Annotated in this window: 61 protein-coding genes and 1 riboswitch (1 of these 62 cut by a window edge); of the genes, 26 read left to right on the top strand and 35 right to left on the bottom strand. The window is 63.3% G+C overall.

What is annotated here, in order from left to right:
* Positions 1-63 precede the first annotated feature (63 nt).
* Positions 64-525 carry a hypothetical protein gene (locus tag BJI47_RS03645; RefSeq protein WP_176224659.1) on the top strand — a complete coding sequence of 154 codons (462 nt, stop codon included), beginning with the start codon at positions 64-66 and terminating at the stop codon, positions 523-525.
* The gene (locus tag BJI47_RS03650; protein ID WP_217808503.1) at positions 498-1,535 is read left to right on the top strand and encodes a DDE-type integrase/transposase/recombinase; all 1,038 of its coding nucleotides are present in this window, start codon (positions 498-500) and stop codon (positions 1,533-1,535) included. Before BJI47_RS03645 ends, BJI47_RS03650 begins: the two co-directional genes overlap by 28 nt.
* Positions 1,536-1,658: 123 nt before the next feature.
* On the opposite strand, the gene BJI47_RS03655 is transcribed toward BJI47_RS03650, so the two are convergent.
* Positions 1,659-3,623, bottom strand: coding sequence for an MDR family MFS transporter (locus BJI47_RS03655; protein WP_088942456.1), 1,965 nt, complete (start codon positions 3,621-3,623; stop codon positions 1,659-1,661).
* A 4-nt stretch (positions 3,624-3,627) separates the two neighbouring features.
* Positions 3,628-4,110 carry a MarR family winged helix-turn-helix transcriptional regulator gene (locus tag BJI47_RS03660; protein ID WP_088942457.1) on the bottom strand — a complete coding sequence of 161 codons (483 nt, stop codon included), beginning with the start codon at positions 4,108-4,110 and terminating at the stop codon, positions 3,628-3,630.
* 403 nt (positions 4,111-4,513) lie between these two features.
* Between BJI47_RS03660 and BJI47_RS03665 the strand changes: the two genes are divergently transcribed.
* Positions 4,514-5,485, top strand: a complete 972-nt coding sequence (locus BJI47_RS03665; protein ID WP_254900353.1) for a GGDEF domain-containing protein — start codon at positions 4,514-4,516, stop codon at positions 5,483-5,485.
* A gap of 28 nt (positions 5,486-5,513) precedes the next feature.
* Entirely contained in the window at positions 5,514-6,110 is a 597-nt protein-coding gene (locus BJI47_RS03670) for a hypothetical protein (RefSeq protein ID WP_088942459.1), read from the top strand.
* Here BJI47_RS03670 and BJI47_RS03675 read toward each other — a convergent pair whose 3' ends face one another.
* The 9 genes from BJI47_RS03675 to BJI47_RS03715 form a co-directional block, all read right to left on the bottom strand.
* Entirely contained in the window at positions 6,111-6,983 is an 873-nt protein-coding gene (locus BJI47_RS03675) for a universal stress protein (protein WP_088942460.1), read from the bottom strand. It abuts the gene before it with no gap.
* A 279-nt stretch (positions 6,984-7,262) separates the two neighbouring features.
* Positions 7,263-8,312, bottom strand: coding sequence for an ABC transporter ATP-binding protein (locus BJI47_RS03680; protein ID WP_088942461.1), 1,050 nt, complete (start codon positions 8,310-8,312; stop codon positions 7,263-7,265).
* A gap of 16 nt (positions 8,313-8,328) precedes the next feature.
* On the bottom strand, positions 8,329-9,954 hold the full coding sequence (locus tag BJI47_RS03685) for an iron ABC transporter permease (RefSeq protein WP_254900354.1): 1,626 nt from the start codon (positions 9,952-9,954) through the stop codon (positions 8,329-8,331).
* Positions 9,944-10,966 carry an ABC transporter substrate-binding protein gene (locus tag BJI47_RS03690; protein WP_254900355.1) on the bottom strand — a complete coding sequence of 341 codons (1,023 nt, stop codon included), beginning with the start codon at positions 10,964-10,966 and terminating at the stop codon, positions 9,944-9,946. The genes BJI47_RS03685 and BJI47_RS03690 overlap by 11 nt, the downstream gene beginning before the upstream one ends.
* Before the next feature lie 118 nt (positions 10,967-11,084).
* Positions 11,085-11,978: a CopD family protein gene (locus BJI47_RS03695; RefSeq protein WP_254900356.1), complete on the bottom strand. Its 894-nt coding sequence runs from the start codon at positions 11,976-11,978 to the stop codon at positions 11,085-11,087.
* Positions 11,979-12,016: 38 nt separating this feature from the next.
* A complete protein-coding gene (locus tag BJI47_RS03700) occupies positions 12,017-12,559 on the bottom strand; it encodes a copper resistance CopC family protein (protein ID WP_088942464.1) in 543 nt (180 codons plus the stop codon).
* Positions 12,556-13,230, bottom strand: coding sequence for a YcnI family protein (locus tag BJI47_RS03705; protein WP_088942465.1), 675 nt, complete (start codon positions 13,228-13,230; stop codon positions 12,556-12,558). The genes BJI47_RS03700 and BJI47_RS03705 overlap by 4 nt, the downstream gene beginning before the upstream one ends.
* Positions 13,231-13,277: 47 nt before the next feature.
* Positions 13,278-13,796 (bottom strand): hypothetical protein, encoded by a 519-nt coding sequence (locus BJI47_RS03710; protein WP_088942466.1) that lies wholly within the window; start codon positions 13,794-13,796, stop codon positions 13,278-13,280.
* A 21-nt stretch (positions 13,797-13,817) separates the two neighbouring features.
* Positions 13,818-14,468, bottom strand: coding sequence for a DUF6474 family protein (locus tag BJI47_RS03715; RefSeq protein ID WP_088942467.1), 651 nt, complete (start codon positions 14,466-14,468; stop codon positions 13,818-13,820).
* A gap of 208 nt (positions 14,469-14,676) precedes the next feature.
* Between BJI47_RS03715 and BJI47_RS03720 the strand changes: the two genes are divergently transcribed.
* Entirely contained in the window at positions 14,677-16,245 is a 1,569-nt protein-coding gene (locus BJI47_RS03720; protein ID WP_088942506.1) for a TM0106 family RecB-like putative nuclease, read from the top strand.
* A 149-nt stretch (positions 16,246-16,394) separates the two neighbouring features.
* Here the strand turns inward: BJI47_RS03720 and BJI47_RS03725 are convergent, their stop codons facing one another.
* The 6 genes from BJI47_RS03725 to BJI47_RS03750 form a co-directional block, all read right to left on the bottom strand.
* Complete coding sequence (locus tag BJI47_RS03725; protein ID WP_084348186.1) at positions 16,395-17,162, bottom strand: SDR family NAD(P)-dependent oxidoreductase; 768 nt, start codon at positions 17,160-17,162, stop codon at positions 16,395-16,397.
* Between the two features lie 98 nt (positions 17,163-17,260).
* Positions 17,261-18,322 (bottom strand): hypothetical protein, encoded by a 1,062-nt coding sequence (locus tag BJI47_RS03730; RefSeq protein ID WP_088942468.1) that lies wholly within the window; start codon positions 18,320-18,322, stop codon positions 17,261-17,263.
* Positions 18,319-19,605: an ATP-binding protein gene (locus BJI47_RS03735; RefSeq protein WP_254900357.1), complete on the bottom strand. Its 1,287-nt coding sequence runs from the start codon at positions 19,603-19,605 to the stop codon at positions 18,319-18,321. Before BJI47_RS03735 ends, BJI47_RS03730 begins: the two co-directional genes overlap by 4 nt.
* Before the next feature lie 31 nt (positions 19,606-19,636).
* A complete protein-coding gene (locus BJI47_RS03740) occupies positions 19,637-20,347 on the bottom strand; it encodes a TMEM165/GDT1 family protein (protein WP_088942469.1) in 711 nt (236 codons plus the stop codon).
* A gap of 224 nt (positions 20,348-20,571) precedes the next feature.
* Positions 20,572-21,099, bottom strand: coding sequence for a peptidase (locus BJI47_RS03745; protein WP_088942470.1), 528 nt, complete (start codon positions 21,097-21,099; stop codon positions 20,572-20,574).
* A gap of 214 nt (positions 21,100-21,313) precedes the next feature.
* Positions 21,314-21,937 carry a superoxide dismutase gene (locus tag BJI47_RS03750; protein WP_088942471.1) on the bottom strand — a complete coding sequence of 208 codons (624 nt, stop codon included), beginning with the start codon at positions 21,935-21,937 and terminating at the stop codon, positions 21,314-21,316.
* A gap of 329 nt (positions 21,938-22,266) precedes the next feature.
* Between BJI47_RS03750 and BJI47_RS03755 the strand changes: the two genes are divergently transcribed.
* Positions 22,267-23,316: an acyltransferase gene (locus BJI47_RS03755; RefSeq protein WP_254900363.1), complete on the top strand. Its 1,050-nt coding sequence runs from the start codon at positions 22,267-22,269 to the stop codon at positions 23,314-23,316.
* On the opposite strand, the gene BJI47_RS03760 is transcribed toward BJI47_RS03755, so the two are convergent.
* On the bottom strand, positions 23,300-24,241 hold the full coding sequence (locus tag BJI47_RS03760) for an LLM class F420-dependent oxidoreductase (RefSeq protein WP_088942473.1): 942 nt from the start codon (positions 24,239-24,241) through the stop codon (positions 23,300-23,302). The genes BJI47_RS03755 and BJI47_RS03760 overlap by 17 nt on opposite strands.
* 191 nt (positions 24,242-24,432) lie before the next feature.
* On the opposite strand from BJI47_RS03760, the gene BJI47_RS03765 reads away from it, so the two are divergent.
* The 4 genes from BJI47_RS03765 (at position 24,433) to BJI47_RS03780 (ending at position 27,600) form a co-directional block, all read left to right on the top strand.
* Positions 24,433-24,777, top strand: coding sequence for a rhodanese-like domain-containing protein (locus BJI47_RS03765; RefSeq protein WP_254900358.1), 345 nt, complete (start codon positions 24,433-24,435; stop codon positions 24,775-24,777).
* Between the two features lie 179 nt (positions 24,778-24,956).
* On the top strand, positions 24,957-25,775 hold the full coding sequence (locus BJI47_RS03770) for a DUF4328 domain-containing protein (protein WP_088942474.1): 819 nt from the start codon (positions 24,957-24,959) through the stop codon (positions 25,773-25,775).
* On the top strand, positions 25,772-26,539 hold the full coding sequence (locus BJI47_RS03775) for a glycerophosphodiester phosphodiesterase family protein (protein ID WP_088942475.1): 768 nt from the start codon (positions 25,772-25,774) through the stop codon (positions 26,537-26,539). The genes BJI47_RS03770 and BJI47_RS03775 overlap by 4 nt, the downstream gene beginning before the upstream one ends.
* A 149-nt stretch (positions 26,540-26,688) precedes the next feature.
* The gene (locus BJI47_RS03780) at positions 26,689-27,600 is read left to right on the top strand and encodes a DUF5926 family protein (RefSeq protein ID WP_176224661.1); all 912 of its coding nucleotides are present in this window, start codon (positions 26,689-26,691) and stop codon (positions 27,598-27,600) included.
* A 76-nt stretch (positions 27,601-27,676) separates the two neighbouring features.
* Here the strand turns inward: BJI47_RS03780 and BJI47_RS03785 are convergent, their stop codons facing one another.
* The 4 genes from BJI47_RS03785 to BJI47_RS03800 all read right to left on the bottom strand — a co-directional run bounded on the left by BJI47_RS03785 (position 27,677) and on the right by BJI47_RS03800 (position 31,327).
* Positions 27,677-28,231, bottom strand: coding sequence for a ferritin (locus tag BJI47_RS03785; protein WP_088942476.1), 555 nt, complete (start codon positions 28,229-28,231; stop codon positions 27,677-27,679).
* A gap of 152 nt (positions 28,232-28,383) precedes the next feature.
* The gene (locus BJI47_RS03790; protein WP_254900364.1) at positions 28,384-29,574 is read right to left on the bottom strand and encodes an LCP family protein; all 1,191 of its coding nucleotides are present in this window, start codon (positions 29,572-29,574) and stop codon (positions 28,384-28,386) included.
* Positions 29,575-29,722: 148 nt separating this feature from the next.
* Entirely contained in the window at positions 29,723-30,529 is an 807-nt protein-coding gene (locus BJI47_RS03795) for a CPBP family intramembrane glutamic endopeptidase (protein WP_088942478.1), read from the bottom strand.
* Between the two features lie 30 nt (positions 30,530-30,559).
* Complete coding sequence (locus BJI47_RS03800) at positions 30,560-31,327, bottom strand: DUF2470 domain-containing protein (protein WP_088942479.1); 768 nt, start codon at positions 31,325-31,327, stop codon at positions 30,560-30,562.
* A gap of 106 nt (positions 31,328-31,433) precedes the next feature.
* Between BJI47_RS03800 and BJI47_RS03805 the strand changes: the two genes are divergently transcribed.
* From BJI47_RS03805 to BJI47_RS03815, 3 genes are read left to right on the top strand one after another with little or no spacing between them, the layout of a single operon-like run.
* Positions 31,434-32,141 carry a hypothetical protein gene (locus tag BJI47_RS03805; RefSeq protein ID WP_088942480.1) on the top strand — a complete coding sequence of 236 codons (708 nt, stop codon included), beginning with the start codon at positions 31,434-31,436 and terminating at the stop codon, positions 32,139-32,141.
* Positions 32,142-32,181: 40 nt separating this feature from the next.
* Positions 32,182-33,111 (top strand): prephenate dehydratase, encoded by a 930-nt coding sequence (gene pheA / locus BJI47_RS03810; protein WP_088942481.1) that lies wholly within the window; start codon positions 32,182-32,184, stop codon positions 33,109-33,111.
* Positions 33,108-33,773 carry a histidine phosphatase family protein gene (locus BJI47_RS03815; RefSeq protein WP_088942482.1) on the top strand — a complete coding sequence of 222 codons (666 nt, stop codon included), beginning with the start codon at positions 33,108-33,110 and terminating at the stop codon, positions 33,771-33,773. The genes pheA and BJI47_RS03815 overlap by 4 nt, the downstream gene beginning before the upstream one ends.
* Positions 33,774-33,782: 9 nt before the next feature.
* On the opposite strand, the gene BJI47_RS03820 is transcribed toward BJI47_RS03815, so the two are convergent.
* From BJI47_RS03820 to BJI47_RS03835, 5 genes are all read right to left on the bottom strand, one after another.
* On the bottom strand, positions 33,783-34,610 hold the full coding sequence (locus BJI47_RS03820; protein ID WP_254900359.1) for an ESX secretion-associated protein EspG: 828 nt from the start codon (positions 34,608-34,610) through the stop codon (positions 33,783-33,785).
* Positions 34,595-34,807 carry a hypothetical protein gene (locus tag BJI47_RS24420; protein WP_254900360.1) on the bottom strand — a complete coding sequence of 71 codons (213 nt, stop codon included), beginning with the start codon at positions 34,805-34,807 and terminating at the stop codon, positions 34,595-34,597. Before BJI47_RS24420 ends, BJI47_RS03820 begins: the two co-directional genes overlap by 16 nt.
* A 19-nt stretch (positions 34,808-34,826) precedes the next feature.
* Complete coding sequence (locus tag BJI47_RS03825; RefSeq protein ID WP_254900361.1) at positions 34,827-35,861, bottom strand: PPE domain-containing protein; 1,035 nt, start codon at positions 35,859-35,861, stop codon at positions 34,827-34,829.
* 103 nt (positions 35,862-35,964) lie between these two features.
* A complete protein-coding gene (locus BJI47_RS03830; protein ID WP_088942483.1) occupies positions 35,965-36,267 on the bottom strand; it encodes a PE domain-containing protein in 303 nt (100 codons plus the stop codon).
* Positions 36,268-36,373: 106 nt separating this feature from the next.
* The gene (locus BJI47_RS03835) at positions 36,374-36,940 is read right to left on the bottom strand and encodes a histidine phosphatase family protein (protein ID WP_088942511.1); all 567 of its coding nucleotides are present in this window, start codon (positions 36,938-36,940) and stop codon (positions 36,374-36,376) included.
* 55 nt (positions 36,941-36,995) lie between these two features.
* A riboswitch (cobalamin riboswitch) is annotated at positions 36,996-37,134 on the top strand.
* Between the two features lie 31 nt (positions 37,135-37,165).
* Here BJI47_RS03835 and BJI47_RS03840 point away from each other — a divergent pair.
* Both BJI47_RS03840 and BJI47_RS03845 read left to right on the top strand, forming a co-directional pair.
* On the top strand, positions 37,166-37,360 hold the full coding sequence (locus BJI47_RS03840; protein WP_084348167.1) for a CbtB-domain containing protein: 195 nt from the start codon (positions 37,166-37,168) through the stop codon (positions 37,358-37,360).
* A 26-nt stretch (positions 37,361-37,386) separates the two neighbouring features.
* Positions 37,387-38,145, top strand: coding sequence for a CbtA family protein (locus BJI47_RS03845; RefSeq protein ID WP_088942512.1), 759 nt, complete (start codon positions 37,387-37,389; stop codon positions 38,143-38,145).
* Positions 38,146-38,233: 88 nt separating this feature from the next.
* On the opposite strand, the gene BJI47_RS03850 is transcribed toward BJI47_RS03845, so the two are convergent.
* The gene (locus BJI47_RS03850) at positions 38,234-38,566 is read right to left on the bottom strand and encodes a metallopeptidase family protein (RefSeq protein WP_088942484.1); all 333 of its coding nucleotides are present in this window, start codon (positions 38,564-38,566) and stop codon (positions 38,234-38,236) included.
* A 13-nt stretch (positions 38,567-38,579) separates the two neighbouring features.
* A complete protein-coding gene (locus tag BJI47_RS03855; RefSeq protein ID WP_088942513.1) occupies positions 38,580-39,671 on the bottom strand; it encodes a septum formation family protein in 1,092 nt (363 codons plus the stop codon).
* A 33-nt stretch (positions 39,672-39,704) separates the two neighbouring features.
* Between BJI47_RS03855 and BJI47_RS03860 the strand changes: the two genes are divergently transcribed.
* Both BJI47_RS03860 and serS read left to right on the top strand, forming a co-directional pair.
* Positions 39,705-40,100 carry an ankyrin repeat domain-containing protein gene (locus tag BJI47_RS03860; protein WP_088942485.1) on the top strand — a complete coding sequence of 132 codons (396 nt, stop codon included), beginning with the start codon at positions 39,705-39,707 and terminating at the stop codon, positions 40,098-40,100.
* A gap of 10 nt (positions 40,101-40,110) precedes the next feature.
* A complete protein-coding gene (gene serS / locus BJI47_RS03865) occupies positions 40,111-41,364 on the top strand; it encodes a serine--tRNA ligase (RefSeq protein WP_088942486.1) in 1,254 nt (417 codons plus the stop codon).
* 7 nt (positions 41,365-41,371) lie between these two features.
* Here serS and BJI47_RS03870 read toward each other — a convergent pair whose 3' ends face one another.
* The 3 genes from BJI47_RS03870 to BJI47_RS03880 form a co-directional block, all read right to left on the bottom strand.
* A complete protein-coding gene (locus tag BJI47_RS03870) occupies positions 41,372-42,622 on the bottom strand; it encodes an NAD(P)/FAD-dependent oxidoreductase (protein ID WP_088942487.1) in 1,251 nt (416 codons plus the stop codon).
* 78 nt (positions 42,623-42,700) lie between these two features.
* The gene (locus BJI47_RS03875) at positions 42,701-43,129 is read right to left on the bottom strand and encodes a hypothetical protein (RefSeq protein WP_088942488.1); all 429 of its coding nucleotides are present in this window, start codon (positions 43,127-43,129) and stop codon (positions 42,701-42,703) included.
* 170 nt (positions 43,130-43,299) lie between these two features.
* Positions 43,300-44,145 (bottom strand): hypothetical protein, encoded by an 846-nt coding sequence (locus tag BJI47_RS03880; RefSeq protein ID WP_088942489.1) that lies wholly within the window; start codon positions 44,143-44,145, stop codon positions 43,300-43,302.
* 63 nt (positions 44,146-44,208) lie between these two features.
* On the opposite strand from BJI47_RS03880, the gene BJI47_RS03885 reads away from it, so the two are divergent.
* Entirely contained in the window at positions 44,209-44,961 is a 753-nt protein-coding gene (locus BJI47_RS03885) for a 1-acyl-sn-glycerol-3-phosphate acyltransferase (protein WP_088942490.1), read from the top strand.
* Positions 44,962-45,031: 70 nt separating this feature from the next.
* Here the strand turns inward: BJI47_RS03885 and BJI47_RS03890 are convergent, their stop codons facing one another.
* Positions 45,032-45,538 (bottom strand): nuclear transport factor 2 family protein, encoded by a 507-nt coding sequence (locus tag BJI47_RS03890; protein ID WP_088942514.1) that lies wholly within the window; start codon positions 45,536-45,538, stop codon positions 45,032-45,034.
* Positions 45,539-45,630: 92 nt separating this feature from the next.
* A complete protein-coding gene (locus tag BJI47_RS03895; RefSeq protein ID WP_088942491.1) occupies positions 45,631-46,374 on the bottom strand; it encodes a CPBP family intramembrane glutamic endopeptidase in 744 nt (247 codons plus the stop codon).
* A gap of 143 nt (positions 46,375-46,517) precedes the next feature.
* Between BJI47_RS03895 and BJI47_RS03900 the strand changes: the two genes are divergently transcribed.
* On the top strand, positions 46,518-47,354 hold the full coding sequence (locus BJI47_RS03900; protein ID WP_088942492.1) for a Cof-type HAD-IIB family hydrolase: 837 nt from the start codon (positions 46,518-46,520) through the stop codon (positions 47,352-47,354).
* Between the two features lie 40 nt (positions 47,355-47,394).
* Here BJI47_RS03900 and BJI47_RS03905 read toward each other — a convergent pair whose 3' ends face one another.
* Complete coding sequence (locus BJI47_RS03905) at positions 47,395-49,452, bottom strand: N-acetylmuramoyl-L-alanine amidase (RefSeq protein ID WP_088942493.1); 2,058 nt, start codon at positions 49,450-49,452, stop codon at positions 47,395-47,397.
* 189 nt (positions 49,453-49,641) lie between these two features.
* On the opposite strand from BJI47_RS03905, the gene cobM reads away from it, so the two are divergent.
* The 7 genes from cobM to zomB all read left to right on the top strand — a co-directional run.
* Positions 49,642-50,385, top strand: a complete 744-nt coding sequence (cobM, locus tag BJI47_RS03910; RefSeq protein ID WP_088942494.1) for a precorrin-4 C(11)-methyltransferase — start codon at positions 49,642-49,644, stop codon at positions 50,383-50,385.
* Positions 50,382-51,146, top strand: a complete 765-nt coding sequence (gene cobF, locus BJI47_RS03915; protein WP_088942495.1) for a precorrin-6A synthase (deacetylating) — start codon at positions 50,382-50,384, stop codon at positions 51,144-51,146. The genes cobM and cobF overlap by 4 nt, the downstream gene beginning before the upstream one ends.
* Positions 51,147-51,403: 257 nt before the next feature.
* Positions 51,404-52,633 carry a UDP-galactopyranose mutase gene (gene glf / locus BJI47_RS03920; RefSeq protein WP_254900362.1) on the top strand — a complete coding sequence of 410 codons (1,230 nt, stop codon included), beginning with the start codon at positions 51,404-51,406 and terminating at the stop codon, positions 52,631-52,633.
* On the top strand, positions 52,630-54,537 hold the full coding sequence (locus BJI47_RS03925) for a glycosyltransferase (RefSeq protein ID WP_088942496.1): 1,908 nt from the start codon (positions 52,630-52,632) through the stop codon (positions 54,535-54,537). The genes glf and BJI47_RS03925 overlap by 4 nt, the downstream gene beginning before the upstream one ends.
* Before the next feature lie 40 nt (positions 54,538-54,577).
* Positions 54,578-55,051, top strand: coding sequence for a phosphatase PAP2 family protein (locus tag BJI47_RS03930; RefSeq protein WP_254900365.1), 474 nt, complete (start codon positions 54,578-54,580; stop codon positions 55,049-55,051).
* Positions 55,048-55,953 carry a decaprenyl-phosphate phosphoribosyltransferase gene (locus tag BJI47_RS03935; RefSeq protein ID WP_088942498.1) on the top strand — a complete coding sequence of 302 codons (906 nt, stop codon included), beginning with the start codon at positions 55,048-55,050 and terminating at the stop codon, positions 55,951-55,953. Before BJI47_RS03930 ends, BJI47_RS03935 begins: the two co-directional genes overlap by 4 nt.
* Positions 55,931-57,043, top strand: the 5' portion of a protein-coding gene (gene zomB / locus BJI47_RS03940; RefSeq protein WP_303393524.1) for a flagellar motor control protein ZomB. Its footprint extends 744 nt past the window's final position; only the first 1,113 of its 1,857 coding nucleotides appear in the window; its start codon is at positions 55,931-55,933; the stop codon falls past the right edge of the window. Before BJI47_RS03935 ends, zomB begins: the two co-directional genes overlap by 23 nt.

The following is a 57,043-nucleotide window of genomic DNA, read 5'->3' on the forward strand; positions in this document are numbered from 1 at the left end:
CGTTCTTTGCCAGGATGATCGTGAGACACATCCTGGCAAAGTAGGCGGGGAATCGAGTTGCTTGTGATCGACATCGAGATCGGACGCACCCGCACGGGCGGGCGCACGTTTCCGGTTGCGTTTCGGATCGCGTTCGTCGAAGAGTGGGATCTGTGTACCGACCACGGATCGAAGGTTCGACTGATGCGTGAGCACAACCTCACCAGAGCGACCGTGCGGAACTGGCTTCGGAGCCGAGACGAGGGAGAATACGAAGCACAGATGGCTCCGGCCGCAGAAAAGAGGTCACTACGCCGCATGGAGAACTTCGACCGCGCCGAATTCAACAGACTCCGTAAAGAGAACCGCGAACTCAAACACAAACTCGCCCAGAGCGAGGCGGTGCAAGAGATCCTGGGAAAAGCGTACGAGCTCTTGGAAGGAATCACCACGAGCTCACCGAACGAGGACCCGACCGAGATTCCGGTAACACTGCTGAGCGCGAACGAATACGCACGGTGGCTCGAGCGCAACAAACTGTCCTGATCGCCCTCGTCGGCGCGCTCGTGGGAGCTGACGTCGGTGTCCGTGACGGATGCGAATTGGTCGGTATCGCACGCGCCACCTATTACCGAATAACACGCAACTACTCCCACTACCGCCCTGTCGTCGATCCGACACCGCACAAGGATCGACACCAACCAGCAGCACTGACCGCATCCGAACGGACTGCGATCGTGTCAGTCCTCGAAGCTGACGACTACGCCGATCTGTCTGTCGTTCAAACATATTGGCGTGCATTCGATGCCGAGAAAATTGACTGCAGCGAGCGTACGTTCTACCGGATAGCCGCCCAACAGGGGTTGGTCGGTGATCGTCGACGCAGCAAGCTCGGCGGTCTCGTCCAACATCGCAGCAAGCCGATCGTGCACGCCGGCGACGTCGGTGAACTGTGGTCCTGGGATGTCACCGAACTGCGGGGGCCACGGACCCAGGATCGATACAGGTTGTATCTGGTCATAGATGTGTTCTCCCGCTATCCGGTGGGTTGGCGTGTCGAATACTCGGAAGACTCTGCCCTGGCGGTAGCGATGTTCGCCCGCGCTATCGAACGATTCGGGGCACCTAACGGAGTGCACGCAGACAATGGTGCAGTCATGCGTTCGGATGCTCTGGTGAGATCTCTCGTCGCCGAGAACGTCGTCCCGACGTATTCACGACCGAGGGTCAGCGATGACAATCCGTTTTCGGAGTCATTGTTCAAGACCATCAAATACGACCTCAACTGCCCACCGCACTTCGATGACATCGAGCACGCCCGCACATGGACAACAGAGTTTCTTCATCGCTACGCCACTGAACACCGCCACAGTGGACTCGGACGGCACACACCACATCAGGTGCACACCGGCATCGCTGCTGACACTCAGCAACGACGCCAGCGTGCACTCGACCGGGCTTACGCCAACCACCCCGAACGCTATCGCGCAGCACCCTGTGCCCCTGACCTTCCCGGACCCACCGGGATCAACACCAACCTGTCTCGGACAGGTTGACAACTTCCGGCTCGGACACGACCGTGGCGCGCAGGTCGGTAAAAAGGGTGCGAGGTTCAGGCGGGACTGAACAAAGGAAGGGCCCCACACCGAATAGTGTGGGGCCCTTCCTTTGTTCGTGCACTAGTTGGCGCGGTAACCGTTCGAATCCGAACTCACGTAATCCAGGTGAGGGTCGGGAATGTGACCCTCTCCGCGAACTCGTGAAATCTGATCCTCGGTGAGACCGAGGTGACGGAGTCGCTCGCACACCGCATCGAAATCGAGCATTTTAGTGTCGAGTTCCTGTTGCAGAGCGACGACCTGAGCGCGGATAGTTGCTGCCTGGTCGAGCGCTTCGAGAGCGCCCTTGGGCTCGGGTAGCAGCAGGGTGAGCAGACGATCGCGGTCGTCGACGCTCAGACCGGCGACCGGTACCGATCCTGTCGGCGCCTCGTGGCGGCCGCTGACATCGCGTTCGTCGATCTCCGGTGCCAAGTATTCGCGAGCAGTACCGAAGGACGGGATCTCGGCGGGCTGCTCACCGGGCTCAGGAGCCTGTGCGATGTCGATCGTCTGACGTAGCGGACGGTTCGGGATCAGCAGGACTGCAATCAACGTGACGATGGCAACGAATCCGGCGATGAGGAAGATGCGCCCTGTCGCGTCACCGTAGGCGGTACGAATGACCAATGCGACCGGTGGTGGCAGCGCGTCGAGATCCAACGATGATCCGCCGCCCGAGGTGTCGACCCCCAGTTCGGCCAGACCTGTCGCGGACTTCTCTGCGACGCGGGTCGCCAGTAGCGATCCGAGAACGGAGACGCCGATTGCGCCACCGAAAGTACGGAAGAACGCGACGGTCGAGGACGCCGCGCCGACATCTTGCACGCTGACCGTGTTCTGAACGGCGAGAACGAGGTTTTGCATCAGCATGCCGGTACCGAGGCCGACGATGACGGTGAACCCACCGACTGTCCACAGGCTGGTTTGATGGTCGATCGTACCGAGGAGAACGAATCCGATGACCAGCAATACCGCACCGGTGGTGATGAACGGCTTCCACTTCCCGAACTTGGTGATCAACTGTCCGGATCCGACGGAGGCGACGAGTGTACCGAACACCATTGGAATGGAGAGCAATCCGGCGTCTGTAGGGGAGTAGCCGCGAGCGGTCTGGAAGTACTGTCCGAGGAACGTGGTCGCTCCGAAGAGGCCTACGCCGACTGCAATGGACGCGATGATTGCCAGCCCGGTGGTGCGCTCGGTAACAATCTTGAGCGGAATGATCGGTGACGAGTGTCGTGATTCGACGACAACTGTCAACACGAGGAGTAGCAGGCCACCGCCGACGAGCATTGCGGTCTCACGCGAGAACCAGGCGTAGTAGTCGGTCTTGCCTGCGAACGAAACCCAAATCAGGAGAACGGATACACCCGCTGTGAGGAGGAGTGCGCCGAGCCAGTCGATGGCGACGTTCTGCTTGCGGACGGTCTGAACGTGCAGTGTCCGCTGTACCAAGACCAGGGCTATGACGGCCAAAGGCACGCAGACGAAGAAGCACCAGCGCCAACCGAGGGGGCTGTCGACGATGACGCCGCCCAGGATCGGACCACCGGACATGGACACAGCCATGACCGCACCGGTGTAACCGGAGTAGCGGCCACGGTCACGCGGAGAGACGATGGTTCCGATGATGGCGATGACGAGTGCTGTCAACCCGCCCATGCCGATGCCCTGAACTACGCGGGCAGCCAGCAATACCGGAACATTGTGCGCGAAACCGGCCATGATCGAGCCGAGGACGAAGACGATGATCGCCGATTGGACGAGCACCTTCTTGTTGAAGAGGTCGGCGAGCTTACCCCAGATGGGGGTCGAGGCGGCATTGGCAAGGAGCGTGGACGTTATAACCCACGCGTACGCAGTCTGCGAACCCTCGAGGTCACTGATGATAGTGGGCAGTGCAGTCGCGACGATGGTCGTACTCAGCAGTGCGGTGAACAACGCGGCAAGAAGGCCGATGAGGGCCTCGAGGATCTGCCGGTGGGTCATCGCGTCCGGATCTGCCACTGCCTTTGCTGGCGGAGCGTCGGTACCTGTGGTCATATGGTCATCTCGCAATCGATTTCAAGTGCGCCACGTCGTGCTGAGCGAGCGCGTCTTCGGTAAAAGTGTTGTTGAGTCGGCGGACCGATTGCAGTGCATCGAGTGCTTGGTCCTCACTCCATTCGCACAGCAACTCCCGTAATCGCTGGGCGCGGCGGTCCCAGATCGCCGTCAACTTCTGCTGACCTTCTGCCGACACACAGACGCGCGAGGCGCGTTTGTCGTCGGGGTCGGGTTTCCTGTCGACAAGGCCGAGTTCGACGAGGTCTGCGATCTGCCGGCTGAGGGCCGACTGGCTGACGCACACTCTGTTGGCGAGGTCGGTCTGTCGGCACTCACCCTCTGTAGCAAGGATTGTCAGTACTCCGGTCAAAGCTTGCGGTAGAGGCGAGCTGTCGTCACCGGCGGTCACGGCACGTCGCAGAGAGCGAGCGAAGCGGAAGACCTCTTCGACAAGCGATTCTGCTGTGGTAGTTGCTACTGCCATGAGTGCTCCAACGGTCAATGTAAATTACTTGCTGTATGCAACCATATAGATATATAGCTGAAGTAAACAACTATTTTTTCAATTACCTTCGTCACAGCTACTCGATCGTGTCTGTTTCCACACTCGCCGAAACGGCGACCGTTATCGGACCGCCCGTCCTTTTCTCTGTCACAATGAGGTATGTTGCTGCGGACGAGGGGGTCGGCCCGCAATTCTCGCGGCGTGGTAGCAAAACTCCCTCGTACGAAAGGCTCTCCCGAGTATGGGCTCGTTGGCGCGATGGTGGTCTCAACCCGCCGACCACACCTGGACCGTCGCATATCGGCACTCCAGTCCGCTTCTGTGGCACGCTCGCTTCGCGTTGGGAACCTGGTGCTGGCTGTACGCGGTGTTGTGTGCTTTGATGACTTTCACTCCAGCAGGAATGCCCGACGGGTTCGGACAGGTCCTGGCCTGGGGGCTTGCGGCCATCGGGGTAGTGCTCGGCGCGTTGTGGATGCGCGGGCCTTGGCCTACCGAAAACTACTCACGTCTGTTCGTCGCCGTGATCGAAATCGGCATTGCCGCAGCGTTGCTGATGCTCGCCGATTCGTTCGTTGCGTTGCCCTGCGCCGCAGGGCTAGCGGTGAACGGCACATATATAGCTGTCTTTCATGGTCCCAAGATGATCGTCGTCCACCAGGCCTGGTCAGCCGTGATAGTCGGTGTCCTGTTCGTGTGTGCGCTGGCAGAGCCAGGAGGAGACGCCGTCGTTGCGTGCGCATATCTGGTTCTGTTGATCTTGTTGTTGTTCTCTGCGCCCACGTTCTCCTATGTCCTGTTGCTGATGCTGCGACGGGACGCATCGGCGGCGCTCTTCGATCCACTGACCGGACTCCGCAACAGGCGAGGGCTCGCCGCTGCGATCACCGAGATCGGCGATCGGGTGGGGGTGGTGACGGTGATGGTCATCGATCTCGACGACTTCAAAGCCGTCAACGATCGACATGGCCATGCTCACGGTGACGTCGTACTGCGAGCCGTCGCGAATGCGATTTACGCGGCGTTCGGCCCTCCGGCTGCCACGGCCCGCACCGGTGGAGAGGAATTTGCGGTTGTCACCCACCTCGATCCGGCCGAGGCCATCGCGCAGGCCGACGAGTTGCAGGCCCGCTTGGCCCCAGAATTGCATCCGGGAGTGACCGTGAGTATCGGCGTCGCGCACGCCGACGCGTCTGATCTCGTCGCCACGTTCGAGACGGTCTACACCCGCGCGGACGCCGCGATGTATGCAGCCAAGCACGCCGGTGGCGATACCCTTTATTACCCCCGCGAGTGCGAGTACGCGTCCGATACCAGGAAGCGGACGAGCGAACTGCGGAGCCCCGAGGAGTGATGGCGCGAACTCGAGGCATGATCAGTGCGTGGGCGGACTTCAGAACAACGATCTCGAGCAGTTCCTGAGGGAACGCCTCGCATCTGCCCACGCGGCCTTGGAGAACATCGACGAGGCCCGCTTCATGGCCGGCCCCACCGCCGCCATCGACCATGTATGCACCGAGTTCGCCCTCGAAGCCCTGGGCGTACCCCGTCGCAGTGAGCTCTCCGAATCCCGACCGGGCGATGCCGTTGTCCAGACTGCTGACGGCGAATCCCACCACCGACCCCGGGTGGTCGTCGACATCCCGGTCACCGGCCCGCACTTTCTGTGGAACTATCGCCCCGCGGACTCACCGCCGTTTCATGCGAGTGTCCACGGCGTTCTCTCGCACCATCTGTTCCGTGCCGGGCCGCTGTTCGTTCTGACGATCTCGGGCGATCATCTCCGCGGTGACGACGTCGACTCCGCCATCACCGCGACACTGACACAACTGACGACATTGGCCGATCGCATCAATACTGCAACCCGCCGCTGGAACATCGAATTACGCGCCCACCTCGACGCCTCTGCTCGACAACGACGGGCCGGCCGCGACTCTCGTCAAGAGTTTCTCGAACACCTTCGTCGCCAACACTTGTAGTCAGTCCCGGACGATCATGACCGGCACTTCGGCGGTATGCACTATCGCGCGGCTGGTCGACCCCAACAACATGCCCATGTATCCACCCCGCCCGCGGCTACCGACCACGATCAGTGACGCTTGGTCGGCTTGCTCGAGCAGAGAGTTCACCGGACGGTCCTTCGACACCACCGAACGTATCTTCACATCCGGATACCGATCGGCGTAACCGGCGAGCTGCTCGGACAGCACCGCACGCTCCGCCTCTTCGATCGACACCCAATCGTTCTCGAACCACGATGCCAACAGCACGTCCGAAAAGGCATGCACCGCAATCAAGTCCACCGACCGCAGTGACGCTTCCTCGAATGCGGCTGCCACTGCCGGGACACTGTTGTCCGTGCCATCGACTCCGACCACTACCGGGCCCTCACTGGCGTTCGACTGTGGCTTGCCGCCGTGGATCACCACTACCGGACACCCCGCATGCCCGATCAGCGCCGAGCTCACCGAGCCGGTCAACCCTGCGGTCAGCTCTCCGAGCCCACGTGTACCCGTGACGATCATTGCGGCTTGCTTCGAGCACGCCAGCAACTCCGCTGCCGGCATACCGGTGACTGCCTTCGTTTCGATCACCAGCGCGTCGTCGCCGAGTTCTGCGCGCACACGTGTGACTGCCTCCTGCAGCACGTTTGTCGTCAGCTGGCGTTGGTCATCGTAGAACTCCTGCGGCAACGGCACCAGAACACTCAGAACACCAGGCGAGATCGGCGAGACCGACACCAGAAGTAGCGGCAAGCCACGGCGCTTCGCGGCGTTCGCTGCCCACACCGCCGCGTCCAGCGAGGCAGGCGACCCGTCGACTCCAGCAACCACAGGCAACACAGTGCTCATAAAATTTCGCTCCTTCATAGCTTCACTCGGCACCGCGTCCCAGCCCCCGACTGGACCAGGATTCGCCGGCACCGCCGGCCCTGGAGCCCGGACTATCGGGCCCTTCGGACACTTCGAGCCTAGCCCGTCAGTTGCGCTCCAGGGCTGCGACCACCCAGCTATGTGAGCAACGGAACCGGCGAGAATACCGGTGCTGGAAACCTTTTCGCGCAGGGGAACAGTCAGATTCCGATATTCGACTCGAAAGCCGAACAACGGAACGGCAGGGGCCGTGTGCGTCTACCGGGCCGGATCGAAAATGCCCCGCCGCGCAGTCATGGTGACCGCGTCGCCGACAGCAGGCCGAGGTCCGTAGACGGAGCAGCGAAACGACACCCCATGAGACTCGACGACGACATCGCTGCGCTCACGCCCGAACAACGAGGACGTCACGACGCCGGTTGCGCAATCGTGAGGAGACGCGCCGGTGAGTTCGATATCCGACGGCAGGATAGCCAGCGTGCCCCTTCCCGCGGTTACCCCATCGATGAGGTCGGAGCACACTTCGATCGGGTGATTGTCGGCGTGAAATCGGCCGCCGTCGATACTGCCTGCGATCAGGTTGGCGTCGGAAAGAAATTGTGCGACGAAGGCCGACGAGGGGCGTTCGACGACCTCCTTCGGCGTCCCGATCTGCGCGACAGCACCGCTGTCGAGAATTACGACACGGTCGGCGAGCGCCAGTGCTTCGGTCCGGTCGTGGGTCACATGGACGACTGTGAGCCCCGCTGCCTTCGTCAGCGCCCGCAGTTCGAGGCGCAGCCGATCACGCAAGGGTTCGTCCAGTGCGGACAGCGCCTCGTCGAGCAGGAGGGCGCGTGGCGATCGGACAAGGGCCCTCGCCAGCGCGACGCGTTGTCTTTGACCGCCGGACAACGTCGCCGGGTCGCGGTCTTGGAGGCCGGGCAGTCCAACCAGTTCCAACACCTCCGCAACGCGCCTCGACCGTTCGCCTCGTGGGATTCGCGCCAGCTCGAGGGGGTAAGAAACATTCTTGCCGACGTTCCGGTGCGGCCACAGCGCATGCTGTTGGAACACCATGCCGAGCCCGCGGTCCTCCGGCGCAACCGTCCGTCCCGCCCCGGCGACGATATCGCCGGCGATAGATACGGTTCCCGACGTCGGTTCGAGGAAACCTGCAATTGTGCGCAGCAACGTTGTCTTCCCGGAGCCCGACGGTCCGACCAGCGCCAAGAATTCGCCGTCGGCGATCTCGAGGTCGACGTTCTGCAGGCCGGTGTTGCCGCCGGGGTAGTCGAGGTGGACGGCATGCAGTTCGATGGCGGACATTCTTGCGCTTCTTTCGTCAGGAACGGTTTCGTGCGCCCGCGACCAGACCGAGGCCTGCCATACCGACGAGTGCGACGAGGAGGGAAAGTGCAGCGGCCGCGTTGTAGTCCCCTGCCTGCTGCAGGTTGAAAATGGATACACCGAGCGTCTGTGTGCCGGGGGCGACCAGTAGAACCGACATCGTGAGCTCGCGAACCGCGGTCAGTGCTACGAGCACGGCGCCGGTGACCGCCGCTGGAACAGCCATCTTCCAGGACACGTCGTACAAGGCGCGCAGTGGTGATGCACCAGAGGAGCGAGCGACCTCCTCCAGGGCATTCGGCGTCGCGCGCAACGGCGCCCTGACGGCCTGCACGACGATGGCGAGGAACGCCATGACGTAGGCACAGAGGATGACCCAGCGAGTGTCGAACAACCCGGTGTACCGCCCGACGATCAACCAACCGACGGCGATGACGAGACCGGGAATGGCCTGGGGGACCAGCGCGACCAGGTCGAGGCCGGTGTTGTCGCGAGAACGGGTACGTGTGGTGAGTACACCGAGTGTCAACCCCACGAACCCGCATATCAGGGCCGCTCCTAGTGCAAGAATGACCGAATTCTGTAGTCCCACAATGGTACCCGGAGCAGTGACGGCGGCGGTGATGCTGTCCAAGGTCAGGTTGCCGAGGGTGAACGGTACTCCGGGTGCCGGAAGCAGCGCCTGTGATGCCAGGGCGAGAATTGGCAGCAGCGTCACGGAAAGAGTGATGACCCACACGAGCATGGCAGCTGGAATTCTGCTGGTGCCCAGGGGAAGTAACCGCGAACTGGTGCTGGGGCCGTCGACCTGAGGACTGTGACTCGCCAGGAGTCGGTCGACGGCCACTGCGGCAACAGCAAGCACGAGCAACGCGATGCCGATGGCCGAGACCACTTCGAGAGGCTTTGCGACGGTGCCGGATTGAATGAATCGATACACCATCGTCGAGAGAGTCACGTACCGCTCGGGTAAACCGACCAGTGCGGGAATCCCGAAATCCGCCAAATTCGATACCGCAACCAGCGTGAACGACGCTACCGACGCAGTTCTGAGCAGAGGCAGGGTGACATCACGCATCGCGCGCCACGGTGATGCGCCAGCGATGCGCGCGGCCTGTTCGAGATCGCCGGGAATGCGGGAAAGTGCAGCAGAGACGATCAAGTACGCCAGTGGGTAGGAGTGAATTGTCAGCAAGAAGATGACCCCGTCGCCGCCGTAGATGTTCCACAGCGGCGCCCCTACATGCTCGGTGAAGTACTTGTTGATCATCCCACTCGGTCCGAGCAGGCCTGTCCACGCGATGGCACCCACGAACGGTGGAATCAGCAATGGACTCAACAAGATCAACCGAGCAGCACTGCGTCCGGGAAGGTCCGTGCGGTCGAGCACAAGTGCCATGACGATTGCAATCACCACTGCCATCGCGGCGGAGGCCCCTGCTGACACCAGGCTGTTGACAGTCGCGTCGACGATCCCGGCGTCGAGTAGCTCACCGATGTGGTTGCCGCCGAGGCCGATCGAAATCACCGCACCGATGGGCACGATGATCACCGCACCGACGACCAACCACAGGGATACCCGCACGACGGTCAGGCCGCCCCGGGTGAACCTAACCGACAAGCTCGCCGAACCTCTTCACTGCGGCAGGCTGAAAGACGGCGATCTCGGCAAGATCAGGATTGAGCAGCTGCAGATCTGCAAGTGCCGGTGCACCCTCGGGCGTCCCGACATCGTCGCGCACGGGCAGATACTGCTGATCGACGGCTATTTCCTGCCCACGCTTGCCGACGAGAAAATCTACGTACTTCTTCGCGGCTTCGGGGTTGGCCGAGTCGTTGAAGATGCCTGCGGGCTGCGAAATGTACGGGACACCGTCGGTCGGGTATTCGAGCGCGATGGGTGATCCCTTTGCGGCGAGTTCACGCACCAGATAGTCGACGACGATACCGACGGGCTGGGTGCCGGCGGCAACGGATTGTCCGACTGGCCCGTTGCTTTCCGCGACTACTGGTTCGTTGGCCGCGAGAGCCTCGAGCCAGGGCTCGCCCAATGCCTCTTCGCTGAGCCACACTGCGGTGTTGAACGCTGCCGCACCCGACACTTCTGGATTCGGGAGAGTTATCCGGCCCTTGTACTTCGGGTCGGCGAGATCCTTCCATGATGTGGGCGGATCGGTGACGGCGGCGGTGTTGTATGCGATGACCGTCGGGATGATCCGGGTGCCGACGTAGTACCCCTCGGGGTCGACGACATCTTGATTCAGCTTGTCGACGCCGGCGGGAGTGTATTGCAGCAGTAGGTTCTCGTCCTTGTATCTCTCGAATGTCGGTGCGTCCGCGGCGAGCAGAACGTCGGCTCCGATCGTGCCGGTCTCGAGTTCGGCGGCTATGCGGGCGTTGAGATCACCGGTGCCTGCGCGGAAGACCTGGACGTCGATGCCGGGATTGACGTCCATGAACTCGGCATTGAGGGCATCGATCTTCGCCTGCGGCTCGGAAGTGTAGACAGTCAGCGTGCCGCTGCCCGTTTCGGAGGTGGTCTCGGATGTGGCTGGTTCGGAGCAGGCTGCCAGGGCAGCGACGAGAGCGAGAGAGGCAACTACGCCCACTGCGGGGCGAGGGAAGGTAATCAACGTGAGTGCTCCTTGAGCGACCGAAGGAACTGCGATCGTCGCCCGGGCAAACGACAAGCAGTGACCTCTTCGGTGCACGAGCGGTAGCGCGGCGGTGAACGTCAGTTCGCGAGCCTCGTCATGCCGTCGTGGCAAGACCTGCCGCGAGACCGAACGCGACGGTGATGACGCATACATGTACCGCCGCGCGGACGAGCGACTCGTCTGCCTTCGTTCGATGCGCTACCGCAGAAACGAGCCAGGTCAACCGAATTCGACGCGCGAGCACAACGAGAAAAATCAGCACGACGGTCTTGGCCAACACGATTCGGCCGTAACCGGTGTCCAACAGGCCGCCGAACCCGCCGATCTTGACCGCTGCATTCACCGTCCCACTCACCGCCAATATCCACACCGACCACCAGGCGAGCCGCGAGTAGATCGGAAGCATCGTCGCCCATGCGCCCCTCGCACGAAGAGTCGACGCCATTGCCGCCAGAACCCCGAGCCACACCGCAGCAGCTACCGTGTGCACCGCGGCGAACAATCCGCCGAACAACTGCTGCGACATATGACCGGTGATCGGCCGAGCAACGAGCGCGATGACGGTGAACACCACGATAGGTATCGGGGGTACATCACTCCCGCGTCGATAGGCGAGCAGCGCGTAGCCGGAGACGATAGCGGTGCACAACACCGTCACCACTCCAAGACGGCCGACGGTGATGTCGGTGAGATAAGTACCGAACTGCGCCATCGGAAGCCCGGTAACGCCGCCGCCGAAAGACTCGGCAGCGGCGTCGACCAACAGTGCGACTTCGGCGACGGTCCACAGACCCCCGACGGCAGCGACCTGCCGCCATATCGTCGGCCTGCTGCGCACCGGGAACAGTTCGGTGCGCAGCAACGCGAGACCCAACGCAGTGGCTCCGAGGCAATCGGCGAGCACCCGGACCGCCGCCGACGGATCCGGGCCCTCGGGATGGGCGAGCAACCAGGCCGCTCCCACTCCGAGAACTCCCGACACCGCCACCGCGAGTACCCACCACCGGCGGAACTCGCGCAGGAGAGTCAGCTGTCTTCTTTCGGCTTACGCTCGTCTTTCGGCTTACGTAGTGCGTAGGCGAGAGCGCCGCCGAACGCCAACCCACCGACAATCAAGAACGGCCACAACGGAATCCCGCCGGACTCGGAGGATGCGTCGGCACCTGCACCTGCATCGGCGTCGGCGGCCGCACCAGGGGTACCCGATCCCTCCTGGGTGAGGGTGAACGTACGCGTCCCACTGATGGGATGACCATCAGCGGAGGTCACCCGGTACGCCACCGTGTATTGCCCCACCGGACCGAGCTCGCCGACGTCGACGACGATGCTTTGCGCCTCGATCCGCGGATCGCCCTTGGACCACAAGTTGCCGTCGGGTCCAACCACATTAACCGTCGCGAACTGGGACTGCGGCGTCTCGTTGAAGGTGATGGACACCTGAGCAGGTCCTGCTGCGATGTCGGCACCTTCCTCTGGGCTCGACCCAGTGACGATCGAATGCGCCGACGCGATCGGAGCACCGAAAATCAGCGCCGACACTGCGATTACGGCGACGATCAGCTTCTTCATGACCGTCGACCCCGCACTGCTGCACCAATTCCGAGTGCTGCACCAAGCGCACCGAGTACCAGAGCGACACCTGCCAGCCAACGGGCCGTGTTGTCCGACTCCGATTCGGTGCTCGCCTCCGCGGTGTCCGAGGTGGTGCCCGTCGCGCTTGCCTGACCATGCCCGTCGCCGGAGGCAGCTGCAGCCGCAAGAGTTACCGACGGGGCCGGATAGTCGGGCTCACTTCCGTCGGCAGCAGGCTCCTGGTTCCAGGCGACGACCTTGCCGTCGTTGTAGGTCTGCGTCGCTGGGAAACTGACCGTCTCCTCCTCCGGCAGTGGGCCCGCGGAAAGTAGGAACTGCTGAAATTGTCCCGGACCGATCTCGGATCCGGGGCTTGCAGTCCAGGTCACCGCAGTGGCGAGGCCCTCCGGGTTCTTGTCGACGGTCGACGTCCATCCCGGAATGGGCTGTGTACGTGCCGAGTTCAATTCAGGCAGTTCGACCTTCACCGACGTCGTTGCCGCAGTGTCGGACTCGGTCGGTACACGGAACGTCAGAACGGTGTACCCGCCTTGCTCGGCGCCCGGCGCAACGACCGAGACGTGCGCCGAAGCCGCGCCTGTCCCGACTACCAGTGCCAACGAAGTGGCGCCTGCAATGATCGAGGCGCGACGAATGAAGCTATTCATGAGGATTCCTTCTCGAAAGGGTATGTGGGCCTATCTCTTCGACTCGCTCAGTGCTGCGAATCGGGTGGCCCACGCCTCGAGATGGACGTCGTGAATCGGTGTTGCGGAGACAGCGTGAACCCGACCGCCCCGATGTGCCCACCGGCCGACGCGTCGGGAAGGGGGAGTGGTGGGTCGAGAACTGCGCGCACGATCGAGGTGATCGGCCCGTACAAGCGCTCGGCCGTGCAGACGAGAACTGCCGCAACGGTCGAGGCCGCGAGGTGGAAGGCAAGCATGGAAGCACTCGGCAGCGCCGAGTGGTTGTGCGTCATCTCCTGTGGGCTGCCGGCCGCGAGCGCCAGGTGAGCGGCGAACTGCCCGATAACCAGGCCACCGAGAAGACGGACCATGCCCGGCGCGGGCATCGTTGCGAGCGCACCCACACCCACACCGACGACCAACAGAAATATCAATGCAGACCCGCTCGGATAACCGCCCCCCGCGCTGCCGTGCGCAGCGACAGCGAGTGTGACCGTCAGCGCGCCGACAGCTCCGCCGCGGAGCGAGGCTGCCGGTGTGGTCAACGGGATCGGTGAATTCGGGGGCTAGCGGACGCCGAGGCGGGCGAGCAGGTCTGCTTCGATGCCGTCGAGTTCGGCCGAGATCGCGTTGTGGGCAGCTTTGCGTCGCTGTGCCGGCATCTGCTCGGAGGTACGCACAGCGGTGCCGAGGTCGGTGAGACGCTGAGAGATGGCGTCGGCGAACTTGGTCGTCTCGGCATCATTCGAGCCGGAGGTGACCTTCTCCAGCGACATCTCGGCACCGGCGATACGGGCGCTGAGCTTGGCGCCGTAGCCGGTGTACTGGCCGAGCTCGGAAGGATTGATGCCGAGCTGCGAGGCTTTGCGCTCGTCGAGCTTGCCGCGTACCAGGGCAGCACCTCGGTAGACGATGGGCGTCAGTACCGGAATCAGCACCCGCGCAATTCCGATGTACTTGCGGACCTGAGCCGCCGAGAACTTGCCCTGCATCGCAGCCTTCTGCTGCGCCTTCAGGGCCGCGACCTGTGCCTTCTCGACGTTCTTCGAAGACTTGGCCTCCACCGCGCTCAGCTTGCCATGTGCCTTCGCGATCGACTTCAGCTGCTTGCGTTCGTTCTTGGCGCCAAACTTCGCTTCCAACGTCGCTTTGTGCTTGAGCGCCTTGGCCTCGGCCTTGCGAGTGGCACGACCCTTGCGCTTACGGAACAAACCCATCGACAAGGCCCCTTACGTCAACTTCGGCGGTTCGGCGCGGCGCGCGCACAATTGCTTGACACAGCCTATCGGTACGGATGGCGACGAGAACATCTGCGCCCTGCACTTTGTGCGGCTTCGTCATCGCGCGGTGTCGTTGATTGTCGGTACGGGGACATAGGCTCGGGGCGTGACGAGCCAACGCGCAGTGGAACGAGGGGTATCGGTACTGATCGATGCCGGGTCGCTGACGCGATGCAGACACCGGTTGTATCTGGACACGGCCTACTCCGCGCTGCTGCGGGAGGAACCGGAGAACCCAGGGGTTCGCCAACGCCGTGAAGCGGCCCGCGCGCAGCGCGAGGACATCAGATCCAGATTGTCGGAGACTTTGGACGGGTGGGTCGAAATCGAGGCGCCCAATGCCCGCACCGCATCGGAACTGACGATGGCCGCATGCCGTCGCCGCGTGCCATGGATCTGGAATGCCGTCCTACCGATCGAACGAACGACCGGACGACGCGGGCGTAGCGAGATTCTGATGCTCGACCCCGTCGACGGCGGATACATCCCGATCATCGTGGTCAACCACAAGGTCACCGACCCCGGTCGCGGTGCACGCACGTCACCGTTGACCGAATGGGCACCCGCGGTGGACGAGACGCGGAAGGTCCGCAGCCAACTGCGCGATCAACTGCGTCTGGCACACCTCTACCGCATGCTCGACTTCGAGGGAATCGCGAGCCCGAACGCCCACGGCGGTGCAATCGGCTACCGCGCAGAATGCATCCTCGTCCACGACCTGACCACCGTGTTCGACGAGTACGACGCCCGATTCCTCGACCGGCTCTCCGTCGCTCGCGGAGAGAGCTTCACCGTGCCTTCGCACGTCAGCGAATGTCGATCGTGCCCGTGGTGGACGGACTGCCGTCCGCAACTGGTCGCGAATCGAGACGTCAGCCTGGTGGCGTCGGGTATGCGGGCCGATGCCCTACGTGAACAGGGTGTGTTCACCATCGACGAACTAGCCGACTTCTCCGGCCCCGAGCCCGAAAACTGGCCGTTCGGCAGTTTCACCGACGCCGTGGCAGCGGCAACGGCCTGGCGAGCGGGGGTACCCCTGTTGCGTCGCACGGACAAGGTGACGGTTCACCGTGCCGACGTGGAGGTCGACGTCGACATGGAGAGCTATCAGGAACACGGCGCGTACATGTGGGGCACGTTGCTGACAGAAAAGGGCGGGCCGCCGGCGAAGTATCGCGGCTTCGTCACGTGGGATCCCCTGCCGACAGTGGACGAGGGCCGTTCCTTTGCCGAATTCTGGGCCTGGCTCATGGGTAAACGGGCCGACGCTGCTGCGCGCGGCAAGACGTTCGCGGCCTACTGCTATTCGCGGGCCGCCGAGGACAAGTGGCTGCTGGATTCCGCTCGACGCTTCGGCGACATCAGTGGAGTACCGACCGAGGCGGAAATTCGGGAGTTCATCGACAGCGAGCAGTGGGTCGATATCTACAAGGCCGTCAGCGATCAATTCATCTGCCCGAATGGCAAGGGGCTGAAGAAGATTGCGCCGGTAGCAGGCTTCGAATGGCGTGACGCCGAGGCCGGTGGCGAGGCATCGATGGGGTGGTACCGCGAGGCGGTCGGCTACGACGCCGAATCCGATGCGACCCAGCGCGAACGCCTGTTGGTCTACAACGAAGACGATGTCCGGGCAACGAAGGTCCTCCGCGAATGGATGAGCGATCGAGCGGAAATCGAGATCCCGACACTCGAATCGTTGCGCGCGGGGGTCTGACCGCGGGCTCCGACGCTTCAATGGCGTCGCCCTGTAGCTATTTGATCGTATGAGTGGACCATTCAAGCGGTGGGGGAAAATTCCGCCCACCGCTTGAATGTCACCCTGTAGCTATCTAATCGTATGAGTGGACCATTGAAGCGATCGAATTAGCGCGGAGCCATCCGAATCGCGCCATCCATGCGGATGGTCTCGCCATTGAGGTAATCGTGCTCGGCGATCATCTGCACCAACTGTGCGTATTCGGACGGCTGAGCGAGGCGCGACGGGAACGGAACGCTCGCCTCGAGGCCCTTGCGGTATTCCTCGGTGACGCCTGCGAGCATCGGGGTGTCGACGATGCCCGGTGCAATCGTGTTGACGCGAATACCGAATTGAGCCAGGTCGCGTGCTGCGGTGATCGTCATCGCGTGTACGCCACCCTTGGAAGCGGTGTACGCGATCTGTCCGATCTGTCCTTCGAATGCTGCCACCGACGCGGTGTTGACGATCACACCACGCTGACCTGAATCGTCGACCGTGGACAGCGACTGGATCCGATTGGCGGCCAGGCGCATGACGTTGAACGTTCCGAGCAGGTTGATGGTGATAACCGTGCGGAAGAGTTCCAGGTCGTGCGGACCCTTCTTGGACAGGATGCGTCCTGCCCAGCCGACGCCGGCGCAGTTCACCACGATGCGGAGCGGTACGCCCGCTTCGGCGATCTTGTCCAGAGCCGCCTCGACCTCGGCTTCGCTCGTGACGTCGGCGGGGATCAACGTCACCCCGGCCGGCACGCTGTCGCCTGCGCGCTCGATGGACTGTGCCAGATCGAGGCCGAATACCGTGGCGCCCGCGTCGGCGAGACGCTTGGCCGTCGCAGCCCCGAGCCCCGACGCGCCTCCTGTGACCAGCGCTGCTGTTCCCGAAATCTCCACTGACGAATCCCTTCGCTGTTGGCGGCCCGATGTGGCCCGTGCCTCGTGAGCACCATAACCGGCGGGCGTTCAGGACGCGGAGATAGGAGGTACTCGAGTCAGCGAAGCGCAGCCTCGTCGGGTGTCGTCGACGAACCGTCAGGCGCATACTCGACTCGATACGTCTGCTCGGCATCGACGAGGATGGTCGCCAAGACCTCACGGCCGGCAGGAAGCAATCGCACTGTCGCAGTACCGCTCTCGATCCGGTCGATATGCTCCACCGCCGACGTGATCATGACCGTACGAATCTCCGACGCGAGGAAAGCGTCGGACCGATCGTCGAGGAGTACCACTGTGACGCCACGGATACGCGCCGCTCGAACAGATTCCTGAAGCCGAGAGTCGAGGAGCCCGCGCGCGCGAAGAGAATCTCGCAGATCGGCCTCGAGCAAAATGCAGGCCAATTCTTCATCGGGCTCGAGGTCTGGACCGGCCGCTGTCCGTTCGAGCAGAGGCCGAGCCAGCTCGTCCAGACGTTCCAGCTGCGCGTCACGTTCCTCGAGGACCGCCGACGCAGCGGCCTCGGCCGCGATCCTCATCGTGGATTGGCGTCGTAGTTCGAAAATCGACCGTGCAAGCGGGCGAATGGTGAACGCGAAGAACGTCGACATCAGCAGTGGTGCCGCGTTGATCAGGCTGAACGACAACCCGTACGCCGCGCCCTGTCCACGCATCATGGCCCACAGTACCGATGATCCGATGAGCGAAACGAGACCGATCCAGGCCAGCAACGTCCTGCCTCGAACGCACATGAACGTGTAAATAGCCACCGATGCGCCGAGCGGCCACGTCTGCAACGGATTGGTCGGCGGGGCGGATATCGCCGCGAAGACCAACCACAGTGCGGCCGGTCCGGAAAGCATCAGTGGGTACGAATAGCGCAGGGGGAGTGGATCTCCCGGTGCAGTAAGCAAGACCAGTGAACTGGTTACATTGATCAGGACAGCCAACGCCAACGGAATGAAATTCGCCCCAGGTGGCATCGTTGCCACGGCACTGATCAAGCAAGCCGAAGAGAACAGTAGGACAATGAAATAGGCAGTGCGCGTGCGCATCCCGAGTAGGTCGCGAACGTCCTGACGTTCCGGACCGTGAGAAGGCCGTCGGAAATACTTCACGCGAGCTCCTCCCACTGGAGATGCACCGTCGTCCCAGAACCGGCCGTGCTGGAGACCACGGCAGACCCGCCGTCGAGCTGCCGCATCCGACCGTGAATGCTCACCGCGACACCCAGCCGATGCGGTGGGATGGAATCGGGATCGAATCCGACGCCGTCATCGGACACCGACACTGCAAGCCGACCGGACTCGGCAGTAACCGACACCATCCGAGTAGCCCCCTCGCCTGCATGTTTGACGCTGTTGCGCACTGCCTCGGCCAGCGCTGCCCCAGTGGCGCGAACAGCGTCGGCCGGATACGTCGTGCCCGGGTCGGACGCCCCGCGGACCTCGATCGACACGGACTCGTCGGCGTCCGTGGCTGCCGCGCGCAGATGCGCGACCGCGTTCACCCTGTCGAACCGACTGTCGACGGAGTAGCTACGCAGCGCATCCAACTGATCGAGTGTCGCCCTGGCCTGCCTCGCAACGGACTCGGTGCGACCCTGGCGTGCCACCGACAGCAGCGAAGTCATCACTCCGTCGTGAATGAGCGCGTCGAACCGCTCCCGTTCGACATCACGGGCCGCCGCAGCAGCGGCACTCGCAGCATTGGCCTGAGTCGCAGCGATCGTCGCATCGAGAATCCTTGCCGTGCGCAAAGCCCCGAGCAAAGCGGCAACAAAAATGGTGCAGAACATGATGGCGAAAGCGATGTCGGCGAACAAGGTCGGTTCGACGAACGGTTGCCGAACACGTGCATTGGACCAGTGAATGATCAACACCACGGTAACCAGATAGACAGCCACCACACCCGGGCGCCACACAAGTGAAGCAGCGAGAGCCGCAAGACCAGGAAACGCCGACAAATAGAGCCCAGCGACATCGAACGAGATCCAGTCCCACGCCATGAGCCATGTGCAGATAGCGACCAGGTACAAGATCGCAGCCATGCCCGCCGCGAGCCGAGTCCAACGGATATCGGTCAGAAACGTCGCCAGACCCAGTAGGACACCGGAACCGAACACCGTGACACCGGCGAACGGAGGCCACCACCACGCCGTCAGATTCGCCGTCCGCACCAACTCGGAGAACAGCAGAGCAAAATAGATTACATATCCGGTACCGACGAACCGTCCGAACATGCGCAGCAACCGATCCAGCGACCGATGCTCCACTCCTGACCCATTGGGTCGTTCCGCCGGCTCCACTCCTGGCCCATTGGGTCGTTCCGCCGGCTCCACTCCTGGCCCATTGGGTCGTTCCGCCGGCTCCACTCCTGACCCTGAAACTGTGTTTTTCATACACCCTCCATTCGGGAGTGTATGGGGCGATTCACCTCTCGTGCACACCAGTTACTTGATCTGGTATCAGCGACGCCTTTGCTCGACGGCGACGCATCAGAATCACAGCAGTAGTGACCGTTGCGGATATCGCGATGACAGTTGCCGCACCGATTGTTGCGGAAGCGGTACCGGGGAACAACCCTTCGAGCAGCAGGGATACCCCGAAGACGAAGAACAGCAACGATGCGCCGATCCGAATGACGTTCTCGGGCAAGTGTTTGCCGAGTACGGCACCGAGGACGATTGCGAGCCCATCGGCGGCAACCATGCCAACGGTCGATCCTATCCAGACGCCGATCCAATCGTTGTCCGTGGCAAGAGTTACCGTCGCGAGCATGGTCTTGTCGCCCAATTCGGCAAGAAGGAATGCCGACGCAATGGCCATGAATGCGGAACGCGTGACTCGACCGGCTTTCTGGCCTTCGTCGTCGGACAACGAGTCACCGCGCAACGTCCAGAGACCGAAGATCAAAAATGCGATGCCACCGACTACCGCGATGAGATTCGTCGGGATGGACAGGCCGAGGAAGTGGCCGACAGCAACGGAGAGGAGATGGACGACGGTAGTGGCGACGGTGATTCCACCGATGACGACGTACCAGCGGTAGCGCAGCGCGAACGTCATGGCCATGAGCTGAGACTTGTCACCGAGCTCGGCGATGAATATCACCACAAAACTCAGAAGCAGAGCGGACGGCATGTAGCAGGACTCCTCGGTCGGTTGGATGACCGAAGGTCTCGCCCACCGTCGGGTGCTCCGAGGCGGTTCACTATGCCGGGCCACGCCACCGAGGCGTGAAGCCAGTATGTCGACGCAATGATTGGGGGCTACTCCCCTTCGCTGGGCCAAGGCTAGGAGATTGGACGTCAAATGTCCATTGCCGCACTGAGTTTGGGCACCCGAAGACTTCTGTACGGGTGCGGTCAGGAGGCGAGAAGCATTGCCAAAACTGCAGTGTCGGGGTCGCTGATCGGGTCGAGACCGATCTTGCTCACCAACGAGGTGACGGTCCCGTCGGACTCTGCTTCGACCCAGGCCGCTCGATGTTCGAGGCCGAGATACGGGAGGCCTGGAAGGAGCACGCAACCCGACGCGGCTCCGACACATTCGGGAAGCGTCGGAGTGGTTTCCGACGGTGGGTGCAGCATGAACAGCGCCGACGGTTGGTGCAACGCGAACCTGTCCGGTGTGACGGCCATCTCACCGAGAACCGGTCCCTCTGCGACGACGAGACCTATGCTTCCCGGCTCGGGGTCGTCGGGGAGTTCCTCGCGGACGCCGAACACCGTGGAGGTTCCGAGTAGGCCGGGCATGGACGCGACACGAACGGCCAGTACGAGAAACTGAGCCCATTCCTTCGTTGTGTCCGGCCATCGGCCCGAGACGACGAAGCCGCGGAGCTCTCCACCGGCTTGGAAGGGGGATACTCCGATGAGTACTCGATCGTCCATCACGTAGCTCCCTCATCGCTCCAGACGCCCGACTCGGCAGAGTGGGCCCAGGTAGACCACGTTGGGTAGGGCAAGCATGGATCAGCAATGCACTGGCACACAAGACGGTGAGAGTGCTAGCAATTTTTTGAATACCGGAAAACACGAGTGGGCCATTCTCGCCGCTACTGCGGAGAGAATGGCCCAGTCGTTCGAAATTTTGTGCAGACGAAAATTACGGGAAAATGAGCCCCGGAGTCTTCGACGTCGCTGCCTCGAAGCGTGCCTGGACGTCGGCCCAGTTCACGACGTTCCAGAAGGCCTTGACGTAGTCGGCCTTGACGTTCTTGTACTGCAGGTAGAAGGCGTGCTCCCACATGTCGACCTGCAGCAGCGGGATGATGCCCAGCGGGACGTTGGCCTGCTGGTCGTACAGCTGGAATGTGAGCAGGTTCTTCCCGAGGGAGTCGTACCCCAGGACGGCCCAGCCGGAGCCCTGCAGGCCGTTGGCTGCCGCGGTGAACTGTGCGCGGAACTTGTCGAACGAACCGAACTTGTCGTCCAGCGCTGCGGCTAGTTCGCCCTCGGGCTTGTCGCCACCGTCAGGGGACAGGTTCTTCCACCAGATGGAGTGGTTGACGTGGCCGCCGAGGTGGAACGCGAGGTTCTTCTCGTACAGGAAGATCGAGCCGTGGTCTTCGGCTTCACGAGCCGCAGCCAACTTCTCGATCGCGGTGTTGGCGCCTGCGACGTATGCGGCGTGGTGCTTGGAGTGGTGCAGTTCGTTGATCTCGCCCGAGATGTGGGGCTCGAGGGCGGAGTAATCGAAATCAAGGTCGGGCAGTGTGTACTCGGACACGTGTTTCCCTTCTCTAGCGACGCCGCGCCTTCCGTGGTTCAGGCGCGCTCGTCCTACTTCGGATCATTCGTAGGCTTCAACCCAATCTCATTAGTACCCCTAGTGCAACCGTTGCAATCTTGGACCCCTTTTCGGAATAAATTTCGGTGTGTGCGCCAGCGACTCCAGGTCACGGCGAGGTCACGGGTTGACGCTACGATTCGTCCAGCAGATGAACAGAACCTAAGATTGCCCGCGTGGTCTACTTGCGCAGGTCGAGCAAGCATGCCGACACCCTCACTGCCGCCGAGCGGGTACGCGCACCGCGCGTCGAACTCACCGGCGCGAACCTGCTTCGGTTCCTGGCCGTTCTGGCGGTGTTGTACTCCCACATCTCGTTCTATCTGATCGACGACCGCGGCGAGGGCTGGTGGGTCATCGACGTCGTGACTCGCGTGGCTATCGACGAGGCCGGGCTCAACCGGCACTTGTCCTTCGTCGGCGTCGCCGTCTTCATGATGTTGACAGGTCTGCTGACCACCCGATCGGCCATGCGTCAATCCCGTCGGGACTTCATGGTCAGTCGGCTCGCGCGCCTTGTCCCGGCGTTGTGGTTGGCCGTCGCGGCAGCGATCGTTCTGGTCCGGCTCGGAATCAACGGAATGTTCAGTGGCCAGGACGGCATCACGAACGGTGAAGCCGCGCTCAGCTTCGTTCTCGGTGGATTCTTCCTCAAACCCGAGGTCGCGGTGCTGGGCGTCACCTGGACGCTGACGGTTCAGTTGATGTTCTATCTTTACTGCGTCCTGGCCAGGGATGTCCTGCGGGCGCGGCCGGTCGTCGTTCCGATTGCCGGAGCCGTGCTGTGCGCGGTGGTACTGATCTACAACCTCTACATACCGCAGCCATGGTCGGTACCGATGTTGTCCAAGATCGCGGCCACTCTGCCGACGCTTTTCCTCGGGCAGATCATCTATCTGGGGTGGGCGAAGATCATCGAGTGGCGATGGGTCGTCGTGGCAGTTTTCGCACAGGTCGAGGTGGTGCGATTGGCGACCGATATTCACGCTTACTGGGCAGGGGACCAATACCTCTGGACCATCGTCGTGGTGGCAGGAACAGTCCTTCTACTAGGGCGATACGACGGTCGAATCGCACATTGGGAGCTCGTGCGGTGGACGAGCACTCGCAGTTACGCCATCTATCTGGTGCACACGTTGATCCTGTACCGCGTGTACGAGAACGTCGTCCCGCTGACCGGACCCACCGGTGCGGTCATCGTGTTCGTGGGTGTGACGGCAGTCGTGTCGGAAATGGTCTACCGGTGGGTCGAGGTTCCCGCGGCGCGATGGCTGAACATGCGCTTCCGCAGCGGCGGTACGGTCAAAGCTGGGGAATGACCTCCGACGCCACCAACTCCAGGTGATCGATATCGCTCAGATCCAGCATCTGGAGATACACCCGTCCGGCGCCGAGCTCGCTGTACCGACCGATCTTGTCGACAAGTTCGGCAGGGCTGCCCGCCAGGCCGTTCTCTCGCAGCTCCGGTACCTCGCGACCGATGACCCCCGCACGTCGTGCGATCTCGTCTTCGGTCCGCCCGCAGCACAGGACGAGAGCGGTGGAATAGATCAGGGAATTCGGGTCCCGCCCCGCGGCCGACGCTGCATCGCGTACCCGGCCGAACTGTGCGTCGGTGTCCGCGAGGGAAGCGAACGGAATGTTGAACTCGTCGGCATACTTCGCTGCAAGAGCGGGGGTCCGCTTCTTGCCGCCGCCGCCGATGAGAATGGGCGGGCGGGGTGACTGCACCGGCTTCGGTAGCGCAGGCGAATCGACGATCGGGTAGTACTTCCCGTCACGGGAGAACGTCTCTCCCGACGGCGTTTCCCACAACCCGGTGATAACGGCCAGCGACTCCTCGAGTCTGTCGAAACGCTCACCGAGTGAGGGAAACGGAATGCCGTAAGCTTTGTGTTCCTCCTCGAACCATCCTGCACCCAAACCGAAGTCGACGCGTCCGCCGCTCATGGCATCTACCTGGGCGACGCTGATCGCCAATGGTCCGGGGTAGCGAAATGTCGCGGACGTGACCAGTGTTCCGAGCCTGATCGTCGACGTTTCTCGGGCTATGCCCGCCAACGTGATCCACGCATCCGTCGGTCCGGGGAGGCCGTCGGAGTTCATCGCCATGTAGTGATCTGAGCGGAAGAAGGCGCCGAATCCTGCGCGCTCTGCAGCTTGGGCCACACGGAGAAGGTCGTCGTACGACGCACCTTGCTGTGGCTCGGTGAAGACGCGTAGTTCGACTGTCGTTGTGGCCATGCCTCAATGCTAGAAGCTACGTGCGCATAGTGAGCGATACAGACCGAAGGTCGGCGCCGCCTGTGGATAAAAACCGGCATCGAGCCGTTTTCTGTGGATGGCTCTGTGGAAACTGTGGATAACCTGCGCTGCGGGGACCGAAGAATCCACGGGGGTGGCAGTGTTCACGGGACCCGTGACAAGATCGGGGAGTGTCAGCCTCGGATCTGTCCTCTGTGCCCGCCGCCGAAGTTCCAGTGAAAACGACCGGTTCGGTCGTGCTACTCGATGTCCGCGAAGACGACGAATGGCAACACGGTCATGCACCGGGAGCGCTTCACATTCCCATGAACCAAGTCCCGTCACGGCTCGGCGAGATCGATCAGGATGTCGACCTGTACGTCGTCTGCAAGGCAGGTGGACGCTCCATGCAGGTCGTCCAATACCTCGCGCGGATCGGCTACGAGGCGGCCAATGTCGATGGCGGTATGGACGCGTGGCACGCCGCGGGTCGCCCAGTCGTACGCGACGACGGCGCCGAGGCGAGAATCCTCTAGTGTCCGCATTCCAGGTTTGCGCGCGTTGTGCCACGCGCTGGCCCGTCGGGACGCTACCTGCGGTGTGGTGTCCTCGGTGCCATGGAGTCCTGCTCTCCCCGGTGTCGACGCTGGCCCCCGCTCAGGGTGTTCGAAACTTTCGCTGGGTGGCGCGTCGGCCGAGAAGCAAATCCCCTCGTGTGCAGCGCCTCGCCGCGGCTCCAGCCTCCGCCACCCCCCAGTACGAGCAGATTCCCCGGTGGGGGTTGATCGACAATCCGGCGCCGAAGAAGACGGACGATCCTTCTCGGCGCGAGCGCTGGGCCGAATCGGCGTCCGGATTGCTGACGCTGACGATGGCCCTGTTGGCACTGGCATGCGTCGCCGAAGTGTTTCGATACGGAATTCTGCTCTACAACCGAACTCGGTTGGTGAACCCTAGAGTCCTCATGGCCTCGGATGCACTGGTGGTGTTCGCCGAAGTTGCCTCGATCATCATCGGAGCCTCGGCCGCCGTGGCTGCTGTGTCCTGGCTGGTGGTGCGCCGTGGCGAATACTTCGCCCGCGCAGGTAGCCGCGACCCTCGGAGTGCGAAGACGATGTATCTGGGATCGCTCGTCCCGGCTCTGTCACTGGCGATGCCGGGTGTCTACCTGACCGAACTGGTCGACATTCGAGGCGGAATCGAACGGGCGAAACTTCGGACGCTCGTTCGAGTCTGGTGGGCAGTCTGGGTCCTCGATTGGGCCCTCGTACTCACCGTGACGCTGTGGCGGCTTCGGGACTCACTGCAGGCCGAGGCCGACGGAGTGCTGCTGTCCGCGGTGGGGGCCCTCGTCGCTGCCGCGGTGGCGTTCACGACCGTCCTTCTCATCCGCGGTATCGACAGTCAGGGGCTCCGTGGGACCGACCGCGCCGCCCCGACGCGCTGGGTCATCTCCGTCGACCGCTCGGAGTCTGGGCCAAACCCTTCCAAAACCGAATCTGCAGTAAATAATGAGAAAGTGACGGCCGCGTGAGTCCGAGCCGTCGAGACCCGTTCGTCGTCGCGCATCGCGGTGCGTCGGCCGAGAAGAAGGAGCACACACTCGCCGCCTACGACCTCGCCCTGCGTGAAGGCGCCGACGGCCTCGAATGCGACGTCCGGCTCACTCGTGACGGCCACATCGTCTGCGTCCACGATCGCCGCGTCGACCGAACATCCACCGGATCCGGCCGCGTCAGCGAACTACACCTCGAGGCGCTCAAAGCATTCGACTACGGCGACGAAGCGGAGTCGGCGGAACTGCTGACTCTCAGCGACCTGATCGAACTGGTCCTCGACTGGACGAGCAAGCCGACCAAGCTGTTCATCGAAACGAAGCATCCAGTGCGGTACGGCAGCCTCATCGAAAACAAGGTCCTCGCCGAGTTGCATCGCTACGGATTGGCACAGCCGGCGTCTGCGGACTTCTCGCGGGCGGTCATCATGTCGTTTGCCCCTACCGCTGTTTGGCGAGTGCGCAGATTCGCGCCCTTGTTGCCCACGGTCCTGTTGGGTGAATCCTCGTACTATCTCGGCGGCGGAGCAGCGTCGACGGTCGGCGCGACGGCTATCGGGCCGTCGATCAGGAGCTTGAGCGAGCGCCCATGGATTGTCGATCGAGCTGCGGCTTCCGGGCGTGCAACGTACTGCTGGACCGTCGAGGAGAAGGCAGACGTCGAATTGTGCCGCGATCTGGGTGTCAGCTGGATCGCGACGAACAATCCTGGCCGAACGAGGGCTTGGCTCGACACCTACTAGGAGCGGAGCCTGCGGAGTGACCCTGGGGGCAGGAGCGGAGCCTGCGGAGTGACCCTGGGGGCAGGAGCGGAGCCTGCGGAGTGACCCTGGGGGCAGGAGCGGAGCCTGCGGAGTGACCCTGATAGCGGTCCGACGTGTAGGTTTCGGGCGTGGGTAAGAGCAAAAGAAACAGTGGCCCGAAACAGGGCAGTAATCGTGCAGCGCTGATAGCTGCACGCGAAGCCGAGCGCGCAAGTCTGGAGGCGGCGCCGGTTCGGCCGTTCCAGGGTGTGGCTGCCGAGTGCGATCTCGTTGCTATGCGTGAGTTCGTTCCTTCGGCGACGGCGGTGGCGCCGGTTGATGTGTCCGGTCGGACGATCACCATTGCGACCGTGCTTCCCGGTGCGGTTGCCGCGTTGGTCCGGGAGTCGGATTCGGCGGTGAACGGCTTCGCCGGACTGCAGGTCCAGGCACATTCGGCGAATATTGCGGCCGATTTGGTGAGTGCTCTGGAGTGGGCGCGGCAGGCCGCGCCGGGTGAGTCGTTGGATGCGTCGATCCCGGATGGCAACACGCCTGCACTGGCGGAGGTCCTCGACCCGTCAGCGCAGCTGGACATCACCGTGTACCAGGATTTCAACTGGTGGTTGCCGGAGGGGCGCGAGCCTGCGCCCGATGTGGCTGCAACGGTGGAACGTGCCAACCAGGCGATCATGCCGTCTGCGCGTCTGGAAGGCGACGGTCTCGTCGCTGCCTGGTGGGTCGATGCGGGTGCCAAGGCGCATCTGCGGTGGGTTCGTCCGGAGAGCGAGGACGATCTGATGCTGGCTCTCGCTCGCCTGCATGCGGCAGGGGATCTCACGTTGGGCGAAGGCTCGCGGTACGCCGGTTCGTTCCGTGCGCACGGCCTGTTGGTTCCAGTGTTCGATCTCGATCCCGAAATGCATCCGACCGAGTGGTCTTTGCCGGCCGTGACATTCGGTGAGAAGTTGAACGAGGCACTCACTGTGGAGAGCCCTCTGACGTCCGAGCAGCTGCGCTCCCGCGATGGTCTTCGTGGCCGCCAGGTGACTCTGCGCTGACATTGCGCTGAAACTGAATGTGGAAGCTGTGCCACTGGCATAGCTTCCACATTCAGTTTCAGCGCGTCCGAGGTTTCTACAGGGAGCCGCCTGCAGGTCGCGGTGCGCTGGTGTCCGGTGCTGCGGGAGTACTCATCTCGCGGGCGACGAAGTCTTCCAGATCGAACAGGTTGTGGCCTGCGCGGTCAGCGATGTTGAGCAGCGTCGTCATGCTCGCAACCTCCTCGACCTGCTCCTTGAGGAACCACTGCATGAACTGCTCGCCCACGTAGTCGCCCTCTTCGCGGGCCGTGCTCGCGAGCTGGATGATCTGCTCGGTGACGGTTTCCTCCTGCGCGAGGGCCAGCGCGATGGGCTCGCGTGCGTCGGTGAAGACGGACTTCGACGGATCGACGCCGGTGAGTTCGACGGTGATGTCGCGGTCGAGGAAGTACTGGACGATCATCATCGCGTGGTTGCGCTCTTCCACGGCCTGTGCGTAAAAGTGCTTGGCCAACTGCGGGAGATCGGCATTGTCGAAATACACTGCCGTGGCAATGTATTGGTGCGAAGCGTTGAACTCGTTGCGGATCTGATCACGCAGAAGTGCGTGGAATTTAGAATGTGTGGTGTCTTTGTTGTCAGCGCTCATGTCGTAGAGAATAGGCTGGTCAGAGGGCATTGTCATGCAAGCTCAGCCTTATTGAGGCCACGGTTGCCTACATTGGATTTACCTAATTCTTTATTTTTGCCTGCTTAAGAATCGCCCTTTTTCGGGTCCGGATGCTCTGTGAATTCGAACCATCAGGGACCGCTCGTGAGCAAGTCCTGCGGAATTTGGCGGTCCTGCGCCAGTGCATCGAAGAATTGGGATGCGCGTTCGTTGTCCCATAGCAATACGTTGCCGACGTCGGAGTCTTCGAAGCCGGCGACGGGCACTGTCGTCGTGACGAGATCGCCGCGCATGGCCCATGCCAGCGACGCCAGATTCCAGAAGTGGTCGCCCTCGTCCACGCTGAGCGAGGAGGCGGTGTCCTTCATCAACGGCCAGATGCGCAGTGGGTTGAGATAGGTGGCCGGACTGGTCGCCTTTGCTAGCAGCGCCGACATGAACTGACGCTGATTGTTCATGCGATCGAGGTCGGCGAGGGCCGTTGCACGCGAACGAACGAAGCCGAGCGCGTCGGATCCGGCCAGCTCCTGGCAGCCTGCAGGCAGGCTGATGCCGGCCAGCGGATCGTCGATGGCGGACTGGAGGCAGACGTCGACTCCACCGAGCGCATCGACGATTCCGGCGAAACCGCCGAAGCCGATCTCCGCGTAGTGGTCGATGCGTACCCCGATGGCACCCTCGACGGTCTGCACCAGCAGCGGGGGACCCCCCAAAGCGAACGATGCGTTGAGCTTGTCCTGCCCATTGCCCGGTACCGAGACGTAGGAATCGCGGGGCAAGCTGACCATCGTGGTCGCACCGCGTGCTTCCGGGATGTGAATCAGGATGATCGTGTCGGTACGACTCGGCCCTACCTCACCGCCCGTCGCCAACGCCGCTTCCTGCTCGGGTGTCATCCCGGCGCGGCTGTCGGACCCGACGAGCAGCCAATTGGTGCCCGGGGTGTCGGCGACGCGGCCGTCGTAACTGCTCAGAGCGTCTACGCGCGTCAGTGAGCTGTCGACGAAGTAGACGAGTCCGCCGACGAGAAGTGCCAACACAAGAAAGACAAGGCCGAACCGTCGACCCCAGTGACGCTTTCTGCGCACACGCGGAGGCTTGCTCGGTTCCGGACGCCTGGGTGAGCGTTGTGGGGGAGGAGGGATTCTTCGGCGTGGTGGTTCCCCGCCGTAATTCTGCTCGGTATAGGGCCGTGGGGTCTGGCGGGGGGCCCAGTCCGGTTCGCGCGGGTAATGCTGCGTCGGATTCGGTGGGCGTGACACCGAGCCGGGCTCGGGCGCCTGGGACCAGGCCCGCTGCTGTGAACGACCGTCTCGACGTATGACTTGTGTGCCCTCGGGCGGAAGCGGTGGAGGCTGCCGTCTCTGGGGAGGTGGCCGATAACCGGGGGGAGGCGGCCGTTGGCTGGGAGGGGGACCTTGTCGAGGGTTCCCTCTGTTCCGCTGGTCGTCGTTCACGGATCGACTCTACCTACGGCAGCCATGAGAGATGGCCGCGCAAGGCGGTGTAACCGACGAAAGCAACGATGTCGATGAGTGCATGCGCGATCAGCAGCGGCCATAGTCGGTTGGTCTTCTGCCAGTACCTTCCGAAGACGAGGCCCATGATCAGGTTGCCGATGCCGCCACCGAGTCCCTGGTAGAGGTGGTAGGACCCGCGCAGTAGTGCCGATGCGAGCAGCGAGGAGTTCTCGCTGAATCCCAGGCGTCGCAACCGGGAGATCACATAAGCAACCACGATGATTTCTTCGGCGGCCGAATTGGCGAATGCGTATGCAACGAGAGCGGGGATTCGCCACCAATGATCGTCGATCGTGCTCGGCACGACAGTGAGATTGAGCCCGAGGGCGTTGGCGACGAGGTAGAGCAGCAGTCCGGGGATGCCGATCAGCGCGGCCAGACCCAGCCCGGGTAAAGCATCGTTTTTCCACTTCGGTTTCGCAAGGCCGATGAGACGAGGCCCCAGGCCCGCCCGCCACAGCAGATACACCCCGAGAGCGCCCCAGGCGCAGAGTCGGAGGATCCGCAGAAGTTGATAGAGCAGATCGATGATCCCGAGGCTCGAGCTCGAGGTGTTCAACGCGACGGTCTGTTCCGACAGGCTGCCCGCAACCATCGCGTCTTCGACGAGCGAGAGGATGCTGCTCAGTCCGCTGAGCCCGAACGTGACCAGCAGGACGATCGCGATCTCGATCTTGATTGCTCGTCGCTCGGTCGGGTCCGGTGGTGGGCCGGCGTCAGGCGTGGGTGGCGACAGCCAGCCTTTGAGGGCGATCACGTTACGAGTGTGCCCTGTCGACCGTTGCTGTCAGCTGCGAGCACGCAGTCCGTTCAGAAACGGGCATCCGGCGAGTACGCGGAGGGCACGGCTCAACGCCATGCTGTCGTCGACGGGCTGAGGGAAAGGTAACCGCACGTCGTTGTCGCCGTGTTCGCTTTCGATGCGCAGGCTGATCCCGTACCGATCGATCCCCAGCGGCCGAATTCGGCCTCGACGAAGCGAGGGCGGCAGTCTTCTGGCCAGCTGATCGATGAGCTCGGGATGGTCGACGTCGAGGTGCTGCAGCCAGCTCGTCTCCAACTCCCAGAAGGGATCGGGTGCGGCGGTGAGGAGGTCTTCGACGTCTACGGGTTCGGCGCCGGTGCTGTCGGCGACCACCGATGACGAGATGATCAGGCGGAGAAGGATCGTTCCGTGACCGATGTCGAGCAACGCCGGATGGGGGTGTTCGACAGCTACGGCGTCGGCTATCGGCCGCATGAGCGGAACGGGCACGGATCGGAGTTCCCCGCGCAGCCACACCAGTGAGCGGACCGATTCGCGCAGCTCCAGCGGTGTGTGATCGGTCAGTTCGAGTACCGCGGGTACCCCGTCTAGCGAGGGTTGTCGAGCGAGCGTCGCCAAGGACGAGTCCTCCGGCACCGCAACTATCACTTCTCCGTTCGAGCGCAAGTGATGAAGCAGGGTGACGACAGGTTCGGTTCCCTCGATGGCCAGCCGCGCACCCTCGGCACGCGCGCAGGCGCTGCGGACTCGTTCAGCGGTGGACGGTCCGATGGTGGTTGCGCTGATCATGGGTTCCTCCGATGCGATACCTAGTAGGTGAGGCAAGCCTAAGTTAGTTGACGCTTGCCTCGATCGCAAGTGTTCGGCGTCAGTTTCCCCGGTCTACCGTGTAACCGTGTCCATTCCACTCACTCTGGGTGCGCCCCACCGACCCGATCCTCAGGCGCTCGTAGCCGGGCTTCTCCAGCAGCGATGCCGCACCACCGCCGACGTCTCGAGCTGTCCCGACGCCGTCACCACCGGCCCCCCGGTCATCGACGCCTCGGCCCTGACTGCGGTGCGAACCGAGCGGAACTTCGGCCGGATCGTCGTCGACCTCGACATCGATCCGGACGAGCTTCGGAAGAATCGATACGCGTCGTACGAGGTGGTCAGATACCACGTGAACGTGCGCGAGGACACGCTCCCGGAAGCCACGTCACTGCGGCTGCCGTCGCCGCTGGTGATTTTTCCTGATCTGAACGAAGGCGATGTCATGGAGACGGTGACGGCGATCGTCGACTCGCATCGCAGTCCTGGTTTCGGAGCGTGGGAATCTTCGCGTCGGATCGCCGATGTCCTTGCGGTGGTCGCGCACGCCGAAACCGGATTCTCCGCTCGCGCGCGATCGGGTGAAGAGGTACTCGCGATCCTTGCGGCCACCGTCGCTGCACTTCGGGGCGACGACATACTGCGGGCTCTGGCCGAACCCGACGTCGATGCTCTGATCGCGCTACGGCCGGAGGCGGCCGAAGCAGTGAGGACGGTGTTGCTCGGCATCGAAGTGGACGACGCGGTCGGCGCGCACGCAGTCCTTCTCTCAGCCGGCCTTCTTGCAGACTGATTGGTCCGACGCATTTCAGCGGACCCAGTAACCTCGGATCGTGCCTGCAATCGCGTATTTCGGTCCATCGGGAACATTCACCGAGATGGCCCTCGGTCAATTCACTTCGCTCGGCGTTCTCGACGAACTCGGGTTCACCGGAGAGGTCGAGCGAGTCCCGCTGACGAGCCCTCCGTCGACATTGCAGGCGGTTCGCGACGGCGATGTGGTGGCAGCCGTCGTGCCGATCGAGAGCTCGGTCGAGGGGTCGGTTCCTCCGACTCTGGACGCCCTCGCTGTCGGAACGAGATTGCAAATTCTCGCCGAGACCGAGATAGAGGTGGCCTTCTCGATCCTCGGTGCACCCGGCATGACGCTGGCCGAGGTTCGAACGATCTGCGCGTATCCCATTGCTGCAAACCAAATTCGGCAATGGCTCGACGCGAACCTCCCTGGCGTGGAGGTGCACTTCGCCTCGTCCAACGCCGGCGCTGCCGAGGACGTCGCTGCCGGACTTGCCGATGCCGCAGTATCGACGGCTCTCGCGGGTGAACGCCTCGGACTTCCGGCATTGGCCCACGGTGTCGCCGACGTCGCCAATGCGCGCACTCGGTTCGTCCTCGTCGGAGCCCCGCGGCCTGCGCTCGCCCCCACCGGAGCGGATCGCACCGCGGTGGTGTTGATGCCGGACAATGAGCCCGGCGCTCTGCTCGGTGCACTGTCCGAGTTCGGGATCCGCGACATCGACCTCACCAGAATCGAATCACGGCCCACCAGAACCGAATTCGGGACCTACCGGTTCTACGTCGATTGCGTCGGACACATCGATGACCCAGCAGTGTCCGAAGCTCTCGCAGCGCTGCATCGCAAGATGGAACTTCGATACCTCGGATCTTGGCCTGTCGCCACGGGAACAGGAAGGACGCCCCCGTCGTTGGACAAGGAGATCGAGTGGTTGGCGGGATTGCGCGCCGGAAAAGGGGACAGATGACTGGCAAGCTGATCCTCGTCCGACATGGCCAGACGTTCGGCAACGTAGCCAAAAGGTTGGACACGCGTCCGCCCGGGGCCGCCCTCACTGATTTCGGTCATGAGCAGGCGAGGAACTACGGGCAGTCCATAGCGGGGAGACCGCCCTCCGTACTCGTGTCGTCAGTTGCTTTGCGAGCACGGCAAACCGCTGAACACATTGCGCTGGCCACATCCTCGAGAATGCTCGAGCGTGATGGCCTACAGGAAGCCTCCGCAGGCGATTGGGAGGATCGCACCGACAAGGAAGCGCACGACGGATTCACCGCCGTCTACGGTGCATGGCACCGTGGTGATCTCGACGCGCAGGCGCCGGGCGGCGAGACCGGCCGCAGCGTTCTCGACCGCTACGTGCCGGTCCTCGAGCAATTACGCGAGCAGTACCTGTTCGAGGATGATCCACGCGATGTGGTGGTGGTCGGTCACGGTGCTGCCATCAGATTGGTCGGTGGCATATTGGGCGGTGTGGATGGCACATTCGCTGCCGCCAACCACCTCGACAACACCGGGACCGTCGAGCTCGCGCCACTTGCAGGTGGCGGCTGGGCATGTGTCCGCTGGGGGACCTTCGTCCTGCCGTTTCAAGGCAAAGGCAGCCACGCGCTCGACGATCCGATCAGCTGACTGCACTGATCAGCCGGCCGTACCCGCGATGAGCTCCTCGATCGCAGATCTCACGCGACCATCCGAACCAGGCGACAACGACGTCCATTGTCGGCCGTCCGCTGCCATGCTCGACGTCGCCACGATCCGGCCACGCCGAGTGTCGAAGAACGCAACCGGATTCTGCCCGACGGTTCGGACTCCGGGACCGACCGTGACCGAGGTGATCTCGGCGTGGGCCGAGCATGTGCTCATGGCTGCGGCGACGTCGGCAGCTGCCGAGTCCTCGATTCCGATGTGGGAGAGTCTCGCCGAAGTGGCGACGCGATCGGTCGGTTCGCCGTCGAGTGCCTCCGCCAGAAGATCTGTCTCCGCGGCGATTCCGTGAAACTCGAACGGCCTTCTCACGCCGAGTGCATCGAGCAGTTCCTGCGCCGGATCCCCGACCGAAGCGCGTAGGCGGAGCCACCCACCCGAAGCCACAGCGAGAACCGAACCGCTCTCGTTGGACGCCAAGGCGATCCGGGTCATCGAAGAGTCGCTGGTGAAGGGTCTGTTGATCAGTCGCGCAGCGATGAACCACCGCGGCCGATCCAGAACACGCAACCACATCTCGAGGTCGGGATGGACGCGACCGTCGGGCAACAATCCGTCGTGATCGAGACCGTCGTGCCCACGACGAAGTGCCGCCGCTTGGTTGGCAGCCCTATCGAACCGCGGGAATACGTCCAGCACTACCGGCAGCTCGACGATTCCGAGGGCCTCGACGAGGTAGTCCATCCGATCGGCGTCGAGCTCGGCAGAGGGAACGGTGTGGCCGAGAGGTCTAGTCCCCAAGTCGATCAACGATCGTTCCATGTCGGTTCCGCGCCGATGACCGACGGTGCAACCGTGCGGCCGTCACCGAAGTGCTCGAATTGCTTCAGATAACCGGGCGTCCGGTGCTCTTCGTCTTCGTCACCCTGAGCCCCGGCTGCCGATGCCGGACCACCGGCACCGCGGGCCGTGGCTGCAGCATCGTTCGCACCCGGCCCGAACACACCCGAGCCGTTCACACCTGCCAGAACGCGCTCACTACCTGCCGTCGGTGACGCGCCCCCCCGGTCCGTTGGGCGCCCCGAACGCGGTGCTACCGAGACCGCCCGACCCCCGGCCGAAGCCGACCACACCGGGGCCCGCTGACCCGGTGGAACCGATGGACCCGAAGGACATTGCGCGCGTTGCCGCCGAACCCGGTGTTCCAGCGTCGGCTCTGCTTGCGGCCACGAGCGGTGATCCTGCCGAGCCCTGCGAAAAGTTCTGTGAGTTCATGAACGTCGATACCGCGGATCCGCCGACGTTGGTGGCCGCTGACGCAACGGTGGTGACGCTGGAGCCGGCGATCGAACCCGCGGAGCCGGCCACCTGCCCCGCGGCAGCCGCCAACGCAGGATTCTGAACTGCTGCTGTAGCTGCGGCGATGACCGCCTGCGCGGGTGAGGTGTGAGCGCTGAACCCGAAGGCTGTCGTTTCCTCGTAGGAGGTGCCTCCGGCGATAGTGCCGTCGGGTCCAGAGGGGTCACCGGAAGTGTCGTTGACGATCTCGGGCGGCCGATCGAACGAGACCGTGATGGCCAGGGGTGTCGTCGCAGCTTCGTAGCCGTCCATGACGAGCGCGGCCCGAACGTCGAGCACGCTATCCGCCACTTCGAGCGCTTCGGCGCTGCCGTTCAGTGCGCCACCAGAGCTGTAGGCGGCAACTTTGGCGGATTTCACAGCAGCTATCTCCACCGGATTCGGCATCGCAGCGACCGCAGTCGTATAGGCCGCAGCCTCGGCGAAAGCGTGTCCGCTGATCTCGGTGGCAAGCGCTGCCGCACCCTGCGTCCACGCCAAAAATCCGCCGAAGCGAGCCTGGGCCGCATTGGCCGCCTCGCCTTCCCAGCCGGCCGCGAGTACAGCCATGACCCGACCCACTGTGATCGACGCGTCGGTATAGGCGGCCGCAACCGACCCCCATGCGCCCGCGGCACCGATCAGCGGGGCAGGACCGGTTCCGAGCAGCAACGCCCCTGAATTGACTGTCGCGGTGCGTGGTAGCCACACGACCCCCGTTACTCCCAGTGTCACAACATTTCCCCCGTCATTTACCCAGCCCTGCATTTGCCCAGCCCTGCATTTGCCCAGCCCCGTCAGTGCTCGTCGGTGGTCAGCGCGTACAGATAGCCGTTCTTCAGATTGTCAGTGCCCGACTGTGTTCGAAGTCGACATCTCGGTACGCGGACGCCTGTGCCCGCAGTGCGACAGCAGACTCGATCAGTTCGCTGATCGCGTCGGTGGCGGCGGGAGTGAACGAACCCGCAGCGTGAAGGAAGTAGCGATTGGCGAGCAGTGAGACTTCCTCGCTGCCGGCGGGTGTGATCTCGATGGGCATCGCCACGGTCGTCAGACTCGCCTGGAGCCGAGCTGCCAGGGCATCCAACTCGGCAGCGGCCGCCTCGAGGGCAACCGGGTCGACGCGCACATTTCCTGGCATAACCCCACTCCTTCATCACGCAGCTTCATCACGCAGCGAAAATTTCGCCCTCGTAGAACTTTGACGACGGCACTGAGCAATCGGTTCCACTCCGCGTGAAAAAGCTTCAGGTGATTTTTTCTGCCGCAGACCGAAGGGTCCATCGCCCGCCTCGGAAGTGCAGATTCGTCACCGTCGCAGGAGGGATGTCCACCCGCCAGAACGAGGACGACGGCGCGTCGAGTGCCCTGACGACGACGGCGCGGACGACAGCAGGATGCGTGACCGCCAGCAGTCGACGCCGCTCGGTCGTCACCCTGTTCATCCAACGCCCGACACGGTCGAACAGTGCGTCGATCGACTCACCACCCGGTGGGACGGTAGAGGTGTCGGTGAGCCACCCCAGCAGCTCGGACTCGTCCAGGTCATCCATCGTTCGGCCGGCCCACCCGCCGAAATCGAGGTCGGCGAGGTCGGCGACGATGGCTCCCTGCACGCCGAGTACCGCCGCAGTCTGTCGAGTTCTCCGCTCCGGGGCGATCATGGTCATCTCGGCGGCCGAGTCGAATGTGAGTTCCTCCAGCCGCTTCAACCCGCCTGAATCGACCGGTTCGTCCGAATGGAACCTGGCGCGTCGCATTGCCTCGGTCGTGCCATGGCTGACCAGCGAGAGTCGCGTCACTGTCGACGGCACCGGGCACTCCTCTCCACGCATGGGCTCTTCGCACCCTGGTTCCGATTGACACCGGGCTGAGATCGGTGCCAGAGTTCGCTGGTAAGCGCGATGTGTACAGGCAATTCCGGTGTGAATCCGGAGCGGTTGCGCCACTGTGATCGGACCTCAGCGGTTCCGAGAGCCAGAAAACTGACACATCGCTTCGGTTCGAAAGGGACGCACAATCCCAGGAGGCATTCCATCATGGCCATCGTTCACAATCCCAGCAACGCCACGGAGTCGGCTGCCCTCGCAGTCGTCGTCGCGGCGGTGGTGCTTCTCGCATTCGTCGTGCTCTACCTGGTCGGTTTCGACCAGGGCGCCATTTCACGTAGTGGAATGTACATGCACGAACTGATGCACGACGGACGCCACCTGCTGGGTCTCCCGTGCCACTGACCACGTCGTCCCCGCGTGTGACCGCATTGCAGGGGACCTATCTCCAGTTGCTCGTCCGTGGACTCCTGGCGGGTCTCATCGCAGGTTTGCTCGCGGGCACCGTCGCGTTCGTCATCGGTGAGCCGCACGTGGATGCGGCCATCGCCATCGAAGAGGCGGCAGGTGCACATTCGCACGCCGAAGTCACTCCGGGCGCTCACTCGCACGACGAAGAGGATGCACTCGTCAGCCGTGACGGCCAGCGGGTGGGGCTGTTCCTCGCAACCGGTCTGGCCGGACTCGCGCTCGGTGCGATCTTCGCGACGGTGCTGCACTACGCGCGACGGTTCACCTCCCTGTCCGGGTCGACGCTCGCCATTGCTGCCGGCGCGCTCGGTTGGCTGGCAATCGAAGCTGTGCCGTTCTTCAAGTATCCGGCCAATCCACCTGCCGTAGGCGACCCCGACACCATCGACCAGCGCACCTGGCTTTGGCTCGCTTCGGTCGTTCTCGGGTTGTTGGCGGTAGCAATTGGGCTCTACGTCGCAAAAACAGTGGCGTCGCACAGTTCGCTCGCCGTTCGGATCGCGGCTCCGCTGGCGGCGTTCCTCGTCGTCGTAGGCCTGGGATACGTACTGCTGCCCACGATCGACGAGGTCGGCGCGGACTTCCCGGCAACACTGCTGTGGGAGTTCCGACTGTCCTCACTGGCGATACAGGCCACCCTGTGGACCGCGCTCGGCTTGGCGTTCGCGTTCCTCACCGATCGGGCCGTCGGCAAGGATCGGGAGTCGGTCGCGGCGTAGCTGTCGGGTTCAGCTCACCCCAGCCCCGCTTGAATGGTCCATTCATACGATCAGATGTCTTGAATCGCCCATTCAAGCGGTGGGGAAACTACCCGAAACCCAGTTCGTGCAACCGCTCGTCGTCGATGCCGAAATGATGCCCCACCTCGTGGGCGACGGTGATCGCAATCTCTCGTCGGGCCGTCTCGGCGTCGTCGACCATGTTCAGAATCGGACGACGGTAGATGGTGATGACGTCCGGTAGGTGCCCGCTGTACTCGTAGCGGTCGGTGAGAGCGACTCCCTCGTACAGGCCGAGGATGTCCTCGGTGGGGTGCTCCTCCTCGACGAGAATGACGACGTTGTCCATGCGGTCGGTGATGTCCGGCGGAAGCGTATCGAGGGCGTCACCGACGGCATTTTCGAAGTCGGCGCGGCTCATATCGGTGGGAATGTCACCCTCCCGACGTGATCGGGGCCGCACCGGGCAGCGGCGTGGGTAGCGCCCGACCGTCCGGGGCCGATGGCGGCGGTACCGGCGGTTGACCGTTGATAAGGATCTCGCCCTGAGCTGATCCGACGATCGTTGCGAACCCACCCGTGTCGAGTTCACTGCCTATCGAACAGCTGACCTGACGGCTACCTGCCAGCCAACTGGTGACGTCGATGTTGTCCCAGAACAGCGTCAGCGTCTTGTCCCGAAGCGCGTTAGGGGAGCCGAGGTATGCGTTCACGGCGTCGGTGCAGACCGTTGTGAGGTAGGCGTCCTGGTCGGCCTCGTTGGGAATTCCGTTCGGAAACTGTTGGCTCAGGTCTGCGACGGAGACCACCTCGAAGGCGTGGGGCGCGCTGCAGTCGACCGGGTCGGCGGGCACGTTCTGCAGGATGCCGATGCAGGTGCCGGGCTCCCACACGTTCGACTGGTCCAGGTCGAGCGCCGAGCCGGTCATCTCCTGCGGGATGCCGGTATTGGTGGACTTCTGGATTCCACACCGCAACGTCCGCTCGCCTGATGCCCATCCGGCTTGGCTGGGAAACATCAGGCCGACACTGAACTTGCCACTCGGATCGAACTTGGCGCCGAGGTAGTCGTTGACGGCATCGACGCAATGCTCGTCACGTAGCTGTCCGAACCGTTGTGCTCCCGGGTAGACCGAATTCGGAGCGAACTCGAGCCCGGGGTATGCACTCAGGTCGACGTCGGCTGCTACTTCGAATCGATGTGGATCGGCGCAGGAGACTTCGGTGAGGTCCTGTCGGTCGGTCTCCGGGTCATCGGTCGGCGTCCACTGCAGGCACGTGCCGGGATCGGCCGAACCGAACGTCTTGGCCGTGACGGCACCTGTCGTGGCAGGCCCGCCGGCGGAGTGGGTGGCAATCTTCTCCGGTTGCGAGAAACCGCCGGACACGGAGAGCGTGATCGCAGCAGCTGCGACGGCCCCCACCGCGACGAACGCAAGTCCTCGGCGCGCAACGTGCGCCGACACTGTGCGCGGGTTGCGTGTCGTTGTGGGTTTCCCCGGCCGAACCGGATCGCTGGTGGACATCAACTCCATCATGCCCGAGTATCTTCGGTTCCTATGACAGACCCCGAGGAGAGCAGTGCTGACATCGCCGAGCTTGCGGGCCGACTGTTCACGATGGCCCGCGACGGCGACGCCGAGTCTCTGAAGGCATATCTGGATGCCGGTGTACCGGTCGACCTCAACAATGAGGCGGGAGACACCCTGGTCATGCTGGCTGCCTATCACGGTCACCCGCACACTGTTCGGATGCTGGTCGGCGAGGGTGCCGATGTGAATCGGCCGAACGAGAAGGGCCAGACTCCGCTCGCAGGCGCGGTCTTCAAGGGGGAGGACGAGGTGGTGCTAGAGCTGGTCGAGGGTGGAGCGGATCCGCACGGTGGTCATCCGTCCGCGATCGACGCGGCGCGCATGTTCGGACGCGAGGACTACCTGGGCTTGCTCGGCAAGTAAGGTTTTCCTCGTGATCGACCTGAAGTTTCTTCGTGAGAATCCCGATGTCGTCCGTGCCTCACAGCGCACCCGTGGAGAAGATCCCGCGCTAGTCGACGTGCTGCTCGACGCCGATGCGTCCCGACGGGCCGCAGTGCTCGCCGGTGATCAGCTCCGCGCAGAGCAGAAGGCGCTCGGCAAACGCGTCGGGAAGGCGTCGGCGGAGGAGCGTCCTGCACTGCTGGCAGGGTCGTCCGAACTGGCGGCGAAGGTCAAGGCTGCCGAGGCGCTCCAGAACGAGGCCGATGCCGCGCTGGACAGTGCACAACGAGCCTTGTCGAACGTCGTCGAAGAGGGAGCTCCCGCTGGCGGCGAAGACGATTTCGTGTTGATGGAAACCGTCGGTGAGATCCCGACGTTCGACTTCGAGCCGAAAGACCACCTCGAGCTCGGTGAGTCGCTGAAGCTGATCGACATGGAACGCGGCGCGAAGGTGTCGGGTTCGCGGTTCTACTTCATGACCGGCTACGGCGCATTGCTGCAGCAGGGGATGTTGCAGTTGGCAGCGCAGAAGGCCGTCAAGAACGGGTTCACCATGATGATCCCGCCGGTGGTGGTGCGGCCGGAGATCATGGCGGGAACCGGATTCCTGGGGGCCCACGCCGATGAGATCTACCGACTCGAAGCCGACGATCTGTATCTCGTCGGCACGTCGGAAGTCGCGCTGGCCGGTTACCACGCAGGCGAGATCCTCGACCTGTCCGACGGCCCGAAGCGCTACGCGGGCTGGTCGACGTGCTTTCGTCGCGAAGCGGGTTCGTACGGCAAGGACACTCGCGGGATCATCCGCGTCCACCAGTTCGACAAGATCGAGATGTTTTCCTACATCAAGCCCGAGGACGCAGCGGCCGAGCATCGCAAGTTCCTCGAGTTCGAGCGAGAAATGCTTGCGGCAGTGGAACTTCCGTACCGCATCATCGATGTTGCCGGTGGCGATCTCGGGTCCTCGGCGGCCCGCAAGTTCGACTGCGAGGCTTGGGTGCCGACGCAGAATGCCTACCGCGAGCTGACCTCGACGTCCAACTGCACGACCTTCCAGGCCCGACGCCTGGGCGTTCGGTACCGCGACGACAACGGCAAGCCGCAGATTGCTGCGACGCTGAACGGAACATTGGCCACGACGCGATGGATCGTCGCGATCCTTGAGAACCACCAGCAGGCCGACGGGACCGTTCGGGTACCGGAAGCTCTGGTGCCGTTCGTCGGAACGGATGTTCTGCGCTAGAGACGTGTCAGATGGTCGGCTTCACGTCGTCGGCCCAGGCGATCCGCTTCGGATTGCCGTGGCACTCGACGATGGCGGCGTGATCGCTGTCGAAGTAATCCCACGCCCAGGACAGGAAAGCGTCGACCTTGCTGTGCGCGCCGCTCAGTAGTGCGGCATGGACGCCGAGCCACGCCGCGAACGCGAGCGGTCCCTGCACCTGATGTCGGTGCGCGCCGACCTCTGCGACAGCGGCCCCGCGGCCGATCATCGCCATGATGCCCTTGTCCTTGTACTGGAAGACCTTCCGATGTTTTCCTGCGATGGTCAGCTCGATGTTGTGGGCCGCCCAGGTCCCTGCTTGCTGAGCGACCGAACCCAACTGGGGCAACGTCTTTCCGTCTACGTCGGTTATGTTCGCCACGTCGCCGACGGCGTAGACATTGTCGAACCTCGGGACCGTGAGATCGGCCAGTACGTCCAGTCGCCCGCCGGGCCCAGGCTTCGCGTCGCCGGTCGCTGCCACCGGAGCCGCCGATTCGCCGCCGGCCCAGATGACGGTCCGCGAGTCGATGCGGGTGGAGTCACTGAGCACGACGCCACCGGCATCGACTGCGGTGACGCCGACCCCGAGGCGAAGCTTTGCGCCGTGTTCGATCAGCTTGTCGTGTGCGTAGACATGCGAGCGTTCACTGAACGGCGCCAGCAACGCCTGCCCGTGGTTGATGAGCCAGGCCTCCCCGCGACCGCCCGGATGACTCATCTTGCGCAGAGCCGTGAACAGTTCGGCGAAGGCACCCGCGGTCTCGACGCCGGTCGGCCCGCCTCCGACGATGACGACGTCGAGTGGATCGTGTTCACCGCGCAGCACCTCGCTGACGTGGTGGCGAAGCTTCTCGGCGTCGGCGACGGAGTACAGCGGGAACGAAAATTCCTCTGCACCGGGCGTTCCGAAGAAGTTGGCGCGCGCTCCAGCCGCGACGACAAGATAGTCGCCCGAGATCTTTTCACCCGCGGCGGTAAGTGACAGCGAGGCGAAATCCAGGGTGCTGATCTCTGCCCGAACCACTCGGACGTTCTCGAAGCCTTCGAAGATCGTTGCGAGCGGTCGCGCGACGTCCGCGGCAGGCAACTGCGCCGTCGCAACCTGATAGAGCAACGGTTGGAACTGGTGGTAATCGTTGCGGTCGACGATGGTGACGGAAACACCTTTGCGCGCCAGTTCGTGTGCGCAGGCAATTCCGCCCAGGCCGGCACCGGCGACCACCACGTGTGTCATGAGTTAGAGAGTAGTCAGATCGTGCGCTTGAATGGTGCTTTCAAACCATCTAATCGGATCAATGGACCATTGAAGCGGTCAGAAGAACTGTCCCACAACGAAACCGGCGAGCAGAACGGCCGTACCGCCGATCTCGCCACCGATCAGCGCCCACATGAATACGTGTGTCCCGCGGACCGGATGCTCGAATTGATTGTCGGTGTCCTTCAAAAATCCGTGCACCATGTAACTTCCGATGGCAGCGACGAAGAAGAAGACGGCGACGAGACCGGCCGTGAGGTTCACTGCCGTCGGGAACGAGCTGAATTCGGTGAGTGCGGCGAGGACGAGTGTCGCGAACGAGTACATCAGTGCCGCACGGTGCGCGATGTCGACGTACGGGTGCGCCAGAGCTGTAGGCGATGTCGCCATCTGTCGGAATTTCCACACCCCCAGCGCCAGCGCCCAGAGCAGAATCAGACCCGAGAGCAGCAGCAGAACCTTGGTGTCGACGCCCAGAGTTGTCACAAATTTCCTCCCCGTCGCGCAGATGTGGGTGCACCCGACCGCTTGAACGGCGCTCTGAAGCTATCTGATCGTATGAATGGACCATTCAAGCGGGCGGGCGACATGGGCGGGCGACACGGGCGGGCGACACAGGCGGGCGACATGGTCGGGCACGGGCGGGCGGCAACACCTCACACGACGTCACCGATGCAGTAACCGTTGGACCCGATCGTCAGGGTGAATATCCGGTTCTGTTCGACTCCGGAAACTTCGGTGACGTCGGCATAGACCGTGGTGTACTCGCCGTCGTTGGCGGCAACATAGACGCTGTCCGGTTTGTACGACGCCGATCCGGTCAGCCGGCCGGGATTGTTTGCCAATGGCGCCGTGGTCGCCGCGCCCGTGCGCTGCGGGTCCCAAATGGCCCGGGTGTCGCATACGAGCGGGTAGTCGCCTTCTAGGTCGGCGGGGTTCACCGGGGTGCCCGTGAAGCGGCCGAGATACCGCTCGACGGTGTATTCGGCTTCGGTGTCCGTGTAAGCGCCGGACGAGCCCCCCGGAAATACCGCCGGACACGCATACCCGGAGGCGATCTCGCTGCGCTTGACGCTGAGTGTGATGGCTGGGCTACTCCAGGTGACCGCGTATTGCCCGTCGACGCCGGGGGCTGCGGCCGCGTCGAGGATCGATGCGGCGTCGCTGTAGCGGGCTGGGACCTCTGGCGGCGGGACCGTCCAGCACTTCGCCGTTACCGCGGGGACGCCGCCTGCATCGAGGTCGGTGAGGAATGCCCGTAAGGCTGTGGCTGCCTCGGGGTTCGTCGGTACTTCGCCGACGGCCGGACCCACCGGTGGAGGCGTGGTTGCGGGCGGTGTGGTGGCGGACGGCGGTGTGGCGGCGGGCGGCGTTGCCGTAGCTGTTGCCGAGCGCGTCTCGGTGGGAATGCCCTGCTGGCCGTCACCTCCGCAAGCGGTGAGCGTGAGAACTGCCCCGAACAGTCCCATACTTGCTAGAACGTTGACTCTACTCGAACTCATCTACAGCTGACCTTCCGACTGCGTCTTCTCCCCTGGGTCTTCCAGCGACTACGCTAGCCGACTGTGGAACCCGTCTATCGATCTGTCATCGGCATCGCTCGTGTGGTCTTCGCGCTGGAAGGCTTGAAATTCAAGGTTGTGGGCGAGGAGAACATCCCTGCCACCGGTGGCGCGGTCATCGCCGTCAACCACACCGGATACCTGGACTTCACCTATGCTGGCATACCGCCGCGAAGGGTCAAGCGGTACATCCGCTTCATGGCCAAGAAGGAAGTGTTCGACAACAAGATCTCGGGCCCGATCATGCGATCGCTGAAGCACATTCCGGTCGATCGTGGGGCAGGTGCGGATTCCTACCAGGCTGCCGTCGCGGATCTGCGCAAGGGCGAGCTGGTCGGGGTGTACCCGGAGGCCACTATCAGTCGCAGCTTCGAGATCAAGGAATTCAAGTCCGGGGCGGCGAGAATGGCGATCGAGGCCGGCGTGCCGATCATTCCGACGGTCATCTGGGGTGCGCAGCGCGTCTGGACCAAGGGCTTTCCGAAGCGATTGGGGCGCACCAACACTCCCATCTCCATCGCGGTCGGCAAGCCGATCGAGCCGGTCGGTCCACCGAGGGAGCTCACCGAGAAGCTGCATTCGGTGATGCAGGAGATGCTGTTGGCTCTGCAGGAAGATTACGACCACGAGCCTGGCGCGTATTGGGTTCCCGCTCGCCTGGGCGGTAGTGCGCCCACGTTGGAGCAGGCAGACAAGCTCGATGCCGAGGATCTTGCAGCGAGAAATGCTGCGCGGGAAGCGAAGAAGTCCAAGTAGAGCCTGACCACGCCACCTGTGCGCGTGTGCACTGACCCGCGCACACTCGCACAGATGGCGTCTTTGGGTGCTAGCGGTCGTGGAATCCCGGGGTCGAGTCGACGCGCAGGCGGGTCAGATTCCGGTAGCTGATCAGCCACCGACCGTCCTCGAGTCGGTATTCCTCGTGGTAGTGGCCGTATCCATGAAGGTGCTCGGTCGTGCCGGTGGCCGTGTTGGTCCACCACAATTTGTCTTCCATCGCCCAGATTCCCGTGGCGGTGGTCGGCGACGTCAGCGTGATCTCCGGGGTGTGGCCGTGGTGCACGCTGGTGACCTTCACCGCGCCGTCGAGTGTGCTCCGGATGGCCGCGGCCAACGTCTGCGAGCCGGACACCTGTTTGGCGGATTCAGAGGTGCCGGTTTGCGGGGCAGCGTCGGTACTGGTCCACGAATCGCTGACGACGTCGTCGGTGTGGAAGCCCGCGTAGCGGTCCCATTCCTTGTTGTCCATGCACCGCAGGCGCGCGGCGAAGAGCTGCTTGATCTCCTCGATCGCCAGTAGTTTTTCGAGTGCGTCGCTCGCGTTGATCGTCATATCGGTCCACGGTGCCAGGATCTGGGGTGCGGTCGAGTCGGGTTTCCGCTGGATGGGATACGTACGACCGGAGGGGGCCGTGGTTCGCTGATTCAGGACATAGAGGCGTGCCACACCAGCGCGGCGGCTAGTGCACCGATGCCGTTGAGTGACCAGTGCAACGCGATCGGGGCGATCAGACTGCCGCTGCGGCGTCGCAGCCAGGTGAAGACGAGGCCGGCTGCGGCTGTCGCGATGACCGCGGCCACGATGCCTGCGATTTGACCGAACACCCCACCGCCGAGGAAATTGCTGAGCCCCGCATTGCCCGCGGTCAATCCGAGTGACGACGCGATGTGCCATAGGCCGAAGAGCAGTGATCCGGCGGCGAAGACACCACGGGCGCCGTAGATGCGTCCCAGCGTGCCGTGCAGTACGCCGCGGAAGGCCAGTTCCTCCGGGATGACCGTCTGCAACGGGATGACGATCATCGACGCGACGAGCGCTGCCGAAATGGTGGCATACCGGTCGGCCATGAAGAAAGTCCTGGTCATCGGCAGTAGAGCCCCGATCGCAACGACGGTGACGACGATCCCGACTGCACCGAGCGCGTAGATCGAACCGGTCTTCCATTGCTTCGGTGACAGGCCCAGTTCGGCCCAGCCGAGTCCGCGGCGTCGGGTCAGTGCAACGAGGATGACGGCCGCGATGGGTACCGTCGCGATGCTGGCCCACACCGTGGTGAAGTGCGCGATCAGGTTGGTTCCGACCAGCACCAGAACGACGACCGCAACATCGAGGTACGCGTGGAATCCGCGTCGTCGAGATGCCTTCGTGTCGGCCTGGGTCATGAGCATCCCACCAAGTGTACGGAGAACCTGTTCGGTGCCGAGGCGCCAATGCGGGTGGTGTGACCGAATCCTCACCTCGGCCGGGTGGCCTGCCTCCGACGGACTCCCTGGTGAGCGTGCCGGGCGCCGTCGTCGGCTTCTAGGGCACAATGGCGGCGATGCCTGATACCTCTCGGACCCAGCCCCGCCTCGTCGCCAGCGACGTAGACGGCACCCTTCTCGACGCCCACGAGCGGGTCAGCGAGCGCACTCGACGAGCGGTTCTGACCATGGTCGGGGAGGGGACCCCCTTCATCCTCTCGACCGGGCGACCGCCGCGATGGATATCACCCGTAGTCGAGCAACTCGGCTACGCACCGATGTGTGTCTGCGCCAACGGCGCGGTGATCTACGACAGTGCCACCGACCGGATTCTCGACACACAGACGCTGTCGGCCGAGACGCTGCAATGGCTTGCCGACGTCGCGTACTCGGTGTTGCCCGGTTGCGGGCTGGCGGCCGAGCGGGTCGGTAAATCGGCACACGACGCTGCGACGCCGCAGTTCGTCAGTTCACCCGGTTACGAGCACGCGTGGCTCAATCCCGACAACACGGAAACATCCGACACAGAGGTGTTGGAAGTGCCGGCCGTGAAACTGCTCATCAGATTGTCGAGCGCGTCGAGCGGGAACATGGTCGCCGCTCTCGAACCGCTGATCGACGGCCGGGCAGATATCACGTTCTCCACCGACAACGGGTTGATCGAATTGTCGGCACCCGGTGTCACCAAGGCATCCGGTGTCGCCCTCGTCGCCGAACGACTGTCGGTGGCGGCGAAAGACATTGCTGCGTTCGGCGATATGCCCAACGACATCCCGATGCTGAAGATGGCAGGCCGAGGCGTAGCCATGGCAAACGCGCACCCCGCCGTCCTCGCTGCAGCCGACGAAGTGACGGTCAGCAACGTGGACGACGGGGTGGCGGTGGTCCTCGAACGCTGGTGGTGACAAACCCCGCTGCGGCGTCGGCCGCAGCGAGGCCCGAAACCTACGGCGCTGGTGCTACCTCGGGTGCGACAGGAGCCGGTTCGATCGGAGCCGACACAGCACCTTCGTCCATTTTCTGCTGGTAGGTGTCGTTGTAGGTCTTGATGACCGTGGTGACGATTCCAGTTGCTTCGTTGAAGATCAGCGAACCGTTCTCGAAATCGGTGCGCAGGCCCTCGGGGACGCGGTATTCATCCGTACTCGGAAGTCCGAGATCACCGTTCTCCCCACCCAGGGCGAGGAACTGCTCGAAGATCTTGCCGATCACCGCGACTGCTTGACCGGCGATGGTCGTGAAAATGGAGCCGTTGGCGAACCCGGCGGACTGTCCACCCTTGACCTGAACGAGGCCGCTGACCGGTGTTCCGAGAATTCCGGTTTCGCCGCCCGAGGCCAACCACTTCTGTGCGATCGGATTCTGGTCGGCAAGGCGGAGCAGTTCGTCGACGAGCGCCGGAACTCCAGCGCCGAGTGTGCTGCTGACGTCCGTTCCCGCAGAGTTCGGGGTCTGTGCCTCCGGTGCTGCTGCCTCCAGGGCCGGTTCCGACAGGTCGGTCTCTGCAGGAGTAGAACTCACCTCGGCGCCGCCGAGCGATGCTTCGGCGATATCGCGAATCTCGTCCAGCTTTGCGTAGGCACCGTCACCGGGGCATGCGGTGTTCCCGACGTCACGGTGCGCAAAGATAACCGGCAGGTCGACGCTCTGGCCTTGGCCGACGAAGGTGAACTCCGTGCCCTCGGACGTCATCGAAGTGCTGCCCTTGGGATCGAGTCCGGCGAGTCCCAGCCGCCAGCCGAGGAACGAGCCGACCGAATCGATGGTCGCCTGCGGTGGCGCTTCGGTGGAGAAGTCACCCATCATTGCGATGCCCATGGTGTTTTCGTTGAACCCACCGGCATGCGCACCCTGCACCGGCTTGTCCAAACCACCCGCGCGGCCTTCGAATATCTGGCCGTACTTGTCGACCAACACGTTGTAACCGACGTCGCACCAGCCGAGAGTCTGGGCGTGGTAGGCGTAGATGGCCCGGACGATCTCGACCGACTCCGACTTCGAGTACTCGTTGCTGCCCGCGGTGTGATGCACGGTCGCGCCGCCGAGGAAGTCATCATAGTCGGGGTTGGCGCAACGGATGGATTCGTCTGCGCCCCACTGTGATCGCGAGATCACCTTCGGGCCCTTACTTCCCGCGACGGGTGTCGCGAGATCACTGAGTGTGGCGTCCGCGGGGGAAGTGCCGGGCTGAATCAGGACGGCACTGGTGCCGTCGATGGCCGATGCAAGCGGAGTGTCCTGCTGACGCAACGGCTTCGAGACGGAAGCGGGTGTGTAACCGAGTGGCTGCTCGGGGGCGGGCGCCACCTCCGGAGCGGGCGCTGGAGCCGGTGCCGGTGCTGCGGCGGGCGCCTGCGGTCGCGGAGTCATCAGCAGCTGAACTGCCTTGGTTGCTCCCACGAAAATCGGCTCGGTGCCCTGCTTCTCGGGCGCGGCGGCCGCGTCGTCGACGCCTGTGTCGACGGGTTCGGTTGCGAGCCAAGGGCCCCAGGATCCGTCCTCGAGCTGGCGACGAATCTGCGCCGACGTGTTGTCGAGACCTGTCGACGTCAGGGCAACCATGCTGAACGGGGTGTCCTGCTTCAGTTCCTTGACGACAGCGCCGAGTGGCGCGCCGGGATCGTCACCGGCAGGAGGGGTTACCGGAGCCGGCACCTGGGCCGACGGCGCCGAGGAGTCCGGGACCGTCAGGCCGGGGATCTCCGGAATCTGGAACGGCGGAATGGCGATGTTATCCGGAAGCGGCAGGTATTTGAGATCGGACAGGCGGAGGTCGGGCAGCGGAAGACCCGTCAATTCCCTGAGCGGGATGACGATGTCCGGTGCTGCCGCCAGGGCCGTTTCGACGATCGTCGTCGGCACTGTCACAGGGGTGGTCTCGTTGGCCGATCGAACATCGGTGGACGCAGAATCGCCGGAGATGCTGTACGCCGCGAAAGGGCTCGCGACGGCCAGTAGGGCGACAGCGCCGAGAACGATCGACGGCTTCGTTCGACGGTGCAAGGCGGTACTCCTGGTTGTAGGCGAACTGTTCATGAGGTGGTGCGTTCCAATGTCGCGGCAATCGCTACAGCAACATGGGTCACATCCACCCCATCCGACACAAGGCTAAACCTTAGCTTGAGAGTTAGCCAGCGCGCGGATTGCCAGTACGTGCGGCGCGTCGAATCTCACCGCCTACGCTTTTGCCTTGTGACAGTCCACTTCATCGGCGCCGGTCCCGGTGCACCCGACCTGCTGACGCTGCGCGCAGTCGAGCTGCTCAACGCCAGTCCAGTGTGTGTTTACGCTGGTACGTACATCGACGACGCCATTCTCGCGCACTGCCCTCCGGGCGCTCGACTCGTCGACACAGCTCGGCTCGACCTGGACACGATCACGCAAGAACTCGTCGACGCTCATCGACGTGGTGACGACGTCGCACGGCTGTGCTCGGGAGATCCGTCGCTGTACTCCGCGCTCGCGGAGCAGTCGGCACGCCTCGACGCCGCGGGGGTGCCCTGGGATGTCACTCCCGGTGTTCCCGCGTACGCCGCGGCTGCTGCCACGCTTCGCATCGAGCTGACGGTCCCCGAGGTAACACAATCCGTCGTACTGACACGGACGCAGGCGCGCTCGACGGCGATGCCGGATACCGAGGCGCTGTCGCGGTTCGCCGAAACGCGGTCGACGCTGGTGCTGCATCTGGCCATCACCCGGATTCGGGCGTTGGTCGAGGAGATCGTCGGTGAGTACGGCGCCGGCTGTCCGGCCGCTGTCGTCTTTCATGCAAGCAAGCCCGATCAGCTCGTCCTGAACGGAACCCTCGCCGACATCGCCGACCAGGTCGAGGCCGCAGGGCTCCGCCAGGCCGCGGTCATTCTCGTCGGACCTGCGGTGGGCCGCACACCCGGCGTGGAATCGCACCTCTATGACGCTTGCCGAGATCGAGCATGAAAATCCACCTCGTCGGAATCGGGGGCGGGCATCCGGACCAGATCACCGTCCAGGCTGTCGGGAAGCTTCGCGAGGTCGATGTGTTCCTCGTCGCGGACAAGGGCGCATCGGTCGGTGATCTAGGTGACGCGCGCGCGGAGATTCTGCGACGTCATGTGCCGGGGGATTACCGCGTGGTCGCGGTCCCCGATCCGGAGCGTGACCGGAAGCCCAGCGACTACGGGACCGCAGTACTGGATTGGCACGACGCCCGCGCCCGCGCCTACGAGAAGGTGCTGCTCGGTCTGGACCCGTCGGCGACCGTGGGATTCCTCGTCTGGGGTGACCCTGCGCTCTACGACAGCACCATCAGAGTGATCGAGCGGGTCCGTGACTTCGGGACCCTCGATATCGACTACGACGTGACGCCCGGCATCAGCAGTGTGTCGATGCTGGCCGCCGCCCACCGCCTGGTGCTCAACCGAATCGGTGGTCCGATCACCATCACCACCGGCCGGGCCCTCGGCAGCGACGTAGCGGCGGGAGCGGACAACGTCGTGGTCATGCTGGACGGACACCTGGCCTGCCGAGCGTTGGTCGGGGAGGACCGCTGGGGCATTCACTGGGGCGCCAATTTGGGAACAGTGGATGAAAAGTTGGTGTCCGGCAGGTTGGACGAGTGCATCGACGAGATCGACCGGGTACGCGCCGAGCTCAAGAGACAGCATGGCTGGGTGATGGATACCTACCTCTTGCGGGCAGGAGCGGAGCCTGCGCAGTGACTCGGGGGAAGCAGGAGCGGAGCCTGCGCAGTGACTCGGGGGAAGCAGGAGCGGAGCCTGCGGAGTGACTCGGGGGAAGCAGGAGCGGAGCCTGCGGAGTGACTCGGGGGAAGCAGGAGCGGAGCCTGCGGAGTGACTCGGGGGAAGCAGGAGCGGAGCCTGCGGAGTGACTCGGGGGAAGCAGGAGCGGAGCCTGCGGAGTGACTTTGGTAGTCAGGAGCGGAGGGTGTGCGGGTTGTCGGATACCCTGATTGCCCGTGACTGCCGTAAACCCTGTGCCTGTTGATTCCGACGCCTCCGTGACCGGCCGATACGACCTGATCGTCGTCGGATCCGGGTTCTTCGGACTGACTGTGGCGGAGCGCTCGGCGTCTGCGCTGGGCAAGCGTGTCCTTGTTCTGGACCGCCGCCACCACCTTGGAGGTAATGCGTACTCGGAGGCCGAGCCCGAGACGGGTATCGAGATCCATAAATACGGTGCTCACCTTTTTCACACCTCGAACAAGCGGGTGTGGGATTACGTGAATCAGTTCACGGACTTCACGAGTTATCAGCATCGCGTGTTCGCGCTGCACAAGGGCCAGTCGTACCAGTTTCCGATGGGCCTCGGCCTGATCTCGCAGTTCTTCGGCAAGTATTACTCGCCTGCCGAGGCTCGTGCGCTCATCGAGGAGCAGTCCAGTGAGTTCGATTCGAAGGATGCGCAGAACTTCGAGGAGAAGGCGATCTCGCTGATCGGGCGCCCGCTGTACGAGGCGTTCATCCGCGACTACACCGCCAAGCAGTGGCAGACGGATCCGAAGAATCTGCCGGCGGGAAACATCACGCGCCTGCCGGTGCGCTACACCTTCGACAATCGCTACTTCAACGACACGTACGAGGGTCTGCCGGTCGACGGTTACACCGCGTGGTTGGAGAACATGACTGCCGGCGACCTCATCGAGGTCCGGTTGAACACCGATTGGTTCGACGTGCGTGATGAGCTGATCGCCGAGAGCCCGGATGCCCCGATTGTCTACACTGGCCCACTGGACCGCTACTTCGACTACTCCGAAGGTGAATTGGGCTGGCGCACAATCGATTTCGAGACCGAAGTGTTGGCGACCGGTGATTTTCAGGGCACGCCGGTGATGAACTACAACGACGCCGACGTCCCGTTCATTCGTATTCACGAGTTCCGCCACTTCCATCCCGAGCGGGCCTACCCGGCCGACAAGACCGTCATCATGCGAGAGTTCTCGCGATTCGCCGAGAGCGGCGACGAGCCGTACTACCCGATCAACACTCCCGCGGACCGCCAGAAACTCGAGGCGTACCGCGACCGCGCCAAGAAGGAAGCCGCCGAGAACGGGGTTCTCTTCGGCGGGCGGCTCGGCACCTACCAGTACCTCGATATGCACATGGCCATTGCCAGTGCGCTGAACTTGTACGACAACACGCTCGCACCACATTTCGAGTCGGGCGCTGCCCTGGCAGGAGACAAATGACGGCCAAGCATCTGCTCGAGGACGGCGCCCTCGACTTCGCCCCCTACTACGGTAAGTCGCTTCTACAGCGGGTGCTGTTGCCTCGTCCGGGTGAGCCGCTCGACGTGCGCACCCTGTACCTGGAGGAGGCGACAACGAATGCCCGACGGGCACATTCGCTGTCGCGAACCTCGTTGACGGTCGGTGCCGAATCCGAGGTGTCGTTCTGTACCTACTTCAATGCGTTTCCGGCGAGCTACTGGCGCCGCTACAGCATCCTGAAGTCCGTTGTGCTGCGCGTGGAGGTCTCCGGTCATTGCCGGATCGATGTCTACCGCTCCAAAGCGGACAGCTCACGTATTCACGTCGAAGGCCGGGAAGCGGTCGACGGTGATGCGGCACAAGAGTTCGTGATCGATCTCGGTCCGTTCGAGGACGGCGGTTGGATCTGGTTCGACATCACTTCCGACTCCGAAGTCGTACTGGAGAGTGCCGGGTGGTTCGCGCCGATCGAGGCGCCGGGCGAGGCGACGGTCGCCGTCGGGATCCCGACGTTCAACCGACCCACCGATGCGGTGAAAGCGCTTGTGGCTCTGGGCTCGGACCCGCTGGTGCTCGATGTGATCAAGGCCGTCATCATGCCCGATCAGGGTACGAGGAAGGCCAGAGACGAGCCCGGATTCGACGAGGCCGAAGCAGGGCTGGGTGGCCGTCTGGCCATTCACGACCAGGCCAACCTGGGCGGCTCCGGTGGGTACAGCCGCATCATGTACGAGGCGCTGAACAACACCGACTGCCAACACATTCTGTTCATGGACGACGACATCGAGATCGAGCCGGACTCGATTCTTCGAGCGCTGGCAATGTCGCGGTTCGCGAAGGTTCCCACGCTCGTCGGTGGCCAGATGCTCAACCTTCAGGCCCGCAGCCACCTGCATGTGATGGGCGAGGTCGTCGATCGCAGCAACTTCATGTGGACCGGTGCGCAGAACGTCGAGTACGACCACGACTTCAGCGAATACCCACTGCGCTCGAGCAAGCTGCTGCACCGCCGGATCGACGTCGACTACAACGGCTGGTGGATGTGCATGATCCCGCGCGTCGTCGCCGAAGAGCTCGGTCAGCCGTTGCCACTGTTCATCAAGTGGGACGACGCCGAATACGGTTTGCGCGCAAGGGAAGCCGGATACCCGACGGTCACTCTCCCCGGTGCGGCAATCTGGCACATGGCGTGGAGCGACAAGGACGATGCCATCGACTGGCAGGCGTACTTCCACCTGCGTAACCGACTCGTAGTCGCCGCCCTGCACATACCCGGCAACGGTCGCGGCCTGGTGCTCGACACGATCAAGGCCACCGTCAAGCACCTGCTGTGCCTCGAATACTCTACCGTCGCCATTCAGAACAAGGCGATCCGCGACTTCCTCGAAGGGCCCGAGCACATCCTCGAGATCCTCCCGACGTCGCTGGGCGAGGTGCACGCACTGCGCAAGACCTTCCCCGACGCCGTCGTCGTCGACTCTTCGACCGAACTGCCCCTCGCCTCGGGTGAGGAAGTAGGAGCCGTCGGATTGCCGACGAATCCGCTGTCGAAGATTTCTCGCCTGGCCAAGGGTCTCGTGCACAACTTGAAGCCTGCGCACGACCGCCATCACGAGCGCCCACAGCTCAACGTGCCCACGCTGGATGCGCGATGGTTCCTGCTCTCGCAGGTCGATGGCGTCACCGTCACCACCGCCGACGGCCGCGGCGTCGTCTACCGTCAGCGTGACCGCGAGAAAGCGGCCGCACTGTTCAAGGAAGCAATGGCGCTGAGAACCGAGCTCTCGCGTCGGTTCCCCGAACTCAAGGGTCGCTACCGCGATGCCGTCCCTCACCTCACCAGTAAGGAAACCTGGGAACGTGTCTTTCGTTACGAGGCGTAAGAACCAAAGCGAGGCTGCTGCGGAGGTTCGCATCCTGTCGATGATCCAGTCGACGGTCGGCGCGCAACCCGGGGCCGTCGCGGTGGCTCGTGGTATGTCGCACTTCGGTGAGCATGCTCTGGGTTGGGTTGCCATCGCGGGCATCGGCGCTGTGCTCGATGCTCCGCGCAGGCGGCAGTGGGCGGGCGTCGCGGTCGGTGCAGTGGGTTCGCATGCCGCGTCGATCGTCATCAAGAGAGTCGTGCGGCGTCCGCGCCCCAACGATCCGTCGGTGCACATCAATGTCTCCACACCCAGCAAGTTGAGCTTTCCGTCCTCGCACGCAACCTCGACTACGGCAGCCGCCGTGTTGCTCGGTAGGTTGACCGGACTACCGTTGACAGCGGTCCTGGTGCCTCCGATGCTGCTCTCGCGGCTTGTTCTCGGTGTCCATTATCCGACAGATGTACTTGCAGGATCAGCGCTCGGCGCGATATCGGCAGCCGCCATCCTGAAGTTCGAAGGAGACAAATGAGCGAGGAAGCCTCCGTCGTCGGAGCACCACCGAAGAATCTTGCCGAAGGCGTGATCAAGGCGCTTCGACCCAGGCAGTGGGTCAAGAACGTCCTGGTACTCGCTGCGCCGCTGGCTGCGGGGTCCGTCACCGAAGGTGATGTGCTTCTTCCCGTCGCACTGGCCTTCGTCGTGTTCTGTTTCGCGGCGTCGGGCATCTACCTGGTCAACGACGCCCTCGACGTCGAGGCCGACCGCGCGCACCCGACGAAACGGTTCCGTCCGATCGCCGCAGGGGTGCTCCCGGTCAACCTCGCGTACGCGATGGCCGTGGTGTCCCTGAGCCTTGCCGTCGGACTGTCTTTCTTCGCGAACTGGAAGCTCGCCCTGGTGATCGGGGTGTACATCGTCGTTCAGTTGGCTTACTGCTTCGGGCTCAAGCACCAGGCCGTGCTGGACATCTGCATCGTGTCCTCGGGCTTTCTGCTCCGCGCCATCGCGGGTGGTGTGGCTGCGTCCATTCAGCTCTCGCAGTGGTTCCTGCTTATCATGGCTTTCGGGTCGCTGTTCATGGCTGCCGGCAAGCGATACGCCGAACTGCAGTTCGCCGAGCGTACGGGCGCGAAGATTCGTAAGTCGCTGGAGAACTACACGACTACCTATTTACGATTCGTGTGGACGCTCTCGGCTACCGCCGTCGTCCTCTGCTACGGCCTGTGGGCTTTCGAACAGGACGCCGCAACCACTACCAACTGGTTCGCCATCTCCATGGTTCCGTTCACTATCGCGATCCTGCGTTACGCAGTGGATGTCGATGGAGGCGAGGCAGGCGAACCCGAGGAGATCGCGTTGGGCGATCGGGTGTTGCAGGTACTCGCGCTCGCGTGGATCGGAGTAGTGGTTGTCGCCGTCTACCTCGCGTGAGGTGCTGCCCGCCCCTACACGCACGTCGAGGACGATCTTCGGCATCGGTGTTGCTGTGTCCGCACTGTTGTTCCTTGTCGGTGCCTGGGAACGGCGGTGGATCGCCGACGACGGTCTGATCGTTCTCCGTACGGTCCGCAATCTTCTGGCCGGCAACGGCCCGGTCTTCAATGCCGGCGAGCGTGTGGAGACCAATACCAGCACCATCTGGACCTACCTGGTCTATGCGGTCAGCTGGCTCAGCGAGATACGTCTCGAGTACGTGGTTCTGACCATTGCGTTGGTCTTGTCGACCGCTGCGATCGTGCTGGCGATGTTCGGTACCTACGCGCTTCGGACGCGGTCGGCAGGCGTGGTGGCGTACCTTCCCGCCGGGGTACTCGTCTACACCGCGGTTCCTCCTGCTCGAGACTTCGCCACTTCGGGTCTCGAGACATGTCTGGTCATTTTCTGGATTGCAGCGCTGTGGTTGCTGATGGTCCGCTGGAGCACCAGAACCATCAGCAGTCCCGCGTGGCTGTTCCTTGCCTTCTGGGCCGGCCTCGGTCCGCTGGTGCGCCCGGAACTCGTCATTCTGTCGGGGCTCGCGCTCGTCATGCTGTTTCTCGCGCGTCAATCCTGGGCGAGTCGTCTCGCAGTCTTCGTCGTCGCAGGCATCGTGCCGGTCGGATATCAGATTTGGCGGATGGGCTACTACGGTTTGCCCTACCCGAACACCGCGGTGTCCAAGGATGCCGGCGGCGCAAAGTGGGCACAAGGTTTCGACTATCTGTGGAATTTGCTCGGACCGTACATGCTCTGGATACCGCTGCTGCTGATGCTCGTCGCCGGTGTGGCGACAGCTGTCATGTCAGGTCGTGCAGGCCTACGAATTCCGAGATCGCGCCGAGATGCGCAAAGCCTTTTACGCAGCCGGACCGCCGTCGTCGCATTCGTCCTGATCGGTGGACTTCTATCGGCTGTTTATGCGGTACGAGTGGGCGGCGATTTCATGCACGGTCGCACACTCCTGCCTGCATTGTTCACTCTGCTTCTCCCCATTTCGGTGTTGCCCGTGACAATTCCGAACAAAAGTTCAGATACACGACAG

Source organism: Rhodococcus sp. 1168, from assembly GCF_002091955.1.
Taxonomy (GTDB): Bacteria; Actinomycetota; Actinomycetes; order Mycobacteriales; family Mycobacteriaceae; genus Rhodococcoides.

Coding starts and splice junctions, on each gene's coding strand:
- BJI47_RS03900 (WP_088942492.1), top strand. CDS start 46,518: ATGGCGGCGATGCCTGATACCTCTCGGACCCAGCCCCGCCTCGTCGCC.
- BJI47_RS03895 (WP_088942491.1), bottom strand. CDS start 46,374: ATGCTCATGACCCAGGCCGACACGAAGGCATCTCGACGACGCGGATTC.
- BJI47_RS03655 (WP_088942456.1), bottom strand. CDS start 3,623: ATGACCACAGGTACCGACGCTCCGCCAGCAAAGGCAGTGGCAGATCCG.
- BJI47_RS03660 (WP_088942457.1), bottom strand. CDS start 4,110: ATGGCAGTAGCAACTACCACAGCAGAATCGCTTGTCGAAGAGGTCTTC.
- BJI47_RS03870 (WP_088942487.1), bottom strand. CDS start 42,622: ATGACACACGTGGTGGTCGCCGGTGCCGGCCTGGGCGGAATTGCCTGC.
- BJI47_RS03705 (WP_088942465.1), bottom strand. CDS start 13,230: ATGAATAGCTTCATTCGTCGCGCCTCGATCATTGCAGGCGCCACTTCG.
- BJI47_RS03840 (WP_084348167.1), top strand. CDS start 37,166: ATGGCCATCGTTCACAATCCCAGCAACGCCACGGAGTCGGCTGCCCTC.
- BJI47_RS03760 (WP_088942473.1), bottom strand. CDS start 24,241: ATGGCCACAACGACAGTCGAACTACGCGTCTTCACCGAGCCACAGCAA.
- BJI47_RS03715 (WP_088942467.1), bottom strand. CDS start 14,468: ATGGGTTTGTTCCGTAAGCGCAAGGGTCGTGCCACTCGCAAGGCCGAG.
- BJI47_RS03700 (WP_088942464.1), bottom strand. CDS start 12,559: ATGAAGAAGCTGATCGTCGCCGTAATCGCAGTGTCGGCGCTGATTTTC.
- BJI47_RS03675 (WP_088942460.1), bottom strand. CDS start 6,983: ATGAGCACTGTGTTGCCTGTGGTTGCTGGAGTCGACGGGTCGCCTGCC.
- BJI47_RS03855 (WP_088942513.1), bottom strand. CDS start 39,671: ATGTCCACCAGCGATCCGGTTCGGCCGGGGAAACCCACAACGACACGC.
- BJI47_RS03745 (WP_088942470.1), bottom strand. CDS start 21,099: ATGGACGATCGAGTACTCATCGGAGTATCCCCCTTCCAAGCCGGTGGA.
- BJI47_RS03820 (WP_254900359.1), bottom strand. CDS start 34,610: ATGGAACGATCGTTGATCGACTTGGGGACTAGACCTCTCGGCCACACC.
- BJI47_RS03740 (WP_088942469.1), bottom strand. CDS start 20,347: ATGCCGTCCGCTCTGCTTCTGAGTTTTGTGGTGATATTCATCGCCGAG.
- BJI47_RS03925 (WP_088942496.1), top strand. CDS start 52,630: ATGACGGCCAAGCATCTGCTCGAGGACGGCGCCCTCGACTTCGCCCCC.
- BJI47_RS03830 (WP_088942483.1), bottom strand. CDS start 36,267: ATGCCAGGAAATGTGCGCGTCGACCCGGTTGCCCTCGAGGCGGCCGCT.
- BJI47_RS03680 (WP_088942461.1), bottom strand. CDS start 8,312: ATGTCCGCCATCGAACTGCATGCCGTCCACCTCGACTACCCCGGCGGC.
- BJI47_RS03860 (WP_088942485.1), top strand. CDS start 39,705: ATGACAGACCCCGAGGAGAGCAGTGCTGACATCGCCGAGCTTGCGGGC.
- cobF (WP_088942495.1), top strand. CDS start 50,382: ATGAAAATCCACCTCGTCGGAATCGGGGGCGGGCATCCGGACCAGATC.
- BJI47_RS03665 (WP_254900353.1), top strand. CDS start 4,514: ATGACTTTCACTCCAGCAGGAATGCCCGACGGGTTCGGACAGGTCCTG.
- BJI47_RS03890 (WP_088942514.1), bottom strand. CDS start 45,538: ATGACGATCAACGCGAGCGACGCACTCGAAAAACTACTGGCGATCGAG.
- BJI47_RS03935 (WP_088942498.1), top strand. CDS start 55,048: ATGAGCGAGGAAGCCTCCGTCGTCGGAGCACCACCGAAGAATCTTGCC.
- BJI47_RS03800 (WP_088942479.1), bottom strand. CDS start 31,327: ATGATCAGCGCAACCACCATCGGACCGTCCACCGCTGAACGAGTCCGC.
- BJI47_RS03930 (WP_254900365.1), top strand. CDS start 54,578: ATGATCCAGTCGACGGTCGGCGCGCAACCCGGGGCCGTCGCGGTGGCT.
- BJI47_RS03785 (WP_088942476.1), bottom strand. CDS start 28,231: ATGAGCGCTGACAACAAAGACACCACACATTCTAAATTCCACGCACTT.
- BJI47_RS03815 (WP_088942482.1), top strand. CDS start 33,108: ATGACTGGCAAGCTGATCCTCGTCCGACATGGCCAGACGTTCGGCAAC.
- BJI47_RS03880 (WP_088942489.1), bottom strand. CDS start 44,145: ATGAGTTCGAGTAGAGTCAACGTTCTAGCAAGTATGGGACTGTTCGGG.
- BJI47_RS03735 (WP_254900357.1), bottom strand. CDS start 19,605: ATGAAAAACACAGTTTCAGGGTCAGGAGTGGAGCCGGCGGAACGACCC.
- BJI47_RS03850 (WP_088942484.1), bottom strand. CDS start 38,566: ATGAGCCGCGCCGACTTCGAAAATGCCGTCGGTGACGCCCTCGATACG.